The sequence below is a fragment of the Acidovorax sp. GW460-11-11-14-LB4 genome, assembly GCF_059423685.1.
This window is the reverse complement of the sequence record NZ_JBWKYJ010000035.1, coordinates 1-46,757: the sequence shown is the minus strand read 5'-3', so window position 1 is coordinate 46,757 and position 46,757 is coordinate 1. Positions and strand designations below refer to the sequence as shown.

The window sequence follows — 46,757 nt, the reverse complement described above, 5'->3', positions numbered from 1 at the left end:
CGGTGGTGGGGGAGGCGGTGGCTCGGCAGAGTCCCCACCACCGCCGCCGCAAGCTGCCAGGGCGCCTGCCATGACCAGAGGCAACGCCCATGCCGCACCGGCAAGCCTCGCACGCAGGGCCTCGGCCATGGCAGAAAAATTTCGATACATCAACGGTTCTCCGGGTCTGTGAACTGCATGGACACTTCAACCCCTCGGGAGGCACGAATAGGTCCGGCTCCCTCGTGCGGGTGCAGGCGGGGTGCCTGGAACTCTATGGCGGGAGAACGCGCAAGCGCACCCCACTGAAGCAGGGTTGACGCAGAGAATGGAATGGCCCCGCAGCGTTTGGCGGGGCTCAGAACCCCGGGGTCGTGCTCAACCGACGAGACTGTCAGCCACCGCGCTGGCGGCTGTCTCGCTCAATGGCCCACGTAGCGCCCTGGCCGGTGGCTGATCCACAAAAACCCGCTCATCACCAGCACCGCCAGCACCGAATACGCCACACGGTCTACCGGCACCACCCACAGTGCGAGCAGCACGACGGTGCCATCGATCATCATCTGCACCTTGCCCGCACGCATGCCGTAGCGGCCTTGCAGGTACAGCGACACCACGGTGGCCCCGCCCAGGCTGGAGCGGTGGCGTGCCAGGAACAGGCAGCCCGTGCCCAGCAGCAGCCCGCCCAGCAACGAGGCGAACAGCGGGTTCAGGTAGTCCACATGCATCACGTGCGGGAACAGCTCGGTCAGCAGCGACAGCAGGCCCACGCAGACAAAGGTCTTGATCGTGAACTCGCGCCCCATGCGCGTCCAGGCAAACCAGTAGAACGGCAGGTTGACCACAAAGAACAGCTTGCCGAACGAAATGCCGGTGACGTAGTGCAGCAAGAACGCCGCGCCCGCCGTGCCGCCCACCAGCAGCCCCGCCTGGTTGAACAGCATGAGCGCCATGGCCACGAACAGGGTGCCCGCAAACAGGGCCTGGGCGTCTTCAAAGGTGCCATGGCGCAGGGCGGATAGCGGCGGTGCGGCGTCGTGGGCAGGGGGCTGGGTATCGGGCATGGGCGTTCAGCGTTGGGGTGCGTGGCAAAGGCGCGGGGGCTTTCCGCCGGTGGAGTGCTGGGCACTTGGGGACAGCCCGGCGCGCGTCCAGCGTTCAGTCTGCAAGATCAGAAGCAAGCAACGCGCCAGTGCGAGCCAGTGCGCGAAGATGCCGCTACTTCCCGCCCTTGAACTCCGGTGCCTCCGTGTCCGCACCCGTTTGCGTGCGCAGCACAAACTGGTCGGGCCCATAGACCACCGTGAAGACCTTGGACTGGTTGGGGGCCTCCAGGTAGCGCCAGTCGGCCCAGGTCTCCTTTTTCAGCTCGTAGGGCGTGACTTTGGCGGGCTTGCCCAGCAGGCGGCGCACCTCGTCCATGCGCATGCCGGGCGACACGCGCGCAAAGGTCTCGGGCGTCAGCACCTGGCGCAGCGCGGTCATGCGGCCGTCGGTGCCGATGGTGATCATGTAGTTGACCTGGCCGGCAGGCTGGCGGTTGTACTCGAAGGTGCGCGCGCCACCGGGCTCGTCCCACACGTTCTCGGGGGCGCCGAAGCGGTCGCGCACGTCGGCTTCGGTCGAAACGCCCTCCTTGAGTTCGCTGATGCGTTGCGGGTCGCAGGCGGCAAGCACCAGCAGGGAAAGGGTGGCGGCCGCCAGGGCAGTGGAGCGATATATCAAGCGCATAAATTCGTCCCGGTAAAATCTTGGACCTTCGGTGCATCACTGTGCCTGACGCGTTCCAAGAAAGAGTTCACAGTCCATGTCTATTTTCCGCCGCCCCGACTACCAATCCGACGCCACCCAGTTCATCAACCAGCTCAAGGCGAGCCGTCCCGAACTGGACCAGCAGCAACAAGCCGGCCGTGCCCTGCTGTGGGACAAGCAGGTGGACCGCAAGATCTGGGGCGAGTACCGCGACGCCAAGGTGGCCCAGAAGCCCTACGTATACCAGACCAACGCCGATTGAGCATCTTTTGAGCCGCAAGCGCAGATATTTATTGCGCTGATAGCTCCTGATTCAATAGCAAACCATGACCACTGCGAACGCAGCCGAAGCGGCAGACTCGCCCGGCGCGCCCTCGCTGGACGCGGCGGGCATGCCCGTGGTGGTGGACCAGGTGGCCTTGGCGCGCTTGTACGGCGAGCCGCTGTTTGCGCTGCCGCAGGACCTGTACATCCCGCCCGACGCGCTCGAAGTCTTCCTCGAAGCCTTTGAAGGCCCGCTGGATTTGCTGCTGTACCTGATCCGCAAGCAGAATTTCAACATCCTCGACATCCCCATGGTGGGGGTGACCAAGCAGTACCTGGCGTATGTGGACGAGATCCGCAGCCGCAACCTGGAACTGGCGGCCGAGTATTTGCTGATGGCTGCCATGCTGATCGAGATCAAGTCGCGCATGCTGCTGCCGCCCAAGAAGCAGGCAGAAGGCGAAGAACCCGAAGACCCACGTGCCGAGCTGGTGCGCCGCCTGCTCGAATACGAACAGATGAAGATGGCTGCCGCCCGCCTGGGGCAGATGCCGCAATATGGCCGCGACTTCCTGAAAGCCCAGGTCTACATCGAGCAAAGCCTGCAGCCGCGTTTTCCCGACGTGCATGTGGTGGAGCTGCAGGAGGCCTGGCGCGACATCCTCAAGCGCGCCAAGCTGGTACAGCACCACCGGATCACGCGCGAGGAACTCAGCGTGCGCGAATACATGAGCATGGTGCTCAAGACCCTGCAGGGCCGGCGTTTTGTGGAGTTTGAAGAACTCTTCGAGCCCGAAAAAGGCAGCACCGTGCTGGTGGTGACCTTCATTGCGCTGCTGGAGCTGGCCAAAGAGACGCTGATCGAGATCACGCAGGCCGAAGCGTTTGCGCCCATCTACGTGCGCCTGGCCTACACGCCGGTCTAGGGCCGCCTTCCACTATTCACCGCCCTGGCCGGTGGCCGTGGCACTACCCCCTTTACACGCAAGCCATGGCATCCCACGACTTCGACGTTCTCATCGTAGGCAGCGGCCTCGCCGGCCTTTCGGCCGCCCTGCACCTGGCGCCCACGCACCGCGTGGCCGTCATCACCAAGCGCACGCTGCAAGATGGCTCCAGCGGCTGGGCCCAGGGCGGCATTGCCGCCGTGCTGGCTGATGACGACAGCTTTGCCGCGCACATCGAAGACACACTGGTCGCCGGCGCAGGCCTGTGCGACCTGGCCACCACACGTTTTGTGGTGGAGAACGCCCCCGCCTCGATTGCCTGGCTGCGCAAGCTGGGTGTGCCCTTCACGCTCGAAGGCGACCAGCTGCACCTGACGCGCGAAGGCGGCCACAGCGCGCGCCGCATTGCCCATGTGACCGATGCCACCGGCGCGGCCGTGCAGCGCACACTGATCGACGTGGTGCGCGCCACCCCCGGCATCACGCTGTTCGAGCAGCACACGCTGGTGGACCTGATCACCACGCGCAAGCTGGGCTTGCCCGGCAACCGTTGCCTGGGACTGTACGCGCTCGACAGCGACACCGACGAGGTCGTCACCTTCCGCGCACCACAAACCATCCTGGCCACGGGCGGCGCAGGCAAGGTATACCTGTACACCACCAACCCCGACACCGCCACGGGCGACGGCATTGCCGCCGCCTGGCGCGCGGGCTGCCGCGTGGCGAACATGGAGTTCATCCAGTTCCACCCCACAGGCCTTTACCACCCGCACGAAAAATCCTTCCTCATCAGCGAGGCCGTGCGTGGCGAGGGCGGTAAATTGCTGCTGCCCCCATCGGCAGGCGGCACGCGCTTCATGCTCGACCACGACCCGCGTGCCGAACTGGCCCCGCGCGACGTGGTGGCCCGGGCCATCGACTTCGAGATGAAAAAACACGGCCTGGACTGCGTGCACCTGGACATCTCGCACCAGGGCCCCGCGTTTCTGCAAGAGCACTTCCCCAACATCCTCGCGCACTGCGCGTCGCTGGGCATCGACATCACCAAGGAGCCCATCCCCGTGGTGCCCACGGCCCACTTCACCTGCGGCGGCGTGCTGACCGACCTGGCGGGCCGCACCGACCTGCCCGGTCTGTACGCCGTGGGCGAGGTGGCCTGCACCGGCCTGCATGGCGCCAACCGCCTGGCCAGCAACTCGCTGCTCGAATGCATGGTGTTCGCCCGCGCCGCCGCGCAGGCCATCGCAGCAGCCCCGACCACAGAACTGCCCACCGTTCCCGCCTGGGACGACAGCCGCGTGACCGATGCGGATGAATCCGTCGTCATCTCCCACAACTGGGACGAGCTGCGCCGCTTCATGTGGGACTACGTGGGCATCGTGCGTACCAACAAGCGCCTGGAACGTGCCGCCCACCGCATTGCCATGCTGCAGGGCGAGATTCAGGAGTTCTACGCCCATTTCCACGTCACGCGCGACCTGCTGGAGCTGCGCAACCTGGTGCAGGTGGCCGACCTGATCGTGAAAAGCGCCCAGCTGCGCCGCGAAAGCCGGGGCCTGCATTTCAGCCGCGATTACCCCGAGGTGGCAGCGCCTGCCGCCCCCACCATCCTTGTTCCGCCGGTGCCGCGATGACCTACAGCGTCAAAGAAATTTTCTACACCCTGCAAGGCGAAGGCGGTCAGGCGGGCACACCCGCCGTGTTCTGCCGCTTTGCAGGCTGCAACCTCTGGACGGGCCGCGAGCAGGACCGCGCGCAGGCCATCTGCCAGTTCTGCGACACCGACTTTGTGGGCACCGATGGCACGCTGGGCGGCAAGTTTGAGACAGCCACGGCGCTGGCAGAGCTGATCGCCGCCCAATGGCCTGCAGGCGCGGGCCACCGCCTGGTGGTGCTGACGGGTGGCGAGCCGCTGCTGCAGGTCGATGCGGCGCTGATCGACGCGCTGCACGCCCAGCAGTTCCGCATCGCCGTCGAAAGCAACGGCACGGTTGCCGCGCCCGAAGGCATCGACTGGCTGTGCATCAGCCCCAAGGCGGGTGCACCGTGGGTGCAGCGCAGCGGGCAGGAGCTGAAACTGGTCTGGCCCCAGCCCGGCTTTGACCTGCAGGCGCTGGAGCAAGACACGCAGTTCACCCACCGCTTTCTGCAGCCCATGGACGGCCTGCTGCAGCGCCAGAACACTGCCGCCTGCATTGACGCCTGCCTGGCCCACCCTGCATGGCGATTGAGCCTGCAAACCCACAAGCTCACCGGCATCCGGTGACGCGGTTTTCTTTTCTGGTTCCCGTATGTTGTTCACCATCTCCCAGCGCTTTTTCTTCGACGCCGCCCACACCCTGCGCCGCGAGATCGAGGCCGAAGGCAGCCGTCGCGTACACGGCCACACCTACCACGCCGAAGTGTTCCTGACCGGCCCGCGCGACCCTGCCACAGGCATGGTGCTGGACCTGGGCCTGCTGCGCCAGGGCCTGGCCGTGGTACGCGAGCAGCTGGACCACCACATGCTCGACGAAGTGCCCGGCCTGGGCACACCCACGCTGGAGAACCTGTGCCTGTTCATCGCCCAGGCACTGCCCGCCGACCTGCGCGCCAGCCTGAGCCGCGTGCGCGTGTGGCGCGAGGCGCTGGGCGACAGCTGCGCGCTGGACTTTCCACAGCCCTGACCGGCCATGGCCCTGCCACCGGCAGACCACCCCCCAAAAGTTCACAGACTTCACCCAAGGAAGCCCGATGTTCCGCACCCTGCTCAAATCCAAGATCCACCGCGTGGCCGTGACCCAGTGCGAGCTGCACTACGAAGGCTCCTGCGCCATCGACGAAGACCTGCTGGACGCCGCCAACATCGCAGAGAACGAGCAGATCCACATCTGGAACATCAACAACGGCGAGCGCTTTGTCACCTATGCCATCAAGGGCCAGCGCGGCAGCGGCATGATCTCGGTGAATGGCTCGGCCGCACGCCGCGCTGCAGTGGGCGATCTCATCATCATTGCGGCCTTCGCCCAGGTGCACGAAGACCAGGTGGCCGCGCACCAGCCGCAACTGGTGTTTGTGGACGACCACAACCGCCAGACGGAACTGCGCCACGCAGTGCCCACGCAGGCCCTGTAACGATGGCGCCGACCCACGACGCTCTGGTGGCCCGCAGCCTGGCTGCCGTCTGGCACCCGTGCACCCAGATGAAGCGGCACGAGGCCCAGCCCCCGGTGGCGATTGCCCGCGCGCAGGGCCCGTGGCTCTACGGCACCGATGGGAAGCGCTACCTGGACGGCATCAGCTCCTGGTGGGTCAACCTGTTCGGCCACAGCCACCCACACATCCAGGCCGCGCTGGTGGACCAGCTGGGCCATCTGGACCACGTGATGCTGGCGGGCTTCACCCATGCGCCCGTGGTGGAACTCTCCGAGCGCCTGGCCGCCCTCACCGGCCTGGGCCACGCGTTCTACGGCAGCGATGGTGCCGCCGCCACCGAGATCGCCCTGAAGATGAGCGCGCACTATTGGCGCAACACCGGTCGCCCTGCCAAGAGCCGCTTTGTGGGCCTGGCCGGTGGCTACCACGGCGAAACCGTGGGCGCGCTGGCCGTGACCGACATTGCGATCTTTCGCGAGGCCTACGCGCCCCTGGTGCGCCTGGCTGACACCGTGCCCAGCCCCGATGCACGCGGCGCAGGCCCCGGCGAGACAGCCCAGGACGTGGCCCGACGTGCCGCTGCGGCGCTGGAGGCGTGGTTGCAGGAGCACCACGCCACCACCGCCGCGCTGATCGTGGAGCCCCTGGTGCAATGCGCAGCGGGCATGGCGATGCACGACCCCGAATACCTGCGCCTGGCGCGTGCGCTGTGCAACCGCTACGAGGTGCACCTGGTGGTAGACGAAATCGCCGTGGGCTTTGGCCGCACGGGCACCATGTTCGCCTACCAGCAGGCCGGAATCCGGCCGGATTTCATTTGCCTGTCCAAAGGCCTCACGGGCGGCACACTGCCGCTGTCGGCCGTGCTCACCACCGATGCGGTGTACGCCGCGTTCTACGACGACGATGTGGCGCGGGGCTTTCTGCATTCGCACTCCTACACCGGCAACCCGCTGGCCTGCCGCGCAGCGCTGGCCACGCTGGAGTTGTTTGAACAGTTGGATGCGCTGAAAACCAACAAGGCACTGGCGCAGCGTATCGATGTGGCCTGTGCACCCCTCACGCAGCACCCGCGTGTGCAGCATGCACGCCATCTTGGAATGATCTGGGCCTGGGATGTAGACACTGCCCTGCCCGACTTTTCGCGCCGCTACCACCAGCACGCCATGGCACGCGGATTGGTACTGCGACCCATTGGAAAAACGCTGTACGCCATGCCGCCCTATGCGCTCGACGACGAGGCCGTCCAGTGCCTCGCCAGCGGCGCGCTTGACGCGCTGCACGCCACCCTGCAGGAGGAAAGTTGATGATGGGATGTTTTGTGACCGGCACCGACACCGGTGTCGGCAAGACGCTGGTGTCCGCCGGGCTGCTACACGCTCTGGCGCGCCACCACCGCCGCGTGGTGGGCATGAAGCCCGTGGCGGCTGGCCTGGTGCCCTGGGGGGACGACTGGGCCAGTGAAGACGCGATTGCGCTGCGCTCGGCCTCTACCCTGGCCGTGCCGCCAGCGCTGGACAACCCCGTGCTGCTGCCCGACCCGCTCTCGCCCCACATCGCCGCGGCGCGGGCGGGTGTGCAGATCGACATCGCTGCCATCGTCGCCAGCTACCAAACGCTGGCCGCACAGGCCGACGCCGTGGTGGTGGAGGGGGCAGGCGGCTTTCATGTGCCGCTCACCGATACGCTGACTGGCGCAGACCTTGCCCAGGCCCTGGCCTTGCCGGTGGTGCTGGTGGTGGGTTTGCGGCTGGGCTGCCTGAACCATGCGTTGCTGACCGCCGAGGCCATCCGTGCGCGGGGTCTCACGCTGGCGGGCTGGGTGGCCAACCGCGTGGACCCCGACATGGAGGCGGTGGAGGACAACATTGCCTACCTGCGTACCCGGCTGGGTGCACCGCTGCTGGCCGATGTGCCGCACCAGGAGCTACCCGAACCCGGCAGCCTGGTGTTTGATTTGCCCAAGGACTGGCGATGACAAGCGCCACGGCACCACAAACGTCGTGGCTCGACGAGATCCCCGCGCGCCTGGCCGACATCGAACGCGCCCACCTGCTGCGCCGCCGCCGTGTGGTGCAGCCCGCCGGCGGTGCCCGCCTGCTGGTGGACGGCCGGCCCATGCTGGCCTTTTGCAGCAACGACTACCTGGGCCTGGCCGGCCACCCTGCGCTGGCCGAAGCCGCGCGCGAGGCCACACACCACTATGGCGTGGGCTCGGGCGGCTCGCCGCTGGTCAGCGGCCACAGCGCTGCCAACGATGCGCTGGAGCACGATCTGGCGGCCTATGTACAACTGCCCCGGGCCCTGTACTTCTACGCGGGCTATGCCACCAACACCGGCATCATCCCCGCGCTGGTGGGTGACGGCGATGCGCTGTTCTCCGATGCACTCAACCACGCCTGCCTGATTGACGGTGCCCGCCTGGCGCGCGCCACCATCTACCGCTATCCCCACGCCGACCTGGCAGCGCTGGAAGCGCAGCTTGCCGCCAGCCCCTCAAGGCGCAAGCTGGTGATCAGCGATGCGGTGTTCAGCATGGACGGCGATCTCATCGACATCCCAGCCCTGCTCGCGCTGTGTGAGCGCTACGACGCACTGTTGTTGTTGGACGATGCCCACGGCTTTGGCGTGCTGGGCCCCCAAGGGCGCGGCAGCCTGGCACTGGCGGGGCTGACGGGCCCCCACGCCTCGCGCCGCGTGCTGTACATGGCCACGCTGGGCAAGGCAGCGGGCGTGGCGGGCGCTTTTGTGGCCGGCGATGCAGCCCTCATCGAATGGCTGCTGCAAAAAACGCGCACCTACATCTTTGCCACCGCCGCGCCACCGCTGCTGGCGAGCGCACTGCGCCAAAGCCTGCAGCTCATGGAGGAAGCCGACGACCGGCGCGCGCACCTGGCCGGACTCATCGCGCAACTGCGCCAAGGACTGTCCACATTGCCTGCATCGCTGGGCTGGCACCTGCTGCCGTCGCACACCCCCGTGCAGGCCCTGATCATCGGAAGCAATGAAGCGGCGCTGGCAGTGATGGAAGGCCTGCGCGCCAAAGGACTGTGGGTGCCTGCCATCCGCCCGCCCACCGTGCCAGCGGGCACGGCGCGGCTGCGCATTGCGCTGTCCGCCGCGCACACCACCGACGATGTGGCGCAACTGGTGGCCGCGTTGCATGCGTTGGCGACACCGTTGGTGAGTCGTTGACAAGCCGCAGTACCATGCACAGCCCAGGCGCCCTGCCAATGCAGGCCCTCCCCTATCCTTCCAGCGAGACGATTCCATGCCCCACCTGACCATCGAATACTCGGCCAACCTGCCCCACTACCCCGAAGCCGAAACCTTGACGGCCCTGAACGCCGCCCTGTGCGCCCATCCCCAGGTGCAGGACGAGGCCGACCTGAAGACGCGCTTCATCGTGGCCGACAGCTTCGAGATCGGCATCGCGCCCGCCAACCGCGCCTTTGTGCACGCACAACTGCGCCTGCTGTCAGGCCGCACGCCCGAGGCCAAGAAGGAGCTGTCCGACCTCATTGCCGCGGTGCTGCGCGAGCGCACCCCCAAGCCCCAGGGCGTGATGGTGCAATTGAGCGTGGAGATCGCCGATATGGACCGGGGCTCGTACGCCAAAGAGCGGCTCTGACGCTGCGCTCTTGCCCCCGCCTCAGGCCCCGTCGCCGGCGTTACCGGTGATGGGCTGCACGATGCCCGTGATGCAGCTGGAGCAACACGGGGCCGCCAGGAACACGTCGGCGGGCGAGACCTCCTAGGGTTGCGCCGGGCGGTCCAGACGCGTTGTGACGCCAACCTTTTCCACCTCTTTGGCCGGGCGCTCCGCCGGGATCCGCGGTGCCCACACCAGCCCTGGCGCCACCGCTTTCACGCGGATTCCCCGGTCGGCCAGTTGTGCGCCAGCACCTTGGTAAAGGCATGGATCGCACCCTTGGTGGCTGGGAGCGAAGGGGTCGGAGGCGGTCACGGCGGAATGTCTTTCTGCCGACAGGGGCTCTAGGTCAACCGGAGCCAAAAAAGGGGCGCCTGGGCTTCAAGGCCAGTGCGCCCACGGTGGTACGGACGGCGAGTTCAACAACCGGGCCGGAGCAGCACACACTGCCCCGGCCCGGCCGCGTCAGTAACTGCAACGGTCAGCCGGCATCCTTGGACTTGCCGGTATTGCCCTGGTTGCCGCCAGACGCAGTGCTGGATGCGCTCTGGGAGCCCGCGCCTTTTTGGTTCTGCTGGCCAGGCTGCTGCTGGCCCGAACTGCCGCTGGTGCGTGTGGATCGCCACTGGCTGAAGTCATCCGAGAACTTCTGGTAGCGCTCCTTGCGCCAGCTGTCGTAGTCGTCGTCCAGCATGCGCAGTTGCTCGTCGCGCCACTGCTGGTAGTCGGGATCGCGGTGGCCCCGGCTCTGCTGGGCGGGCGGTGCGTTGCGGGTGAAACCATAGGCGTTGCCGTAGCCACCCTGGCCGCGTTCATCATCGCGATAGGGCGAGGCAAAACGCCCTTCGTCATCGCGAAAGCCCTGGCTCTCGTACGGGGCGCCCCAGGCCTGGTGCTGACGGCCGGGGCCGTTGTCGTAGCCCGAGCGGCCCTGAGGCCCATACGCGCCAAAGCCCTCACGCCCGGTGCGTGGGTAGCCCTGCGATTCGCCACGGCTGCGGTTCAGGCCGTACTGGCCGTAACGTTCCTGGCCATAGCGTTCTTGCTCATAGCGGTCGCTGCGGTCATTGCGGTTCTCGAACTCCTGGCGGTAACCGCCAGGGCTGCTGCCGCGATGGTCTTCGCTGCCGTAGCCCTGGTGGTCACCGCGCTCGGTAAAGCGCATGTCGTCGGCATCGCGGCCCATGCCATGGCGGGAAAAGTTGCTGTCGTCGCTGTCTCGGTAGCCCATGGTGTTCTCCTTGCGGTCAATGGGAATATCAAAAATTGAAAGTGAATAGGAATGAAAGGGTGCGGCTGGCCACGTGCTGTTGTGGCCCGCCCGGTCTCAAGGCTGGCTCTTGTGCGAATCGCGGCTGCCTTGCTGCTTCTGGTCGCGGCCCTGCGCGTGTGTGTCGGCGTCATTGCGAGCGCCTTGCTGGCGGTGGGTGTTGCCGCCCGTGCTCTGCTCGGCCTGCTGCTGCCCGGCGGGCGACTGGCGCTGAGACGAAGGGATGTTGGGCTGGTTCTGCGGGTTGTTTTGAGACATGGTGGCTCCTGTCGAAGTGGTTGAACAAAGGGTGCACACAAAGCCTTCAAAGGCGTCTTGTGTGGGTTCATGTTCGAGGGGCACCGCAGCGCTTTTTGTAGGCCGTGTCCTATAGGCCTGTGGGCCAGGTGCGATGCGGTGTAAGCAAGCGCACAGCAGGTAGCGGGATGCAAAAGGGGGCATTTGTCAGACCGCAGCAACAGGCCTTGCCAGGCCGGTGCGGTCAGGCTGGGTGGGCGCCATGCAAGCGCCTATAGCCCGGGCAAGCAGCGTCACATCCTGATGCACAGGATGCGCGTTGGAACGCTCGGCCCGCTGACTGAACGACCACCGAAGGCAACACACCCACGGCCTGATCCACTGCGCTGAACGGCCCCTGCGGCGGCCGCCAAACACCTGGGGGCGGGACGCCAACAGGGAGGTTGCGGGAGAAGGACTGGCTACGCGTCCAGCGTGGCGTCCAGCCAGCCGCGCAGGCTGTTGATGAACGCCCAGCCTTGCACGCGGGGGACGTCGGCCACGCGCAGCACGGCCTCCACCACGTGGCCGTCCTGCAGTGCCACGGCGCGGCCCACGCCGGGCAGCAGGCCGCAGGACAGAGGCGGCGTCACCCAGCGCCCATCGACGAGCGCGGCGATGTTGCCGAAGGTGCCTTCGGTGATCTCGCCCGCCTCGTTCCACAGCACCGTGTCGAACACGCCGGGGGTGGTGGGTGCAAACGCCGCGTAGTGCGCGCGCCGCGTGGTCTTGTAGCGCACAAACTCGCTGTGTGCGGCCGCAAAGGGGCGCGGCGCCAGTTGCAGGCGCACAGGCACTGCCGTGGTCTGCAGCGCAAAGGCCTCGGCGCGGGCGCTGCCATCCGCCGCCAGCAGCAGGCGCACCCGCCAGTCGCCATCGCGGTGTTGCAGGGCGGCAATCTGCAGCTCCTGACGCACCGCATGGGCGTTGAACACAAAGCCGAAATGCGCGGCCGCCTCGCCCATGCGGCGCACATGCTGGTCGGCGTGCACGAATTTGCCGTGGTGCAAGCCCAGGGTTTCGAGCACCTCGAACGGAGCGCTGGCCCGCTCGACAAAGGCGCGCTTGTGGTGCCACTCGGACCATTCGGCGCCCGCCCCGGCACCCGAGGTGATGCCGCTGCCAATGCCGCAGGTGGCTTTGGCAACGCCGGCGGAGGCCTCCGCACCCGCACCCGTACCCACGCCACGCAGCACCACGGTGCGGATGGGCACATTGAACGTGGCCGCCACCGGGTGCAGGCCGTCCGGCCCCGTTGCCCCGCCAGGCCGCACCACACCCACCGCGCCGCAATACACACCGCGCGGCGCGGGCTCCAGCGCGCGGATCATCTGCATGGCGCGCACCTTGGGCGCCCCCGTGACGGAGCCACAAGGGAACAGCGCCGCAAAAACCTCTGTCAGCGTGGTGCCGGGCCGCGTGCGCGCCGTCACGTCCGAGGTCATCTGCCACACCGTGGGCAAGGCCTGCGTGGCAAACAGCGCAGGCACCTGCACGCTGTGCGGCAGCGCAATGCGCGACATGTCGTTGCGCAGCAGGTCCACGATCATCACGTTCTCGGCACGCTCCTTGGGCGCCGTGCGCAGGTGCTCGGCCTGCTGCGCGTCCTGCTCGGGGGTGGCGCCGCGCGGGGCCGTGCCCTTCATCGGGCGGGCCAGCAGGGTGCCGCCTTCAGGCGCGTCCAGCCAGTCAAAAAACAGCTCGGGCGACACCGACAGCACCTGCTCGTCACCCGCCTGCAGGTAGGCGGCATAGCCCCCGGGCTGCGCGCGCAACAGTGCAGCAAACAGGGCCTGCGGCGAGCCCTGAAGCGTGCCGCGAAAGGGCGCGGTGTAGTTGACCTGGTACAGCTCGCCCGCCGCGATGGCCTGCTGGATCTGCGCCAGTGCGGCGTCAAACGCCTCGCGCTCGGGGCTGTCGTCCCACACCACCTGCGCTGGGGTTGCCGCTGCGGCCGCATCCGCCGCGTCGTCGGTCCCGGGCTGGGGCGCGTCGTACACGGCGAACCAGGCCAGCGGGCCGTCGGCCGCATGGGTCTGCAATGCGGCATCGAAGGCCGGGGCGGCCTCGTAGCGCACATGGCCCACGCACCAGCGTCCTTGCTGTGCGGCGGCAAACACGGCGTCGAGCACACCGCGCACCTCGTACAGTGCCTGGGCCACCAGCACCTCGCGTGGGGCCTCGAAACGGTGGCGCAGGCGCGCGGCGCCTGCGCTCAGCGGCTGGGTGAAGTCAATGTGGCAACTAGAAGTCAAAGCAGGCGGAGGCGCTAGTGGATCATTCGCCTGTAGCTATCAAAACATGAGCAAACATCAACACGTCGTGCGCACTCAGGCAGCGCCCAGGTGGGGCAACAGTGCGCCGGTGGGCTGACCGTTCTTGAGCGCCGCCGTGAAGGCCAGCATGCGGTCAATCGGCTGGCGCGCACGCGGAATCAGTGCAGGGTCCACGTGCACAGCGTTCGCACCGGTCTCCAGCACGCGGGCCACATCGGCCAGGCCGTTCATCGCCATCCAAGGGCAGTGCGCGCAGCTTTTGCAAGTGGCGCTGTTGCCCGCCGTGGGGGCTTCGTAAAACATCTTGCCGGGGTTGAGCGTGCGCAGCTTGTGCATCATGCCGTTGTCGGTGGCCACGATGAACTCGGTGGAGTCCATCTCGCGCGCGGCCTTGAGGATGGCGCTGGTGGAGCCCACGGCGTCGGCCAGGGCCACCACGTCGGCGGGGCTCTCGGGGTGGACCAGCACCTTGGCATGCGGGTGCTGCTGCTTGAGCAGCTCCAGCTCCAGCGCCTTGAACTCGTCATGCACGATGCAGGCACCGTTCCAGAACACCATGTCGGCGCCCGTCTCACGCTGGATGTAGGCGCCCAGGTGGCGGTCGGGCGCCCACAGGATCTTCTGGCCTGCGGCCTTGAGGGCGCTCACGATGTCGAGCGCGCAGCTCGATGTGACGAGCCAGTCCGCGCGCGCCTTAACGGCCGCGCTGGTGTTGGCGTAGACGACCACAGTGCGGTCGGGGTGCTGGTCGCAGAACGCGCTGAATTCGTCGATGGGGCAGCCCAGGTCCAGCGAGCAGGTGGCGTCCAGATCGGGCATGAGCACGGTCTTTTCCGGGCTCAGGATCTTGGCCGTCTCGCCCATGAACCGCACGCCGCTCACCACCAGGGTCTGCGCCGCGTGGTCGCGGCCAAAGCGGGCCATCTCCAGCGAGTCGCTCACCAGGCCGCCGGTTTCCTCGGCCAGGTCCTGCAGGTCCGGGTGCACGTAGTAGTGCGACACCATGACCGCATTCTTTTCCTTGAGCAGGCGCCGGATCTTGTCCTTGAGCGCGACACGCTCAGCCTGCGAAGGTTCAGGCGGCACACGCGCCCAGGCGTGTTTGGTGGAGCAGACGGCGCCTTCCTCGGCATCGAGCGGCTGCTCGTACTCCACGTCGATGCGGTTCAGTACAGCGGTGGTCATGACAGCTCCTGCAGGCGCATGGAAAAGTCCGTGGCCTTCACGTCCTTGGTCAGCGTGCCGATGGAGATGCGGTCCACGCCGGTCTCGGCCAGTGCGCGCAGGCCATCGAGCGTGACGCCGCCCGAGATCTCCAGAATCGCCCGGCCTGCATTGATGCGCACGGCCTCGCGCAGCATGGTCAGGGGCATGTTGTCCAGCAGCACCATCTTGGCGCCCGCATTGAGCGCTTCGGTCAGCTGCTCCAGGGTTTCCACTTCGATCTCGATGAACTTTGCCTGAGACGCCACCCGCTCGGCCGCGCGCAGCACGGCGGTCACGCCTCCCGCAGCAGCGATGTGGTTCTCTTTGATCAGCACCGCATCGTGCAGGCCAATGCGATGGTTGGTGCCGCCGCCCACGCGCACGGCATATTTCTGCGCCAGGCGCAGGCCGGGAATGGTCTTGCGCGTGTCCACGATGTGGGCGCGGGTGCCAGCCACCACATCCACATAGGTGCGGGTCTTGGTGGCCACAGCCGACAGCAGTTGCAGGAAGTTGAGCGCCGTGCGCTCGGCGCTGAGCAGCGCGCGGGCATTGCCTTCAAGCTCCAGCACCACCTGATCGGGGGCACAGCGCTGACCCTCGGCTACCTGCCAGGTGATCTGCACCGTGGGGTCGAGGGCGCGCAGCGCGGCTTCGGCCCAGGGGGCGCCGCAGATGACGGCGGCTTCGCGCGCCAGGATGCGCGCGCGGGCGCGGCGGGCGGGGTCGATCAGGCCGGCGGTGAGGTCGCCGGTGCCCACGTCTTCGGCCAGGGCGCGGGCCACATCGGCCTGGGCCAGGGCCTTCACTTCGGTATCGCTCATGGGGGTCTTTGCGGGGGAATGTGCGGAATATGTCGCAGCTGTCATGGGCCGCGAGCATACCGGGAACGCAAAGGCCACTGTGCCAGCGCTGACCCCTGGGGCCCGCGCTGGAAACCAATAAGTACACCCAGTATTGGTCGCATAGACTCGCGGCAATTTTTTGGCTCCACCGCGCTACATGACCGCCACCAGCCCTGTTTCCGCCACGCCCTACGGCACGCTGCCGCCCGCATCGCCCCTGCCCCAGCGCAAGCCCGTGAGCCTGCCGCGCCTGGCGCAAATGCGCGCGGCGGGCAACAAGATCACCATGCTCACCGCCTACGACGCCACCTTTGCGGCCGTGGCCGATGCGGCGGGGGTGGAGTGCATTCTGGTGGGCGACTCGCTGGGCATGGTGTGCCAGGGCCTGCCCAGCACGGTGGGAGTGACGCTGGACACCATGGCCTACCACACGGCCAGCGTGGCGCGCGGCCTGCATCGCGTGCAGGGCACGGCCTGGCTGGTGGCCGACCTGCCCTATGGCACCTACGCCGAGAGCCGAGAGCAGGCGCTGCGCAGCGCCTGCGTGCTGATGCAGGCGGGCGCGCACATGGTCAAGCTCGAAGGTGGTGGCTGGACGGCTCCGACCGTGGAATTCCTGGTGCAGCGTGGCGTGCCGGTGTGCGCCCACCTGGGCCTGACGCCGCAGACGGTGCACGCGCTGGGCGGCTACCGCGTGCAGGGCAAGACCGACGACGCCGCCCGCACCCTACGCAAAGAAGCGCATGAACTGCAGGACGCAGGCGCCGCCATGCTGGTGCTGGAGATGGTGCCCGCAGCGCTGGCCGCAGACATCACGGCCGAGCTGCCGCACTGCCACACCATCGGCATCGGCGCGGGCAACGGCACGGCCGGCCAGGTGCTGGTGTTGCACGACATGCTGGGCATGAACCTCGGGAAGATGCCGAAGTTCGTGCACAACTTCATGCAGGACGCGGGCAGCGTGCGCGGCGCCCTGGAGGCGTATGTGCAGGCCGTGAAGCAAGGGCGTTTCCCGGACAACGCTGTGCACGCCTGGTGAGCCCTTTTCCTCTCTCCTTCTGACCCCTCCGACCCCATGCTGATTGCCCGCTCCATTGCCGACCTGCGCCAGGCCCTGGCCCCCTACCGCCGTCCCGCCTTTGTGCCCACCATGGGCAACCTGCACGATGGGCACATCGCCCTCGTGCGCCAGGCCAAGCCCCTGGGCGATGTGACCGTGGCCAGCATCTTTGTGAACCGCCTACAGTTTCTCCCGCACGAGGACTTTGACAGCTACCCGCGCACCTGGGAGGCCGACTGCGCGCAGCTCCAGACCGCCGGTTGCGATGTGCTGTTTGCCCCGCGCGAGACAGACCTGTACCCCGAGCCCCAGACCTTCAAGGTGCACCCCGACCCGGTGCTGGCCGACATGCTGGAAGGGCATTTCCGCCCCGGTTTTTTTGTGGGCGTGAGCACGGTGGTGATGAAGTTGTTTGCCTGCGTGCTGGGCCAGACCGGCGGCACGGCCGTGTTTGGCAAGAAGGACTACCAGCAGCTCATGGTGATCCGCCACATGGTGCGGCAGTTTGCGCTGCCCATTGACATCGTGGCGGGCGAAACCTGCCGCGCGGCCGACGGGCTGGCGTTGAGCTCGCGCAATGGCTACCTGGGCCTGGAAGAACGGCAAGAGGCCGTAGCCCTGTCGCAGGCCCTGAAGCGGCTGGCGCAGCAGTGGCTGGACGCCAGCGACCGCAGCGCGCTGGAGGCCCAGGCGCAAGACGCGCTGCGCGCACGGGGCTGGGCGCCCGACTACCTCACGGTGCGCCGCCGGGCCGACCTGCTGCCCGCCACGGCCGACGATGCCGCAGGCACGCTGGTGGCGCTGGGTGCAGCGCGGCTGGGCAGCACGCGGCTGATTGACAACCTGGAGTTCTGATTAGCTACTATTTTCATAGCTGCTCAGGCATTTTCCACTAGCGCTTGCAGCCAAAAACTCTTCAATCCATTCAAATCCACCCGTTGCGGGCCAGCCACTGCACCAGCAAGCGGGTCACCACCTCGGGCTGCTCCATGGTCAGCATGTGGCCGCTGTCGGGCAGCAGGTGGTGTTCGGCGCTGGGCATCAGCGCCACGATCTCCGCAGAACATTCGGGCGGCGTGAGCTGGTCGGCCGCACCACACACCACCAGCACGGGGCAGGCCACCTGCGGCAGATGCACCCGCGCATCGGGCCGATGGATCACGGCGCGGTTCTGACGCACCAGGTGGTCGGGGCCCGCATCCAGCACAAAGTCCAGGTAGGCCTGCACCAGGTCCGCCTTGGCGGCGTTCACGGGGTGGAAGGCCAGGGCCACGTTGGGCTCGATGACCTCGCGCATGCGGCCCTGTTCAAACAGCTCGATGGCGCCTTCGCGCAGGGCACGCATGTCGGGCGTCTCGGGCCGCGCGGTGGTACCCAGCAGCGCCAGCCCTGCCACACGCTGCGGCGCCTGGCGCGCGGCCTCCATGGCGATCATGCCGCCCATCGACGCACCCGCCAGCACCAGCGGCCCTGCGTGCTGCGCCAGCAGGCGTGCGGCAAAGTCTTCGATGCGGTGCAGGTTCACATCCTGGTGGGCGGTGGCGACCTCGGGGCGCAGCGCGGCGGGCAGCAGCGGCAGCACGCCGCGCCACATGCGTTCATCGGCGGCCAGGCCCGGCAGGAGCAGTAGTTGGGGGGAATGGGACATGGGTGAATCAGGGCATCACCAAGTTGGTGCGCGATAAGCTAAAGAGAGACAGCCCCAGCAGCGGGGCACGGACCGCACATTGTGAACAGCCGATGACGGCTTGTCACCGCCCCTGGAATAGTTGCCCGCGATGGCTCGGGACTTGCTAGCATGGCCTGCATATGCCTATCCACGCCGCGCTCCACCACGTCACGCATTACCAATACGACCGGCTGGTAGGCCTCGGGCCGCAGACCATCCGATTACGGCCCGCGCCCCACTGCCGCAGTAACGTCATTTCGTATTCGCTCAAGGTCGAGCCTGCGCAGCACTTCATCAACTGGCAGCAGGACCCGTTTGCCAACTACCAGGCGCGGCTGGTCTTCCCCGAGAAGACGCGCGAGTTCAAGGTCACGGTGGACCTGGTGGTGGAGATGGCGGTGTACAACCCCTTCGACTTCTTCCTGGAGCCCGAGGCCGAGAACATCCCGTTCAAGTACAGCAGCGATGTGCAGCAGGAGCTGGCGCCCTACCTGGCCACCGACCCGATGACACCGCTGGTGCAGGCCTATCTGGACAAGGTGGACCGCAGCAAGCAGCGCACCATCGATTTCCTGGTCAAGCTCAACCAGCAGGTATCGCAGGACATCCGCTACCTGATCCGCCTGGAGCCCGGCGTGCAGACGCCCGAGGAGACGCTGCAAAAGGCCAGCGGCTCGTGCCGCGACTCGGGCTGGCTGCTGGTGCAGCTGCTGCGCCACCTGGGGCTGGCGGCGCGGTTTGTGTCGGGCTACCTGATCCAGCTCACCCCCGATGTGAAGGCGCTCGATGGCCCCAGCGGCACCGACCACGACTTCACCGACCTGCACGCCTGGTGCGAGGTCTACCTGCCCGGCGCGGGCTGGATCGGCCTGGATGCCACCAGCGGCCTGATGGCGGGCGAGGGCCATATCCCGCTCGCTTGCACACCCCAGCCCTCGGGCGCCGCGCCGATTGAAGGCGGCGTGGACAAGGCCGAGGTGGAGTTCAGCCATGAAATGCGCGTGACGCGCATCTACGAATCGCCCCGCGTGACCAAGCCCTACACCGAAGACCAGTGGCAGGCTGTGCTGGCGCTGGGCGAGCAGGTGGACGCCGACCTGGTGGCGGGCGACGTGCGGCTGACGATGGGCGGCGAGCCCACCTTTGTGGCCGTGGGCGACCGCGACGCGCCCGAGTGGAACACCGACGCGCTGGGCCCCACCAAACGCGGCTTTGCCACCGAACTCACGCACAAGCTGCGCGCCGAATACGGCCAGGGCGGCTTCCTGCACTTTGGCCAGGGCAAGTGGTATCCGGGCGAGCAGCTGCCGCGCTGGGCACTGTCGATCTGCTGGCGCGCCGACGGCCAGCCCGCGTGGCAGAACCCCGCGCTGTTTGCCGACGAGCGCAACCCCTCGCACTACACCAGCGCCGACGCCGAGCGTTTTGTGCGCCACCTCACGCGCAAGCTGGGCGTGACGGACCGCTACATCCAGCCCGGTTATGAGGACACCTTCTACTACCTGTGGCGCGAGCGGCGCCTGCCGGTCAACGTGGACCCGTTTGACGCGCGTCTGGACGATGAGCTGGAGCGCGCACGCCTGCGCCGCGTGTTCGAGCAAAAACTCGACAGCGTTGTGGGCTATGTGCTGCCACTGCAGGCAGGCGAAGGCGCAGGCACGCTGGCGGGCAGCGTATGGAGCACGGGGCCGTGGTTCTTCCGCGACGACCGCATGCTGCTCATCCCCGGCGATTCGCCCATGGGCTACCGCCTGCCGCTGGACGCCCTGCCCTGGGTGAAGGCATCGGACACCGAGCACCTGATCCCGCAAGACCCGACCGCACCCCAAAGCCCGCTGGCCGCTGCCACCACTCTGCGGGCGCGGTATTCCGTGCCAGCAGGCCCGGTCACTGGCGACCGCGACCTGCCCTACCTGGCAGGCGCCACCGCCCCTGGCGAGGCACGGCGCGTAACGCAGAGCACTTCGGGTGGTGATAACGCGCGCCTGTCCGGTCAGCCCGACCCGCAGGCAGCTACGCAGCCCCCGGGCAAGTTCCAGTCGGCCGCAGGCCTGTCGCGCACGGCGCTGTGCGTGGAGGTGCGCGATCCGCGCCGAGCCAGCGGCCCCAAGGCCGAGAAGGTGGGCGAGAAATACGGCGTTTTGTACGTCTTCATGCCCCCGCTGGCGCGCCTGGATGACTACCTGGACCTGCTGGCCGCCATCGAAGCCACGGCCGAAGAGCTGGGCATGAAGATCGTGCTCGAAGGCTACCCGCCCCCGCGCGACGCACGCCTGAAGGTGCTGGCAGTCACGCCCGACCCGGGCGTGATCGAAGTGAACATCCACCCCGCCAGCCATTGGAAGGAGCTGGTGCAGCACACCGAGTTTCTGTACCAGGCCGCGTGGGAGACGCGCCTGTCGGCCGAGAAGTTCATGACCGATGGCCGCCACACCGGCACCGGTGGCGGCAACCACTTTGTGATGGGCGGCGCCACACCGGCCGACTCGCCGTTCTTGCGCAAGCCCGAGTTGCTGGCCAGCCTGCTGCTGTACTGGCACAACCACCCCAGCCTGAGCTACCTGTTCAGCGGCCTGTTCATCGGCCCCACCAGCCAGTCGCCGCGCGTGGACGAGGCGCGCAACGACCAGCTGTACGAGCTGGAGATTGCACTGCGCGAGATCGAAACCAACCGCGCAACCTATGGCCAGGACATGCCGCCCTGGCTGGTGGACCGCACGCTGCGCAACATCCTGGTGGACGTGACGGGCAACACGCACCGCAGCGAGTTTTCCATCGACAAGATGTTCTCGCCCGACAGCAGCACCGGCCGGCTGGGCCTGCTGGAGTTGCGCGCGTTCGAGATGCCGCCCCATGCCCACATGAGCGTGGTGCAACAGCTGCTGCTGCGCGCCCTGATCGCCCGCTTCTGGAAGGCGCCCTACCGCGCGTCCGCCGCCCGCTGGGGCACCGAGCTGCACGACCGCTGGATGCTGCCCACCTTCATCCAGCAGGACATGCACGACGTGGTGGCCGAGATGAACGCCGCAGGCTACGCGTTTGACGCGGCCTGGTTTGCACCGCAGTTCGAGTTCCGCTTCCCGATGGTCGGCACCGTGAAGTCGATGGGCGTGGAGCTGACCTTGCGCAATGCGCTGGAGCCCTGGCATGTGATGGGCGAGGAAGGCTCCGCCGGGGGCACCGTACGCTATGTGGATTCGTCGCTGGAGCGCATCGAGGTGCGCGTGACGGGCATGAACGAAAGCCGCCATGTGGTCACCGTCAACGGCCAGCCGCTGCCGCTGCAAAGTACCGGCACCACCGGCGAGTTTGTGGCCGGTGTGCGCTACAAGGCCTGGAACCCGCCCTCGGCCCTGCACCCCACCATTGGCGCCCATGCGCCGCTCACGTTCGACATCGTGGACACCTGGATGAACCGCTCGCTCGGCGGCTGCCAGTACCACGTGGCGCACCCGGGTGGGCGCAATTACGACACCTTCCCGGTCAACGCGTACGAGGCCGAAAGCCGACGCCTGGCGCGCTTCTCGCGCATGGGCCACACGCCGGGGCGGCTGGCGGTGCCGCCTGCGACCATTGAACTGCCGGGCAGCCGGGAGTTTCCGTTCACACTGGATCTGCGGCGAAAAATGCGGAGGTAGAGAGGCTCCCCTGAGTCGCTACGCGCCTTCCCCCCAGGGGGACGACGCCCTTGCTGCGGGGCGGCCCTTGCTTGGCGTCTCTGGCATCGGCCCCGCCAGTTTCGACGGTGCGGGTTACCCGCAGAGTGTTGTCGACCAAATGCCCGAAAATCGAGCGCAGTGAACCACCTCAACGACAGCCTCCCCACCCCCGACCCTTCCGACAGCGCAGCCCAGTTAGCGGCTGCACTGGCGCCTGCTGCGGCGGCCGGGCATTTTGACGAGCTGCGGGGTGCCAGCGTGGCGGACGCCCCCGGTGCTGCCACTGCATCAGGCACTTCCAAATCAATAGCAAACAAGCCAGATATCACTAGCGCCTGGGCCCAATTCTTTGATCAATTGGGGCCCGAGGGCTTCCAGGACCTGGATCGGCGCATGCAGAGCCTGCAGCGCCAGGTGCGCGACAACGGCATCACCTACAACGTGTACGCCGACGCCGACGGCCCGCAGCGGCCCTGGTCGGTGGACCTGTTCCCGCTGATCCTTTCGCAGGGCGACTGGGCACACATCGAGCGCGGCGTGCTGCAACGCGCACGCCTGCTCAACCGCGTAATGGCCGACGTGTATGGCCCGCAGGAGCTGCTGCGCAAAGGTCTGCTGCCCAGCGCGCTGGTGCAGGGCCACCCGGGCTACCTGCGCGCCATGCATGGCGTGCAGCCCGTGGGCGGCACCCATTTGCACATCGCGGCGTTCGACATAGCGCGCGACGCGCAGGGCGACTGGTGGGTGGTGACGCAGCGCACGCAGGCGCCCTCAGGCCTGGGGTATTTGCTGGAGAACCGGCTGCTCATCTCGCGCCTGTTCCCCGAGGCGTTCAGCCAGATGCATGTGCAGCGCCTGGCCGCCACCTACCGTGCGCTGCTCGACGGGCTGCGGCAGATGAGCCCGGCGGGGGCGGATGCGCGCATCGTGCTGCTCACGCCCGGCCCGTACAACGAGACCTACTTTGAGCACGCGTACCTGGCGCGCTACCTGGGTCTGACGCTGGTGGAGGGCAACGACCTCACGGTGCGCGATGCGCGCCTGTACCTCAAGACGCTGCATGGCCTGCAGCCGGTGCACGGCATCTTGAAGCGCCTGGACGACGAGTTTCTGGACCCACTGGAGCTGCGCAGCGACTCGCGCCTGGGCGTGCCAGGCCTGCTGCAGGCCATCCGCGCGGGCAATGTGCTGGTGGCCAATGCGCCGGGCTCGGCGTTCCTGGAATCGTCGGCGCTGCTGGGCTTCATGCCCGCGCTGTCGCGCCACCTGCTGGGCGAAGAGCTGGCCCTGCCGTCGCTGCCCACCTGGTGGTGTGGCGAGCGCTCGGCCATGCAGGCGGTGCTGCCGCAGCTCGCGCACAGCGTGATCCGCCCCACCTGGCCCATGGCGCAGCGCGTGCCCGTGCTGGGCGGTGCGCTGTCGGCGCAAGACCTGGCGCAGTGGTCCGCACGCATCGAGGCCCAGGGCGACGAATACACCGTGCAGGCTCACCTGCCGCTGTCGCAAATGCCCACCTGGCGCAGTGACGCCGCTGAGGGTGCGAGCCAGGACGGTGGCCCCATCGCCCCCCGCTCGGTGATGCTGCGCGTATTTGCGGTGTGCGACGGCCCCGGCTCGTGGCGCGTGCTGCCGGGCGGGCTGGCCCGCCTGGCCCAGGGCGACAGCGGCATTACATCGATGCAGCGCGGCGGCAGCAGCGCCGATGTATGGGTGCAGACCGATGGCCCCGTGGACACCACCACGCTGCTGGCCCACAACCAGGCCGCGCCCGCCGTGGTGCACCGCAGCCGCCAGGTGACCAGCCGCGCGGCCGAAAACCTGTTCTGGCTGGGCCGCTACACCGAACGCACCGAGAACGTCACGCGCCTGGCGCGCATCACGCTGCAATGCCTCAATGGGGAGGACCAGACCTCGCAGCCGCTGCTGACCTGGCTGAGCGCCATGGGCGTGAGCCAGGGGCTGGTGCTGCCGACCGTGCCTGCGGCCGGGCAGGCACGGCGCGTGTTCGAGCGCTCGCTGATCGCCGGGCTGACGCAGCCCGCGCAGGTGACCAGCGTGGGCTACAACCTGCGCGGCATCCTGGGTGCAGCCTCGGCCGTGCGCGACCGTTTGTCGCAGGAACACTGGAACCTCATCGTGCGCGCCGAGGCGGAGTTTTTTGCGCCCCGCACAGGGGCCGAAGACGACGGCGACTATTCGCCGCTGGACGCGCTGCGCCAGCTGGAAGGGCTGAGCGGCCACACCGCCGCCATGACGGGCCAGCAGACCGACCGCATGACCCGCGACGACGGCTGGCGCCTGCTGTCCATCGGGCGTCACCTGGAGCGCCTGGGCTTTCTAGCCTCGGCGCTGGAAAGCGGCCTGCAGACCGGCGCCGTGCACGATGAAGGCGGCTTCGAGGCCATGGTGGCGCTGTTTGACAGCACCATCACCTTCCACGCGCAGTACCAGCAGCGGCGCGACATGCCCGCCCTGCTGGACCTGCTGGTGATCGACCGCGACAACCCCCGCTCGCTGGCCTGGGTCGCGCAGACGCTGCGCGGGCGCATTGCCAAGATCGAAGCGGCCGCGGGCACGCCCGGCGAATCCGCCGCCACGGGCATCCCTGAGGCGTCCGACCTGTCGCTGGTGGCCCTGTGCGCACAGGATGCCGAGGGGCGCCATGCAGCGCTGGAGGATTATCTGGGCCGGTGTGTGCGGGGCGTGATGGGCTTGTCGGATGTGCTGGCCACGCGCTACTTCACGCATTCGGCGGATGCACTTCGGCACAGCGTAGGAGCTTGACCATGAAGCTGCGCGTCATCCACGAAACGGTGTACCACTACAGCCCGGCGGTGCAAAACGCCCAGCACATGGCCCATCTGCGCCCGCGCACCGGTGTGGTGCAGCGCGTGCTGACCCACAGCCTGCAGGTGGACCCCGCCCCAACACAGTGCAACCTGGTGCAGGACGTGTTTGGCAACACCCGCGCGTTCTTCAGCCTGCCGTTCACCCACGAGCAACTGCGGGTGCGCGCCGAAAGCCTGCTGGAGACCCTGCCCGTGCCTGCCGCACCGCCTGGCGAGCCCTGGGAGGCCGTGCGCGAGCGACTGGGTTATCGGCGCGGCCAGCCCTACCACGCGGCCACTGAGTTCAGCTTTGCCTCGCCCTACATTCCCCGGCATGCCGACTTTGTGGCCTATGCCGCCGAGAGCTTTGCACCCGGCCGCCCGCTGATGCAGGCCGCCCGCCACCTGATGTCGCGCATCCATGCCGACTTTGCCTACACATCCAACGCCACCGACGCGGGCACGCCCGCGCTCGAATCGCTGCGGCTGCGCCGGGGCGTGTGCCAGGACTTTGCCCACGTGATGATCGGCTGCCTGCGCAGCCTGGGCCTGGCGGCGCGGTATGTGAGCGGCTACCTGCTGACCGAGCCCCCGCCCGGGCAACCCCGGCTGGTGGGGGCCGATGCATCGCACGCCTGGGTATCGGTGTGGTCACCGGCAGCCGACGAAAGTGATGGCGCATCAGACGACAACACCTGGTTTGACCTGGACCCCACCAACGACCGCGCGGCGGGCGAGGACTATGTGACCCTGGCCATCGGCCGCGATTTTTCGGATGTGTCGCCGCTGCGCGGCGTGATCCATGGCGGCGACCACCATGTGCTGCAGGTGGGCGTGACGGTGGAGCCGGTGCCCGCCGCTACGGCCGCTATGGCCGCTGCGCCAGACGCGCCAGATACACCCCTCACACCGCCGCAGGCACCAGGAAGTCCCGGCTGATCCGCGCGCCCAGGTCGTTCACCCGCTCCAGGAACTGGGTGAGGTAGGCGTGCAGTCCATGGGTGAGGATTTCATCGATGCGTGCGAACTTGAGGTGTGCCAGCAGCCGCCCCGCGTGCCGCTGGGTCTCGGCCGACTGGCCGCTGCCCAGCATGTCGAGGTTGCCTAGCACCTCTTTCATGCAAGCGTGCAGTGAGCGGGGCATGTCGGCCCGCAGGATCAGCAGCTCGGCCACACGTTCGGGCGTGATCACGTCGCGGTACACCTTGCGGTAGGTCTCGAAGCCCGACACGCTGAGCAAGATGGCGCTCCAGTGGTAGAAGTCGTAGTCTTGGTCCTGCGCCGTGGCCGCGCCCATGAAGTCGCTCTGCACCGCGTGAAACTTCACATCCAGCAGCCGCGCCGTGTTGTCGGCCCGCTCCAGAAAGGTGCCCAGGCGCATGAAATGCAGCGCCTCGTCCTGCAGCAGGGTGCCCACCGTCACACCCCGCGAGAGGTGCGAGCGGAACTTCACCCATTCGAAGAATCGCGCCGGGTCCTGCTCCAGTGCACCGCTGGCGATCAGGCGGTTCACTTCGAGCCAGGTCTGGTTCTGGATCTCCCAGGCCTCGGTGTTGAGCGCACCGCGCACGGCCCGCGCGTTCTCGCGCGCAGCCTGCAGGCAGGCCACGATGGACGACGGGTTAGACGGGTCCTTGACCATGAAGTCGAGCACCTTGGCGGGCGTCACCTCGCCATGCTGGGCGATGTAGGCAGGCAGCAGCTCGCTGATGGACAGCAAGCCCTGCCAGCCCAGGGTGGCCACCTCGGTCGATTGGGGTAGCAACGCACTCTGGTAGTTGACGTCGAGCATGCGTGCGGTGTTCTCTGCCCTTTCGGTGTACCGGGCCATCCAGAACAAATGATCGGCGGTGCGGCTCAGCATGTGATCTCCTTCTTGGACGAGGGCAGAGAACCCCGAGCGTGTTGCACACGCTTGCGGTATTTTTTCGAAAGCCCCGCTGCGCAGGGCTTTTCTGCCCGTTCGGTGTAACGGGCCATCCAGAACAAATGATCGGCGGTACGGCTCAGCATGGTCATTCCCTCCCTTGGCGTTGTGTTTGCATTGGTGATGACGGTATGTGTGCTGCAGCGGGCTGATCGCCCAGCACCCAGGTGTCCTTGGTGCCCCCGCCCTGCGACGAATTGACCACCAGCGACCCCTCCTTGAGCGCCACGCGCGTGAGGCCGCCCGCCACCATCTGCACCTTCTGGCCGCTGAGCACAAAGGGCCGCAGGTCGATGTGGCGGGGCGCAATGCCGCTGTCCACATAAGTGGGGCAGCTGGAGAGGCTCAGCGTGGGCTGGGCGATGTAGCCGTCGGGCTTGGCGATGACTGCGGCGCGGAAGGCCTCGATCTCGGCCCGGGTGGCCGCGGGGCCAATCAGCATGCCGTAGCCGCCCGCGCCATGCACCTCCTTCACCACCAGTTCATGCAGGTGGTCCAGCACGTACCGCAGGTCGTCCGGCTTGCGGCACATCCAGGTGGGCACGTTCTGCAGGATGGGCTCCTCACCGAGGTAGAAGCGGATCATGTCCGGCACATAGGGGTAGATGGACTTGTCGTCCGCCACGCCTGTGCCCACGGCGTTGCAGATGGCGACATTGCCGGCCCGGTAGGCGGACATGAGCCCCGCACAACCCAGGGTGGAGGTGGGGCGGAAGACATCGGGATCGAGGAAGTCGTCATCCACCCGGCGGTAAATCACGTCCACCCGCTGCAGCCCGCGCGTGGTGCGCATGTACACAAACTGGTCCTTGACCACGAGGTCTTGCCCCTCGACCAGCTCCACGCCCATCTGCTGCGCGAGGAAGGCGTGCTCGAAATAGGCGCTGTTGTACATGCCGGGGGTCAGCACCACCACGGTCGGGTCGGCCGCGCCGGCCGGGGCGCTGGCGCGCAGGGTGTCCAGCAGCAAGTCCGGGTAATGCGCCACCGGTGCCACCTGGTGCTGAGCGAACAGTTCGGGGAACAGCCGCATCATCATCTTGCGGTCTTCGAGCATGTAGCTCACGCCGCTGGGCACGCGCAGGTTGTCTTCCAGCACGTAGTACACGCCCTCGCCTGCCGCATCCGGTGCCCGCACGATGTCGATGCCGCTGATGTGGGAGTAGATATCGAGCGGCACATGAACGCCGACCATCTCCGGCCGGAACTGGGCGTTGCGCAGGATCTGCTCGGCAGGCACGATGCCTGCGCGCAGGATGTCCTGGCCGTGGTACACGTCGTGAATGAAGCGATTGAGCGCCGTGACCCGCTGCACCAGGCCCCGCTGCATGTGCGCCCATTCCTGCTGCGGAATGATGCGGGGGATCAGGTCGAAGGGGATGAGCCGCTCGGTGCCCGCGCCGTCCTCGTCCTTGGCGCCGTAGACGGCGAAGGTGATGCCCACGCGCCGGAAGATGACCTCGGCCTCCGCGCGCCGCGCCTGCATGGATTCGGCACTCTGGCGCGCCAGCCACTGGGCAAACCGCGCATAGTGGGGCCGTACATCACTGCCCGCCCAGCCTGCCGCACCGCCCAGACCGGCCAGGGGCAGCCGGGTAACCATCTCGTCGAACTTCTGCATGAGAGCCAATCTCCTGCAAGCCCTCAAGCAAGTTCCAGGCCGTTTTCATGCCCGGCCGACAGCCACCGTCAATATTTCGGCCGAATCGCTCTCTAGCGCCGGTCTTTATTGGCTGTTTTGCTATTCTTTTTGATACCTTGATTCGCAGCCGGCGAGGGTGGCGGCATGGGTGCCATGGTGGCCACAGGGGCAGGACGCGCGGCCGCTGCACGCACCATGTCGTGCACAAAGCGCAGCTTGGCCAGCACCTCACCCGCCAGCGCGAACGGGTAGGCATCAGGTTGACCCAGGCTGCGCGTAAGGCTGTTGAGCAGCAGCGTCAGCGGCACCAAGTGTTGCACCATGGACTGAAAGTCGGGCGCCGGGCTGGCAAAGGGATCGATGGCGCTGCTGCGCTGCGCGCCATAGATACCGGGAATGGTGACCTCGGTGGCATAGCTGGCCGAGGTTTCCAGCAGGTCGATCATGTGCAGGTAATGGGCCCAGGTTTCAGCCCAGTCTTCCCAGGGGTGGGCTGCGGCATAGGCACTCACATGGTGGTTGGCCCAGTCACTGCCCTCGTTGCCCTTGGCGTAGTGCGCCTCCAGCGCCGCTGCGTAGTCCCGGCGCTCGTCACCAAACATCTGTCTGAAGTCGTCCAGCCGCCCGCCGTCGCGCACCAGCTGGTCCCAATAGAAGTGGCCGGACTCATGGCGCAGGTGACCGATCAGAGTGCGGTAGGGCTCACCCAGCGCGATGCGGCGGCGCGCGCGTTCGTCGTCGTCCGCCTCAGCCACGTTGAGCGTGATGGTCCCACTGTGGTGGCCCGTCAGCACGGGCGGTCCGCCCGGCACCTCGGCCAAAAACTCGAACACTGGACCGGTACGCCCGGGCGCCGGCTCCAGGCCCAGACGGGCCAGGCTGTAGAACAGCCGCCGCTTGGCCGCTTCGATCTGCATCCAGCGCCCCATGTTGGCGGGCTCGGACAGGTCGGGCATCACCCGGGTCTGGCGGCACGAAACACACAGCTCCGCAAAGTCGTTGGCGGGTATCGCGAAGTTGCAGGCTTGGTGGTCCGTGTGGTTGCGGCACATGCGGTAAAGGCGCCCGCTGTAGTGGGCACTGCCCTGCCCCCCTTGGCGGCGCCACAGGTCGGCACCGTCCTGCGGTGCAGGGGCCAGGGCAGCCATGGTCAGCACATCGGGCAAGAAGGCCAGCGCACTGCCGCAATGCAGGCACTGCACGCTATCGAAAAACACCAGATGACCGCAATGGTCGCAATTGAATACCCGCATGGTGTGGAGCTTATACCCCGTGGACCGGAGCAGTGAGGAGGAACAACGCACGGACCCCCTTTTGCAGCGCCAGGATGGGTCCATGAAAAAAGCAGGCCCCGGGACATGCCCGGAGCCTGCTTCAGGATCGAAGCCACTGCGCCAGGGGCGTGGGGCCTCGGGTGCAGGGCGTCAGCCCTACCGGTCAGGGCCGCACAACGATGCTGTTGCGCACTTCGCGCACATGCTTGGTGTTGCGCGCAATGTTTTCGGCCTGGTTCTTTTCAGCCTGCGACTTGGCAAAGCCCGACAGCTGCACCGTGCCATTGAGCGTTTCCACGCTGATGGAGGTGGCAGACACGTTCTTGTCTTCGGCCATCTTGGCCTTCACGGCGGTGGTGATGCCGGCGTCATCCACATAGGAGCCAACTGTTTGCTGTTCGCGAGCCACCGAGCAACCGGTGGCTGTGACGATGGTGATACCGGCAACTGCGGCAAAAGCGAGGGCACGTGCGTATTTCATGGTGTTTTCCTTGTTCAAGAATGGTTGGGAACGCGGGTGCTGGGACATGTTCAGTCCACCGGTCTGTTGCACCCTCCGCGACCGGCGGACTGTGGGAAAAAGGACAGCGCTGGCGCATAGCCAGGCGCTGCGGGCGAGGCACCAGCGTGCAAACACCGGTGTGCTAGCCCTCAGTATGCATTGCGCCGGCGGGACATCCACATCGCCACGGTGGCCAGCAAAGCCCCCGATGCAGCGGCAATGACCAGCGACTTGCCGGGCTGCTCGGCCACATACTTGCCGGTGACTTCGGCTGCCTGCTGGATCTGACGGCGTGCACGCGCGCTGGTCTCGGCGCAGTAGTCGATGCTGCGAGCAGCCAGGTCCTGTGCACGGGCTGCCAGGTCATCAATCGCCGGGTCGGTCTGGCGGCGCAGGGCGCGCACGCTTTCTTCGGCCTTGTCCAGCGAATGGTCGGCGGCAGCCCGGGTGGTCTGCACTGCGTCCTGCGCGCTTTGCAGCACGTCATCGGCCAGGTTGCGAACACCGTGGGTCACTTTGTCGGTAGCGGTCTGAAGGCTCATGGGGAAACTCCTTGGGGTATGGGGTACGGGGATGCGGGAGGGGGTGAAGGGCAGCAGTCCAGGCGTTGCGGCCTGACTCACCCCTTTTTCAGGAGCCCCAGCACGAAGGTGACCACAGCCATGATCACGAACACAAAGAACAGAATCTTCGCAATGCCCACGGCACCGGCAGCAATACCGCCAAAACCGAAGAGGGCTGCAATCAGCGCGATCACCAGAAAAACAACTGCGTAGTGCAACATTTCCATCTCCTTATGGGTGGCCGGCTTGCCGGCAGATCGGGTGGCGCCAAAACCTCAACGCCTGGGACCAACTGTAGGTATCTACTTGTGCCCTGGATGCCGGTGCGCGGCGCGCGCCCATGTCGGCGGCGCAGTGGGCGTCGTGTAGGACGGCGCGCACTGGCCGGACCGGGCGCACGGTAGCGCGCACAAGCGGCTGCAGCGCAGGCACGCCACGACGGGACGCTGGCTCCGGGCATGGCGCGCCCATAGCCCGCGGGTGTCGCACGTGGGCCTGCATGCGCTGCGCCACGCAATGCAGGGAATGAGGGAGACGCAGAAAGAAGGCGGCGTATGCCTCAGGCGTCGTGCGCAGCGGCGTTGCGGCGCGGCTCCGACGAGGTGCGCGGCAGCGGCAGCACGGCCGACAACAAGGTGCCATTGCCAGGCCGCGAAGTGAGCGTGAGACGCCCGCCCGCTGCCTCGACCCGGTGGCGCATGCCAGCCAAGCCGTGCGAGGTGGGGCGCACGGTGCCAGGGTCGAAACCCACACCATCGTCGCGCACCTGCACCGCCACATGCGTGGGGTAGCCGTGCACCGACACCAGCACCTTGCTGGCTTTGGCGTACTTGCCGATGTTGGTCAGCGCCTCTTGCACCATGCGATACACCGTGAGCTGCGCTGCGTCGGGCAGTTGAACGGCCTCCAGACTGGTCTCAACCTCAATGCCTGCGCGCTCGGCGTATTCGCGTGTCAGTATCTCCAGCGCGGCGGTGAGCCCCAGGTTCGACAGCGACGACGGTCGCAGGTCTTCGATGATGCGACGCTTGAGCGCAATGCCGCTGTTGAGCGTTTCGGTGAGGTGCTTGAGGCGCTCGGCAATGTCGGGCGCAGTGGCATCGATCTTGGATTTGAGGCGCGCCACATCCAGCTTGGCAGCCGTCAGCAGCGCGCCCAGCTCGTCGTGCAGTTCCCGCGCCAGATGGCCCCGTTCTTCTTCGCGCACCTCCTGCAAGTGGTTGGCCAACTCGGACAGCGTGGCCGTGCGGTCGCGCACCAGCCCTTCCAGGCGGTCGCGCTCACGCTCCAGCACCTCTTGCTCGCGCAGGTTGACGGTCTGAACCGCCTGCGTCTGGCGCAGGTACATGTAGAACGCCAGCAGGCCAATGGCAGTGACCGTGGCAATGCCAATGCGCGACAGCATCAGCGACTGCTCGATCTGCTCGCGCCCCTGTTGCAGGCGCTGGTCGCTGCGGGCAATCAGCTCTTGCGCGTGCTGGCGGATCGCCTCCATGTGCTCCTTGCCCACATCCGTGTTCAGAATAAACTTCCATGCGTCTTCGTTGCCCTGGCGGCGCAGGCGCAGGCTGAGCTCCATCTCAGCCAGCTTGCGCGAGATCTGCCGCGACAGCAACGCGAACTCCTGCATGTCCTCGGGCGATGTCATGAACTGGTTGCGCAGGCGATCCAGGTTGGTCTGCACGGTCGCTACGGCCTTGTCATACGGTTCCAGGTAGGTCTCGTTGCCCGTGAGCAGATAACCCCGCTGGCCGGTTTCCGCATCCAGCATGCTTTGCAGCAGCTTGTTCACATCGGCCCGCGTGGTCAGCCCCTGGGCCAGTTGTTCCACCGCGTCCTGCGAACGCATGTGCCCCGTTTCATTGATGCCCACCAGCACCATGGCCGCCAACAGCGCCATGGGCAGGCTCAAGGCCATCTGTCGGACTTTTGGTAACCAACGCCGGGTGTTTTCTTGGAGATTCATACGCTTATTCTGGATAATGACCCGTTACCTGCCAGGAGCACCAGCCATGCAACGACATGCCGAGCGCCTGGACTTCAATACACACCGGCAGCACCTTTGCTGCCGCCTCGAAAGAAGCATCAATGATCAAGATTGGCATTGTGGATGACCACGCGATTGTTCGTTCCGGGCTGCGGCAGTTCTTGTCCGAGCACGTGGACTTGCGGGTGGAAGGCGAGGCGGCCAATGGCCGCGAGGCCATCGACCTGGTGCGCAACAAGGAAATCGATGTGCTGCTGATGGACCTGTCGATGCCTGGCCAAAGCGGGCTGGACGCGCTGGCCATGCTGCGCGCCAAGGCGCCCGACATGGGCATTCTGATCCTGAGTGGCTACCCTGAAGAACACTACGCGATCAACCTGATCCGCCAGGGTGCCAGTGGTTACCTGAACAAGGAGTGCGAACCGTCGGAGATCGTGGAGGCCATTCGTACCATTGCTCTGGGCCGCCGCTACCTGACGCCTGCCGTGGCCGAACTGCTCGCACAGCAACTCAACCGCAAGGACGATGCGCCACCGCACGAGCAGCTGTCTGAGCGAGAGTTCCAGGTGTTCCTGAAGCTGGCCAAGGGAGAGACGGCGGGCGATATCGCCAAGTCGTTGTCGCTGAGCGTGAAAACGGTGAGCACCTATCGCACCCGCCTGATGGAAAAGATGAGCCTCTCGTCCAACAGCGACCTGACCTACTACGCACTCAAAAATCGCCTGATCGACTGACATCCAGGATCTGGCCAGAGCCCGGCGCTGCCGGGCGTAGGCAAGTCTTGCTTTTGCGCTGAAAAAGAAGGAAAAAGAAGCACCCCGACTGCCGCATGCACCCACGCACGCGGCGGCGGGTTGTGTCACTGGGATGCGCCCGATGAGGCGGCAGACACACCGCCGCCGCTACCGGCCTCCAGCCCGTGGGCCGGGCTGCTGTGCTGTACGCAGTAGTCCACCAACGCGTCGATCTCGTTGGATTTGTCAAACACGGCATCCACACCCAGCTGCGCACAGCGCATGCGCACATCCGGCGTGGCGTAATTGCTGAGCACCACCATTTTTTGGCCAGGCCGCCGCGTGCGGCAGGCAGCCAGCACACCCAATCCGCTGCCCTGGCGCAAGAACAGATCCACGATGGCCAAGTCCCATTCCTCAGGGTGCGAGGACAACCAGTTCGTACCGTCGTCTTCGGTTTCTGCCACGCCCACCGCTTCCACAGACGCCAACTCCTCCAGAGTTCCGATCAGGTTCTCGCGGATGGTCGCGTTGTCTTCAACAATGTAGGTGCGCAGTTTCACGGGCGGGTCCATGTGTACGGACAGTGCGGGTCACGCTGTCCTAGCCTTGAATTTAAGGCTTCCATGCGCCGGATTCTGCCAGCCACAACACGCTGGCCATGTAGGAAAAATCCTACCGTGCAACACACACCTTGCAATGGGCGTGGCGCTGAACGCGCATGGTGCTCCACTCCATAGCCCGGCCATCGAGCATCAGCAGCCGACCCGCCAGCGACTGCCCCACACCCGCTATGAGCTTGAGCGCCTCGGCTGCCTGCATCGCACCCACCACACCCACCAGCGGAGCAAATACACCCATCGTGGAGCAGCGGACTTCTTCAAACTCCGCATCCGGCGGGAAGATGCAGGCATAACAAGGCGACTGCGCATCGCGCGGGTCCACCACCGTGATCTGCCCATCGAACTGGATCACAGCCCCCGCCACCAAGGGTTTGTTATGACGCACACACGCGGCATTGACCGCCTGGCGGGTCGCATAGTTGTCGCTGCAGTCGAGTACCACGGTGGCATCGCGCACCAGACTGTCGAGAGCCGCCGCATCCACCCGGGCCTGCAGTGCGGTGACCTGCACCTCGGGGTTGATGTCGGCCATGGCCTGCGCCGCCGACTGGACCTTGGGACTGCCCACGCGCGGGGTGGTGTGCGCAATCTGGCGCTGCAGGTTGGTCAGGTCCACCACATCGTCATCGACGAGTGTGATGTGGCCCACACCGGCGGACGCCAAGTACAGCGCAGCGGGCGACCCCAACCCGCCAGCGCCGATGACGAGAGCATGGGCTTCCAACACCCGCTCCTGTCCCTCGATGCCCACCTCGTCGAGCAGGATGTGGCGGGAATAGCGCAGGAGCTGGTCATCGGTCATGGGAAGGCTGGCCTGCAGCGGCCAAAAAATCAACGGTGAAACAGGCGGACATGAAAAAGGCTGGATTCCTCGCGAAATCCAGCCCGGGGTCAGAGCGCGAAAGGCTCAATTCTCTTTCTTTTCTTCCTTGCGCTCTGTCAGCGTCTTGCTGACCAGCACAGGGCGACCCTTGAGCTGGTTGAGGGCCTGCACCAGCTGGAAGTCCTTGTCCGAACCGAATTCGGGCACCTTGCGGTCGGCCGCAGGCTTCTTGGCTTCTTCTTCCATGCGCTTGCGGGCTTCCTCACGGGCCTTTTCACGGGCTTCGTCCTTCTTCTCTTCACCCTGGCCGCTGTTCAAATGCTTGTCCAGATCTGCCTCGCGCATGCGCAAGGCGGCAAAGATGTTGCCCTCTTCCGACTCGTCAATCATCACGTCGGGCACGATGCCCTTGGCCTGGATCGACTTGCCACTCGGCGTGTAATAGCGGGCGGTGGTCAGCTTGATGCCCGTGTCAGGCCCCAGCGGACGCACGGTCTGCACCGAGCCCTTGCCGAAGGTCTGGCTGCCCATGATGGTGGCGCGCTTGTGGTCCTGCAGCGCACCAGCCACGATCTCGCTGGCGGAGGCAGAGCCTTCGTTGACCAGCACCACCAGCGGCACCGCCTTGAGGGACGCGGGAAGGCGTTTGAGCGGATCACCGCCGCCGCGGCGCTGGTAGTAGTCGGGGGCAGCCTTGTAGGTGGCCTTGCTGTCGGCCAGCTGGCCATTGGTGGTGACCACCGTCACGTTCTCGGGCAGGAAAGCCGCAGAAATTGCCACGGCTGCATCCAGCAGGCCGCCGGGGTCGTTGCGCAGGTCCAGCACCAGGCCCTTGAGGTTGGGCTCCTGCTTGTAGACCTCTTCCACCTTGCGCACAAAGTCATCCACCGTGCGCTCCTGGAATTGCGACAGGCGGATCCAGGCGTAACCGGGCTCGATCACCTTGCCCTTGACGGACTGGGTCTTGATCTCTTCGCGCGTGATGGTGACAGGGAACGTGCGGTTCTCGTCCTTGCGGAAGATGGTGAGGGTGACCTTGGTACTGGGCTCGCCGCGCATGCGCTTGACGGCGTCATTCAGCGCCAGGCCCTTGACGGCGGTTTCGTCAATTTTGGTGATCAGGTCGTTGGTCTTGAGGCCGGCGCGGAAGGCCGGCGAGCCTTCGATGGGCGACACGATCTTGATCAGGCCGTCTTCCTGCGTGATCTCGATGCCCACGCCCACGAAGCGGCCGGAAGTGCCCTCGCGGAATTCCTTGAAGGACTTCTTGTCGAAGTACTGCGAGTGCGGATCCAGGCTGGAGACCATGCCGGAGATGGCGTCGGTGATGAGCTTCTTGTCATCGACCGGCTCGACGTAATCGGTCTTGACCAGGCCGAACACGGCGGACAACTGCTGGATTTCTTCGAGAGGCAACGGCGTCATGGCGCCACGCGCCACCGTTTGCAGTGACACCGTGGTGAGCGCACCCGCCACCACGCCTACCGATACCCATCCTGCAATCTTGAGTTTGTGGCCCATACAACACCTTTTACCGCTTCGAAACCAATATACACCTTGGAAGGGCCAAACCCGCCGCAGTTCCGCATGGATGCTCACTTTGGCGGGGATAAGCGGGGTTTTCCCCGCTCTTTACCTGCGATTTACGCTTTGCCCTGCGATGCCACGGCGGCTGCGGCCTTGGCCGCCGCTTCGGCATCGCCCAGATAGTAGTGACGGATGGGCTTGAGGTCGGCGTCGAGCTCGTATACCAGTGGAATCCCGTTGGGAATGTTCAGACCCACGATGTCGGTCTCGGAGATGTTGTCCAGGTACTTCACCAGCGCGCGGATGGAGTTGCCATGCGCAGCCACCACCACCCGCTTGCCCGAGCGGATGGCGGGCGCCATGGCCTCGTTCCAGAACGGCAGCACGCGGGCCACGGTGTCTTTCAGGCACTCGGTCAGGGGCACATTCTCGGCAGCCACCCCAGCGTAGCGGCGGTCACCACGCTCGCTGCGGGGGTCGGTGGCTTCCAGCGCTGGCGGGGGCGTGTCATAGCTGCGGCGCCATACCAGCACCTGCTCGTCACCATACTGCTTGGCCATGTCGGCCTTGTTCAGGCCCTGCAGGGCGCCGTAGTGGCGCTCGTTCAGGCGCCAGTCCTTGGCCACGGGCAGCCAGGTGCAGTCCATTTCGTCCAGCGCGTACCAGAGGGTGTGAATGGCGCGCTTGAGCACGCTGGTGAACGCCAGATCGAACTCGTAGCCCTCGGCCTTGAGCAGCTTGCCGGCCGACATGGCCTGGGAGACACCGGTGGGCGTGAGGTCCACATCGGTCCAGCCGGTAAAGCGGTTTTCAAGGTTCCAGGTGGATTCGCCGTGGCGGATCAGAACGAGCTTGTACATGGTTTCCCCAGGAAAGGCAGGTCAAAAAAATGCGGGCCAAAACCCAGCATTCTAGAATTACGCTGTTCGCCAACCCAAGGAAGCTTCGTGAAATTCATTATTGATAACTGGTATCTGTTCCTCGTTGCACTGGCTTCGGGCAGCATGTTGCTGTGGCCGGTCCTCAAGAACGCCAGTGGCGGTTCGCTGACGCCAGCACGCGCCGTGCAGCTCATCAACCGCGAAAAAGCGGTGGTCATCGACGTGTGCGAAGCCGAGGAATTCGCCACCGGCCACGTGACTGGCGCCAAGAACGTGCCCGTGTCCCAGCTCGAAGAGCGCCTGCCCACCGTGGTCAAGAACAAGGCCCTGCCCGTGGTGCTGGTGTGCGCCAGCGGCGCACGCGCCAACCGCGCCGTCGCCATTGCCAAAAAACTGGGCTACGACAACGCCCAGGCACTCGCTGGTGGCATGAAGGCCTGGCGCGAAGCCAGCCTGCCTGTGGAAAAAGCCTGATCCGCCCCCAGTTATTCGGTCAGCGCTAGTCTTGCGACTGGTTTTTCAGTCCCACAGGAAGAAAGAGGAAGGTTCGCCATGCAACCCGTGAAGATGTACACCACCGCCGTCTGCCCCTATTGCATCCGGGCCAAGCAGATCCTCAAGTCCAAGGGCGTGGAGCAGATCGAGGAGATCCGCATCGACACCGACCCCGCCGCGCGCAGCCACATGATGGAAATCACCGGCCGCCGCACGGTGCCGCAGATCTACATCGGCGACACCCATGTGGGTGGCCACGACGATCTGGTGGCGCTGGACAGCCGTGGCGAGCTGATGCCCTTGCTCGGCGCCTGACCCCCTGTCTGGGCGCTGCATAATGCAGCCCCATGTGCCCGCTGCGGGAGCTGCTCCCCGGCGGGTTTTGTTTTGCTAGCAATTTCGTAAGAGCAAAGAGACTTCACCATGGCCGACCAAGAAAACCCCGTGTTCCAGATCCAGCGCGTCTACCTCAAGGACATGTCGCTGGAGCAGCCCAACTCCCCCGCCATCCTGCTCGAACAAGAGCAACCCAGCGTGGACATCCAGCTGGGCGTGGAAGCCACCCCCGTGGCCGAAGGCATCTTTGAAGTGGCTGTGACCGCCACCGTGCAGACCAAGATCAAGGACAAGACTGTGTTCCTGGTCGAAGCCAAGCAAGCCGGCATTTTCGAAATCCGCAACGTGCCCGAAGACCAGATGGGCCCCATCATGGGCATCGCCTGCCCCCAGATCGTGTACCCCTATCTGCGCGGCAATGTGGCCGACGTGATCAACCGCGCTGGCTTCCCGCCCGTGCACTTGGCCGAAATCAACTTCCAGGCCATGTACGAGCAGCAGCAAGCCCAGGCCGCAGGCCAGGCCTCGCCCATCATCACGCAGTAAGCATTTACAGGCATTTTTGCCTGTAGTGCTGGATGAATAAGCGCATACAGCTATGAAAATCATAGTATTGGGCGCTGGGGCCTGGGGGACAGCGGTGGCCATGAGTGCCGCCCAGCACCCCGCAGGCCGTGCCGTCACCTTGTGGGCGCGCGATGCCGCCCAGGCGGCCCAGATGCAGACGCAGCGGCAGAACGCGCGTTACCTGCCGGGCATCACCCTCCCCCCCTCCCTCACGCTGGCCCATGGCGACTTTGCTGCGCTGTGGACCGGGGCCGACCTCGTCATCGTTGCCACGCCCATGGCGGCTTTGCGCGGCATGCTGCAGGCCTTGCATGGCTGCGCTGCCCCTGTGGCCTGGCTGTGCAAGGGCTTTGAGGCTGCAACCGCTGGCAATTCCAGGTCTTTTGGGCTGCTGGCGCATGAAGTACAAGCCCTGGTAGCTCCTGAACTGATAGCAGGCGTATTTAGCGGCCCCAGCTTTGCCCAAGAAGTGGCGCTGGGCCAGCCCACCGCCCTGGTGGCTGCCAGCCCCCATGCGCAGGTGCGCGATGCGCTGGTCAACGCCTTTCACAGCCCGAGCGTGCGCGTGTATGCCAACGAAGACATCGTGGGCGTGGAAGTGGGCGGCGCGGTGAAGAACGTGCTGGCCATTGCCACCGGCCTGTGCGACGGGCTTGCGCTGGGTCTCAACGCCCGCGCCGCACTCATCACGCGCGGCCTGGCTGAGATGACGCGGCTGGGCCTGGCGCTGGGCGCGCGGCCCGACACCTTCATGGGCCTGTCCGGCCTGGGCGACCTAGTGCTGACCGCCACCGGCGACCTGTCGCGCAACCGGCGCGTGGGCATGCTGCTGGCCGAGGGCAAAACCCTGCCGCAGGCCGTCGAGTCGCTGGGCCATGTGGCCGAGGGCGTTTACAGCGCCCGCACCGTGGCGCAGCGGGCGGCCCAGCTGGGGGTGGACATGCCCATCACCCGCGCGGTGGTGGCGCTGCTGGATGGCCAGCTCACGCCGGCCGATGCGGTCGTCACGCTGATGGGGCGCGGGCCCGCGTCCGAGCTGATATGACCCCAATAGTGATGCCCAAAACAAAAGGCCCCTGCGGAATTCCACAGGGGCCTTTTGTTTGGTGGCGCTGATGCAATGCGCTCCGCGGGTGGATTCAAAACACCCCAAACAGCATCAGCAGCAGCACAACCGACAGCGGGACGCCAAGTAGCCAGGCAATGAGAGGCATGGGGATCTCCTTGAAAGGTGAGAAGTTCAGGTGGTTTCACTGTATTTCTCACCCCGGCTGGTGCTTGTCCGGCTTTGCACCCCAAACCCGTAGGCCCTCACCTACCCGCACCTCTTGCCGGCTCGGCCCGCGGCGCCCCTGAGCAGCGCTGCGGCCTGGCTTACAGCCCCAACTCCAGCGCCAGCAGCTCGTCCACCGTCTGGCGGCGGCGGATCAGGCGGGCCTGGCCGCCATCCACGAGCACCTCGGCAATCAAAGGCCGCGTGTTGTAGTTGGAGGACATGCTGGCGCCGTACGCCCCGGTGTCGTGGATCACCAGCAGATCACCCACCTGCGCGGCGGGCAGGTCGCGCGGCAGCACCACGCCGCCGTCGCCCTGGGTGAACACGTCGCCCGACTCGCACAGCGGGCCCGCCACCACCGTGGGCTGCTCGGCTGCGGTGGAACCATCACGGCGCAGCACGCTCATGGCGTGGTAGCTGCCGTACATGGACGGGCGCATGAGTTCGTTGAAGCCGGTATCAACCAGCACAAAGTGGTTGTTGCCCGCGTTCTTGGTGGCGCGCACCTGGCCCAGCAGCACGCCCGATTCGGCAACCAGGAAGCGGCCGGGCTCGATCTCCAGGCCGAGCTTGTGGCCCACGATGGCCTCGGCCTGCTGGCGCGCGGCGTCCCACAGGCCGTGGTAATGCTGCGTGTCGACCACGGGGTCGCCGCTGCGGTAGGGGATGGACAGACCACCACCGGCCGAGATGGCGTGCAGGTCATGCCCCGCCGCATGCGCCGTGCGCACCAGGTTGACCATGGCGCCACACACTTCCTGCAGGTGGCTGTAATCCACACCCGAGCCGATGTGCATGTGCAGGCCCACCAGCTTCAGGCCGTGCTGCTGGATCGCATCCAGCGCCGCAGGCAGGTCGGTGTGCCAGATGCCGTGTTTGCTGTGCTCGCCACCCGTGTTCGTCTTGTTGCTGTGGCCGTGGCCAAAGCCGGGGTTGATGCGCAGCCACACCGCATGGCCGGGCGAACGCGCGCCCAGCTGGTGCAGCATGTCGATGGAGCCTGCGTTCACGGGCACGCCGTGCTCCACCACGCAGTCCAACGTGGCGGCGTCGAACAGGTCGGCGGTGAAGACGATCTCCGAAGGCTCGCCACCCGCCACATAGCCCGCCGCCAGCGCACGCAGGATCTCGCCGCGCGAAACGGCATCCACCTTCACGCCCTGCTCGCGCATGAGCTTCAGGATATGGATGTTGGAGCAGGCCTTTTGCGCAAAACGGATGGTCTCGAAATTGGACACCTGCGCAATGCGCTGGCGTATGGTGGCCGCGTCATACACCCACAGCGGGGTGCCAAACTGGTCAGCCAGGGCCCAGAGCTGGGCGGGGGAGAAAGGGTTGGACATGGGAGGCTCCAAAGACAGAAGGCGTGAACGATGCGCGGATGATGCCGCCATCCATGTATTCAGTCGAATGCTTTGATTTACGCCATCCATTCAATATGGATATGCTCTGCATATGACTGGCATGACCGAGCCCCCCCTGGCCCACCGCATCACCCACCGCCACATCGAGGTCTTCCGCGCCGTGATGACCGCAGGCAGCGCCACCGGTGCCGCCGACTTGCTGCACAGCTCGCAACCCACGGTGAGCCGCGAGCTGGCGCGGCTCGAATCGCTGCTGGGCTATGCCCTGTTCGAGCGCGTGCAGGGCCGACTGCGCCCCAACGCCCGGGCGCTGGCGCTGTGGGACGAGGTACAGCGCTCGTGGCAGGGGCTGGAGCGTGTGGTGGACCGGGCCGTGGCGCTGGGCCGGTCGGGGGCCGTGCAGTTGTCGGTGCTGTGCCTGCCCGCGCTGGCCCATGCGCTGCTGCCGGGCGCGGCGGCACGGCTGATGCGGTCGCACTCCGAGGCACACTCCACAACGCGCTTATCTGTCACGCCACAGGAATCGCCCCTGCTCGAAGAATGGATGAGTGCCCAGCGCTTTGACCTGGGCCTGTGCGAGCAGACCACCGCCCCGCCCGGCACGCGAGCGGAGGTGCTGCTGACCCTGGACGAGGTGGCCGTGCTGCCCGCCCACCACGCTTTGGCACGCCAGCCGGTGCTGCAACTCGGCGACTTTGCCGGTGAATTTTTTGTGAGCCTCTCGGCCGACGACCCCTACCGCCGCCTGATCGACGCCCGGTTTGCCGAGGCGGGCGTAAAGCGCACGCTGCGCGTGGAAACCCACAGTGCCGCCGCGGTGTGCGCCATGGTCGAGCAGGGTCTGGGCATCGCCATCGTCAACCCGGTCACCGCCCTGGCCGCCGCCAGCGAGCGGCTGGTGCTGCGGCGGCTGGCGTTTTCCATCCCGTTCAGCGTGACGGCGCTGCTGCCGCTGTACCGCCCGCCCCTGCCCGAGGTGGTGCCCATGCTGGAGGCCCTGCGCGCGCAGGCCCAGGCCATTGCAACGCAGCTGCCGCCCGCCATGGACTGATGCTACAGAATCTACAAACTATAATTTTGATAGCAGCAAAGGCATATTGCACTAGCGCTATCGGCACAAAAGAGCCACAACCGAGGCTCTGGGTGCGTTTCGGACGTGTCCTCAGCTCCCCGGCGCCGCCAGGCTGCGCACCTTGACCGCCAGCCGCTCTTCGACGGAGGGCGACACGAACTTGGTCACCTCGCCACCCAGCACCGCAATCTCGCGCACAAAGGTGCTGCTGATGAACTGGTACTTGTCGCTGGGGGTCAGGAACACGGTCTCCACCTGCGGCATCAGGCTGCGGTTCATGCCCGCCAGCTGGAACTCGTAGTCAAAATCGGTCACGGCGCGCAGGCCACGCACCATGGCCTTGCCGCCGCGCGACACCACAAAGTCGCGCAGCAGGCCCGAGAAGGGCTCGACCTGCACCTGGGGATACATCTTCACGGCCTCGCGCACCATCTCGATGCGCTCTTCCAGCGAGAACAGGGTCTTCTTGTGGTGGCCCGCCGCCACGGCCACGATCACACGTTCAAACAACTGGGTGGCCCTGCGCACCACGTCTTCATGGCCCAGCGTGATGGGGTCAAAGGTTCCGGGGTACACGGCGAGCACGTTCTGGGCCATGGCTGGTTGTCTCCTGTCTGGCGATTGACGTTGGCCCCGGCCCCCGGGGCGCTCCCCGCAGGGCCCGCCGGGCCGCGTGCGCGCATTATGCAGTGCAGTGCAACATGAACCGGCGTTGGCTCATTCTGTGGTGGCTGCCACAGGGCGCAGCAAGTGCGCATGCACGGCGCCAGCCTTCAGATGCCGGTACACGGCCAGGCCGCTGCCGGCCAGCTCCTCGTCCGTCCAGGCGCGGGGCGCTTCGAGGTAGATAAAGCCCTGGGCGGCCACGGCCTTGGCAGCGGCCTGCAAAGCAGGTGCAAACAGCTCGCCGTCAAACGGCGGGTCCAGCAGCACCAGGTCCACACTGGCGGGCGCGGCCTGCTTGAGGGCGGCCACGCCGTCGCCGCGCTGCACACGCACGGCGCTGGCTTGCAGCTTGGCCTGCAGCACCTGCAGCTGGGCCACCAGTGCAGCATCGCTTTCCACCAGTTGTACCGACGCGGCGCCGCGCGAAGCGGCTTCGAGCCCCAGCGCACCGGTGCCCGCAAAAGCGTCCAGGCAGCGCCAGCCGCTCAGGTCCTGGCCCAGCCAGTTGAAGAGCGTTTCGCGCACCCGGTCGGGCGTGGGGCGCAAGCCGGGGCGCTGCGCCACGGGCAGGCGGGTGCGCTTCCATTGCCCACCGATGATGCGGATTTCGCCCGCGCCCTTGGGGGCGGCAGCCGCCGCAGCTTTGTCCTTGGCGTTTTTCTTGATGGTCTTGGGGTCCACAGGGGCCACAGCGGCTGCGGCCTGGGCCTTGCGGATTTCGGCGGTGATGGCGCTGCCGCGCAGGGTCGATCGGCTCATGGCTGCTTGCCTCCCACCACCACGGTCACCATGCGGCCGGGTTGCAGCTTTTGGGCCATGACAGTGCGCACATCGGCAACCGTCAGGGCCTCGACCTTTTTGGCCCACTGGTCCAGGTAGTCCAGGGGCAGGTCGTTCCAGGCGATGTTGGCCACGTTGCCCAGCAGCTTCTTGTTGCTGTCGATGCGCAATGCAAAGCCGCCGATGAGATTGGCCTTGGCGGCGCGCAGCTCGGCCTCGGTGGGGCCTTCGGCCACAAAGCGGGCGATCACGTCGCGCGAGACCTGCACTGCCTGGGCGGCCTGGTCGGGGCGCGTCTGCAAGCCCACGGTGAAGGCCCCGGCGTGCAGGCCGGGGGCGAAGTAGCTGTAGACGCTGTAGGAGAGGCCGCGCTTTTCGCGCACCTCGTGGGTCAGTCGCGAGACAAAGCCACCGCCGCCCAGGATGTGGTTGCCCACAAGCAGCGCGAGGAAGTCCGGGTCGCGGCGCTGAAAGCCCGGCTGGCCGATCAGCACGTGGGCCTGGGCCGAGGCAAACGGAATGGCCTTCTCGGCAGGTGCCGTCAGCGCCGCCACTTCGCCCACGGGCGGCAGCGGTGCGCAGCCCGCACTGGCAGGCAGGCGCGACAGCAGCGTAGCCACCAGCGTCTGCGCCTGGGCGCGCGATACGGCGCCCACGATGCTGACCTTGGCGCGGCAGGCGGCCACGTACTGCGCGTGAAAGGCCTGCATGTCGGCCACGCCGATGCGCGCCAGCGTCTCTTCGGTGGTACGCACGCCATAGGGGTGGCTGCCATACACCGCAGCGGCGAACGCATGGTTGGCCACGGTGGCGGGGCGCGTGTTGGCTTCTTTCAGGCTGGCGCTCCAGCGGGCGCGGTCGCGTTGCCAGACGTCGTCAGTCGTCGTGGGCTCGGCAATCTGGCGGGCTGCCAGCCGTGCAGCGCGCTCCAGCAGCGGCGGGTCGGTCAGCGAGCGCAGCACGTAGTGCAGCGTGTCGTTGTCGGCATTGGCTTCAAAGCTGGCGCCCAGATCGGCCCAGGCCTCACCCAGGCCGTTTTCGTCCAGCGCGGGCTCGGCGCTGGCGTCGCGCCCGGCCTTCACGCCCTTGCTGGCCATGGCGGCGACGGCGTTGGCCAGGCCGGACTGGCCCGCCGGGTCGCGGCGCGTGCCAGCGTCAAAGTCGATTTGCACGTCCACCATGGGGATGACCGGGCTTTCGACCAGATAGACCTTGGCGCCGCCCGGCTCCGTCCAGTGCTGAATGGGCAGCAGCGCCCAGGCCGAATTGGAGGAAAAAAGGGCGATAGCGCTAGTGCATAAAGCACGGACAGCTATGTTTTTGATAGTAATCATGGGCAGTTTCCGCAGGGCGGGTTCAGCGGATGGCAGCGCCTGGGGGCAGCTGGGGACGGGCGCGGGGGGCGTCCAGGGGCTGGGGCAGCAGCGTTGCCACGGTGAGCTGGTCGTCGCCAAAATACCTGGCAGCCACGGCCTGCACCTGCGCCGGGGTCACGGTGCGCAGCAGGGCCAGCAGGCGCTCGTTGGCGTCCAGCGGAAAGCCCTGCACCCAGTTGCCCCCCAGTTCCTGCGCCTGGCTCATCACCGAGTCGCGCTCGTACACCGTGGAGGCGATCCATTGCGTCTTCACGCGGTTCAGCTCGGCCTCGCTCACCCCATCCTTGGCCACACGGGTCACCTCGGCGCGCAGCGCGTCTTCGACCTGTTGGGCGGTCTTGCCCGCAGCGGGCACGCCGCTGAGCATGAACAGGCTGGGTCCGCGCCCGGTGACCATGGCGGAGCTGCTGGCGCTGTCGGCCACGCGGTTGGGCCCCTGGGTCAGTGCGCGGTCCAGCCGGGCACCGTCATAGCCATTGAAAACGGCCGACAGCACCATCAGCGCGAGGGCGTCGCGGTCTTCGTCGGTGAGGTTGTCCACGCGGTCCAGGCTGGGCGCGCGGAAGGCCAGGGCCACATAGGCCTGCTCTGCCGGGGCCTTGACGGCAATGCGGCGCAGGCCCTTTTGCTCGGGCTCGGTGCGCGGTTTGCGCGCGGGCAGCGCGTGCACGGGCAGGCTGCCGTAATACTTTTCGGCCAGCGCACGCACCTGGGCCACATCCACATCGCCCGCCACCACCACGGCGGCGTTGGTGGGGGTGTACCACTGGCGGTGGAAGGCGCGCACGTCATCAGGCGTCATCGCGTCCAGGTCGCTCATCCAGCCCACGATGGGGCGGCGGTAGGGCGACGCATTGAAGGTGGCGGCAAACAATTGTTCGGCCAGCACGGCCCGGGGCTGGTCTTCGGTGCGCAGGCGGCGCTCCTCCTTGACGACCTCGATCTCTTTCTTGAACTCCTCGTCGGGCCAGTGGTTGTTGGCAAACCGGTCCGATTCGAGCTTCATCACGTCCTCCAGCCGGTTGGACGGGATCTGCTGGTAGTAACCGGTGTAGTCGCGGCTGGTGAATGCGTTCTCCCGCCCGCCCAGCGCCGCCACGCGGCGCGAGAACTCACCCGGCGGCAGGGACTTGGTGCCCTTGAACATCATGTGCTCCAGCGCATGGGCCACGCCCGAGGTGCCGTCCACCTCGTCCATCGAGCCCACACGCACCCAGACCATGTGCACCGCCGTCGGGGCGCGGCGGTCGGGCTGCACGATGAGCTGCATGCCGTTTTTGAGCGTGAACTGCTGCGCGCCAGAGGCCGTGGCGGACGGCGTGGTGGAGGGTTGAGACACCGGGGTGGTTGCCGCAAAGGCAGCCCCGGACGAGAGGCAGGCCAGCAGGCCCAGTAGGGTGAAAGCGCGTTTCATAGAATGGGGTGATTCTAAGAACCCGCCAATGTTCAGTTTTTTCAAGAAAAAGCCCGCTCCTTCGCCCGCCCCCACCGATGTGCCCGCCCCGGCCCAGCCGGTAGGCGCAC

General features: G+C 66.5%; 45 protein-coding genes and 2 pseudogenes. 21 read left to right on the top strand and 26 right to left on the bottom strand.

Annotation, left to right across the window (positions count from 1 at the left end):
• Window positions 1-401: 401 nt before the first annotated feature.
• Entirely contained in the window at window positions 402-1,043 is a 642-nt protein-coding gene (locus tag AC07X4_RS14015) for a YitT family protein (RefSeq protein WP_056058586.1), read from the bottom strand.
• A 154-nt stretch (window positions 1,044-1,197) separates the two neighbouring features.
• On the bottom strand, window positions 1,198-1,710 hold the full coding sequence (locus AC07X4_RS14010; RefSeq protein WP_494740403.1) for an outer membrane protein assembly factor BamE: 513 nt from the start codon (window positions 1,708-1,710) through the stop codon (window positions 1,198-1,200).
• 76 nt (window positions 1,711-1,786) lie between these two features.
• On the opposite strand from AC07X4_RS14010, the gene AC07X4_RS14005 reads away from it, so the two are divergent.
• From AC07X4_RS14005 to AC07X4_RS13960, 10 genes are all read left to right on the top strand, one after another.
• Entirely contained in the window at window positions 1,787-1,993 is a 207-nt protein-coding gene (locus tag AC07X4_RS14005) for a DUF3460 family protein (RefSeq protein ID WP_494740402.1), read from the top strand.
• A 64-nt stretch (window positions 1,994-2,057) separates the two neighbouring features.
• A complete protein-coding gene (locus tag AC07X4_RS14000) occupies window positions 2,058-2,921 on the top strand; it encodes a segregation and condensation protein A (RefSeq protein WP_494740401.1) in 864 nt (287 codons plus the stop codon).
• A gap of 65 nt (window positions 2,922-2,986) precedes the next feature.
• On the top strand, window positions 2,987-4,576 hold the full coding sequence (gene nadB / locus AC07X4_RS13995) for an L-aspartate oxidase (RefSeq protein WP_494740400.1): 1,590 nt from the start codon (window positions 2,987-2,989) through the stop codon (window positions 4,574-4,576).
• Window positions 4,573-5,208, top strand: coding sequence for a 7-carboxy-7-deazaguanine synthase (queE, locus tag AC07X4_RS13990; RefSeq protein WP_056746775.1), 636 nt, complete (start codon window positions 4,573-4,575; stop codon window positions 5,206-5,208). The genes nadB and queE overlap by 4 nt, the downstream gene beginning before the upstream one ends.
• A gap of 25 nt (window positions 5,209-5,233) precedes the next feature.
• A complete protein-coding gene (locus AC07X4_RS13985; RefSeq protein ID WP_056058569.1) occupies window positions 5,234-5,608 on the top strand; it encodes a 6-pyruvoyl trahydropterin synthase family protein in 375 nt (124 codons plus the stop codon).
• Between the two features lie 67 nt (window positions 5,609-5,675).
• Window positions 5,676-6,056: an aspartate 1-decarboxylase gene (gene panD / locus AC07X4_RS13980; protein WP_056058565.1), complete on the top strand. Its 381-nt coding sequence runs from the start codon at window positions 5,676-5,678 to the stop codon at window positions 6,054-6,056.
• A gap of 2 nt (window positions 6,057-6,058) precedes the next feature.
• Window positions 6,059-7,384, top strand: a complete 1,326-nt coding sequence (bioA, locus tag AC07X4_RS13975) for an adenosylmethionine--8-amino-7-oxononanoate transaminase (RefSeq protein ID WP_494740399.1) — start codon at window positions 6,059-6,061, stop codon at window positions 7,382-7,384.
• Window positions 7,384-8,055, top strand: a complete 672-nt coding sequence (gene bioD, locus AC07X4_RS13970) for a dethiobiotin synthase (RefSeq protein ID WP_116747799.1) — start codon at window positions 7,384-7,386, stop codon at window positions 8,053-8,055. The genes bioA and bioD overlap by 1 nt, the downstream gene beginning before the upstream one ends.
• Window positions 8,052-9,272, top strand: a complete 1,221-nt coding sequence (gene bioF / locus AC07X4_RS13965) for an 8-amino-7-oxononanoate synthase (RefSeq protein WP_494740398.1) — start codon at window positions 8,052-8,054, stop codon at window positions 9,270-9,272. The genes bioD and bioF overlap by 4 nt, the downstream gene beginning before the upstream one ends.
• 76 nt (window positions 9,273-9,348) lie before the next feature.
• On the top strand, window positions 9,349-9,708 hold the full coding sequence (locus tag AC07X4_RS13960) for a 5-carboxymethyl-2-hydroxymuconate Delta-isomerase (protein ID WP_494740397.1): 360 nt from the start codon (window positions 9,349-9,351) through the stop codon (window positions 9,706-9,708).
• A 21-nt stretch (window positions 9,709-9,729) separates the two neighbouring features.
• On the opposite strand, the pseudogene AC07X4_RS13955 reads toward AC07X4_RS13960, so the two are convergent.
• The 6 genes and pseudogenes from AC07X4_RS13955 to nadC all read right to left on the bottom strand — a co-directional run.
• Window positions 9,730-10,016, bottom strand: a pseudogene (locus AC07X4_RS13955) (SDR family oxidoreductase); the annotation flags it as partial.
• A 194-nt stretch (window positions 10,017-10,210) separates the two neighbouring features.
• The gene (locus tag AC07X4_RS13950; protein ID WP_108498768.1) at window positions 10,211-10,960 is read right to left on the bottom strand and encodes a hypothetical protein; all 750 of its coding nucleotides are present in this window, start codon (window positions 10,958-10,960) and stop codon (window positions 10,211-10,213) included.
• Window positions 10,961-11,056: 96 nt separating this feature from the next.
• A complete protein-coding gene (locus AC07X4_RS13945) occupies window positions 11,057-11,257 on the bottom strand; it encodes a hypothetical protein (protein ID WP_056746779.1) in 201 nt (66 codons plus the stop codon).
• 440 nt (window positions 11,258-11,697) lie between these two features.
• Window positions 11,698-13,530, bottom strand: coding sequence for a chorismate-binding protein (locus AC07X4_RS13940; protein ID WP_494740396.1), 1,833 nt, complete (start codon window positions 13,528-13,530; stop codon window positions 11,698-11,700).
• Between the two features lie 75 nt (window positions 13,531-13,605).
• Window positions 13,606-14,736 carry a quinolinate synthase NadA gene (gene nadA, locus AC07X4_RS13935; protein ID WP_494740395.1) on the bottom strand — a complete coding sequence of 377 codons (1,131 nt, stop codon included), beginning with the start codon at window positions 14,734-14,736 and terminating at the stop codon, window positions 13,606-13,608.
• Window positions 14,733-15,581, bottom strand: coding sequence for a carboxylating nicotinate-nucleotide diphosphorylase (nadC, locus tag AC07X4_RS13930; RefSeq protein WP_436074647.1), 849 nt, complete (start codon window positions 15,579-15,581; stop codon window positions 14,733-14,735). Before nadC ends, nadA begins: the two co-directional genes overlap by 4 nt.
• A gap of 178 nt (window positions 15,582-15,759) precedes the next feature.
• Here nadC and panB point away from each other — a divergent pair, with 178 nt between their 5' ends.
• Together panB and panC are read left to right on the top strand one after the other, a co-directional pair.
• Window positions 15,760-16,641 carry a 3-methyl-2-oxobutanoate hydroxymethyltransferase gene (panB, locus tag AC07X4_RS13925; RefSeq protein WP_494740394.1) on the top strand — a complete coding sequence of 294 codons (882 nt, stop codon included), beginning with the start codon at window positions 15,760-15,762 and terminating at the stop codon, window positions 16,639-16,641.
• A 36-nt stretch (window positions 16,642-16,677) separates the two neighbouring features.
• On the top strand, window positions 16,678-17,517 hold the full coding sequence (gene panC / locus AC07X4_RS13920; RefSeq protein WP_494740393.1) for a pantoate--beta-alanine ligase: 840 nt from the start codon (window positions 16,678-16,680) through the stop codon (window positions 17,515-17,517).
• A 70-nt stretch (window positions 17,518-17,587) separates the two neighbouring features.
• Here the strand turns inward: panC and AC07X4_RS13915 are convergent, their stop codons facing one another.
• Entirely contained in the window at window positions 17,588-18,310 is a 723-nt protein-coding gene (locus tag AC07X4_RS13915; protein WP_494740392.1) for an alpha/beta fold hydrolase, read from the bottom strand.
• Between the two features lie 161 nt (window positions 18,311-18,471).
• Here AC07X4_RS13915 and AC07X4_RS13910 point away from each other — a divergent pair, with 161 nt between their 5' ends.
• The 3 genes from AC07X4_RS13910 to AC07X4_RS13900 all read left to right on the top strand — a co-directional run bounded on the left by AC07X4_RS13910 (window position 18,472) and on the right by AC07X4_RS13900 (window position 25,757).
• Complete coding sequence (locus AC07X4_RS13910) at window positions 18,472-21,969, top strand: transglutaminase family protein (RefSeq protein WP_494740391.1); 3,498 nt, start codon at window positions 18,472-18,474, stop codon at window positions 21,967-21,969.
• 159 nt (window positions 21,970-22,128) lie between these two features.
• Window positions 22,129-24,774 (top strand): circularly permuted type 2 ATP-grasp protein, encoded by a 2,646-nt coding sequence (locus AC07X4_RS13905; RefSeq protein ID WP_494740390.1) that lies wholly within the window; start codon window positions 22,129-22,131, stop codon window positions 24,772-24,774.
• A gap of 2 nt (window positions 24,775-24,776) precedes the next feature.
• Window positions 24,777-25,757 carry a transglutaminase family protein gene (locus AC07X4_RS13900; RefSeq protein ID WP_494740389.1) on the top strand — a complete coding sequence of 327 codons (981 nt, stop codon included), beginning with the start codon at window positions 24,777-24,779 and terminating at the stop codon, window positions 25,755-25,757.
• On the opposite strand, the gene AC07X4_RS13895 is transcribed toward AC07X4_RS13900, so the two are convergent.
• The 8 genes and pseudogenes from AC07X4_RS13895 to AC07X4_RS13860 form a co-directional block, all read right to left on the bottom strand.
• On the bottom strand, window positions 25,723-26,682 hold the full coding sequence (locus AC07X4_RS13895; protein ID WP_494740388.1) for an alpha-E domain-containing protein: 960 nt from the start codon (window positions 26,680-26,682) through the stop codon (window positions 25,723-25,725). The two genes, AC07X4_RS13900 and AC07X4_RS13895, sit on opposite strands and share 35 nt — an antisense overlap.
• A gap of 89 nt (window positions 26,683-26,771) precedes the next feature.
• Window positions 26,772-26,831: pseudogene (locus AC07X4_RS13890) on the bottom strand (alpha-E domain-containing protein); the annotation flags it as partial.
• Between the two features lie 2 nt (window positions 26,832-26,833).
• The gene (locus AC07X4_RS13885) at window positions 26,834-28,366 is read right to left on the bottom strand and encodes a circularly permuted type 2 ATP-grasp protein (protein WP_494740387.1); all 1,533 of its coding nucleotides are present in this window, start codon (window positions 28,364-28,366) and stop codon (window positions 26,834-26,836) included.
• A gap of 92 nt (window positions 28,367-28,458) precedes the next feature.
• Window positions 28,459-29,640: a zinc-binding metallopeptidase family protein gene (locus tag AC07X4_RS13880; protein ID WP_494740386.1), complete on the bottom strand. Its 1,182-nt coding sequence runs from the start codon at window positions 29,638-29,640 to the stop codon at window positions 28,459-28,461.
• A 184-nt stretch (window positions 29,641-29,824) separates the two neighbouring features.
• Window positions 29,825-30,142 carry a BON domain-containing protein gene (locus tag AC07X4_RS13875; RefSeq protein ID WP_056066545.1) on the bottom strand — a complete coding sequence of 106 codons (318 nt, stop codon included), beginning with the start codon at window positions 30,140-30,142 and terminating at the stop codon, window positions 29,825-29,827.
• Window positions 30,143-30,312: 170 nt separating this feature from the next.
• A complete protein-coding gene (locus tag AC07X4_RS13870) occupies window positions 30,313-30,705 on the bottom strand; it encodes a hypothetical protein (protein ID WP_494740385.1) in 393 nt (130 codons plus the stop codon).
• Between the two features lie 77 nt (window positions 30,706-30,782).
• Window positions 30,783-30,947: a DUF1328 domain-containing protein gene (locus AC07X4_RS13865; RefSeq protein WP_010463174.1), complete on the bottom strand. Its 165-nt coding sequence runs from the start codon at window positions 30,945-30,947 to the stop codon at window positions 30,783-30,785.
• A 338-nt stretch (window positions 30,948-31,285) separates the two neighbouring features.
• Window positions 31,286-32,692: a sensor histidine kinase gene (locus AC07X4_RS13860; protein ID WP_494740384.1), complete on the bottom strand. Its 1,407-nt coding sequence runs from the start codon at window positions 32,690-32,692 to the stop codon at window positions 31,286-31,288.
• A 122-nt stretch (window positions 32,693-32,814) separates the two neighbouring features.
• Between AC07X4_RS13860 and AC07X4_RS13855 the strand changes: the two genes are divergently transcribed.
• Window positions 32,815-33,447 carry a response regulator gene (locus AC07X4_RS13855; RefSeq protein ID WP_056065924.1) on the top strand — a complete coding sequence of 211 codons (633 nt, stop codon included), beginning with the start codon at window positions 32,815-32,817 and terminating at the stop codon, window positions 33,445-33,447.
• A gap of 125 nt (window positions 33,448-33,572) precedes the next feature.
• Here AC07X4_RS13855 and AC07X4_RS13850 read toward each other — a convergent pair whose 3' ends face one another.
• The 4 genes from AC07X4_RS13850 to gpmA all read right to left on the bottom strand — a co-directional run bounded on the left by AC07X4_RS13850 (window position 33,573) and on the right by gpmA (window position 37,280).
• Window positions 33,573-34,010 (bottom strand): response regulator, encoded by a 438-nt coding sequence (locus tag AC07X4_RS13850; protein WP_099732203.1) that lies wholly within the window; start codon window positions 34,008-34,010, stop codon window positions 33,573-33,575.
• 112 nt (window positions 34,011-34,122) lie between these two features.
• Window positions 34,123-34,872, bottom strand: coding sequence for a HesA/MoeB/ThiF family protein (locus AC07X4_RS13845; protein ID WP_494740383.1), 750 nt, complete (start codon window positions 34,870-34,872; stop codon window positions 34,123-34,125).
• 105 nt (window positions 34,873-34,977) lie between these two features.
• Window positions 34,978-36,414, bottom strand: coding sequence for a S41 family peptidase (locus tag AC07X4_RS13840; RefSeq protein ID WP_056065928.1), 1,437 nt, complete (start codon window positions 36,412-36,414; stop codon window positions 34,978-34,980).
• A gap of 122 nt (window positions 36,415-36,536) precedes the next feature.
• A complete protein-coding gene (gene gpmA / locus AC07X4_RS13835) occupies window positions 36,537-37,280 on the bottom strand; it encodes a 2,3-diphosphoglycerate-dependent phosphoglycerate mutase (RefSeq protein WP_494740382.1) in 744 nt (247 codons plus the stop codon).
• A gap of 87 nt (window positions 37,281-37,367) precedes the next feature.
• On the opposite strand from gpmA, the gene AC07X4_RS13830 reads away from it, so the two are divergent.
• The 4 genes from AC07X4_RS13830 (at window position 37,368) to AC07X4_RS13815 (ending at window position 39,744) form a co-directional block, all read left to right on the top strand.
• Entirely contained in the window at window positions 37,368-37,775 is a 408-nt protein-coding gene (locus AC07X4_RS13830; RefSeq protein WP_494740381.1) for a rhodanese-like domain-containing protein, read from the top strand.
• 78 nt (window positions 37,776-37,853) lie between these two features.
• A complete protein-coding gene (grxC, locus tag AC07X4_RS13825) occupies window positions 37,854-38,111 on the top strand; it encodes a glutaredoxin 3 (protein ID WP_015015481.1) in 258 nt (85 codons plus the stop codon).
• A gap of 108 nt (window positions 38,112-38,219) precedes the next feature.
• Window positions 38,220-38,678 (top strand): protein-export chaperone SecB, encoded by a 459-nt coding sequence (gene secB / locus AC07X4_RS13820; protein ID WP_056065935.1) that lies wholly within the window; start codon window positions 38,220-38,222, stop codon window positions 38,676-38,678.
• 52 nt (window positions 38,679-38,730) lie between these two features.
• Window positions 38,731-39,744 (top strand): NAD(P)H-dependent glycerol-3-phosphate dehydrogenase, encoded by a 1,014-nt coding sequence (locus AC07X4_RS13815; protein WP_494740380.1) that lies wholly within the window; start codon window positions 38,731-38,733, stop codon window positions 39,742-39,744.
• Window positions 39,745-40,073: 329 nt separating this feature from the next.
• Here the strand turns inward: AC07X4_RS13815 and lysA are convergent, their stop codons facing one another.
• The gene (gene lysA / locus AC07X4_RS13810) at window positions 40,074-41,318 is read right to left on the bottom strand and encodes a diaminopimelate decarboxylase (protein ID WP_488844116.1); all 1,245 of its coding nucleotides are present in this window, start codon (window positions 41,316-41,318) and stop codon (window positions 40,074-40,076) included.
• A gap of 121 nt (window positions 41,319-41,439) precedes the next feature.
• Here lysA and AC07X4_RS13805 point away from each other — a divergent pair, with 121 nt between their 5' ends.
• The gene (locus AC07X4_RS13805; RefSeq protein WP_494740379.1) at window positions 41,440-42,390 is read left to right on the top strand and encodes a LysR family transcriptional regulator; all 951 of its coding nucleotides are present in this window, start codon (window positions 41,440-41,442) and stop codon (window positions 42,388-42,390) included.
• 111 nt (window positions 42,391-42,501) lie between these two features.
• Here AC07X4_RS13805 and coaD read toward each other — a convergent pair whose 3' ends face one another.
• The 4 genes from coaD to AC07X4_RS13785 all read right to left on the bottom strand — a co-directional run bounded on the left by coaD (window position 42,502) and on the right by AC07X4_RS13785 (window position 46,647).
• Window positions 42,502-43,008: a pantetheine-phosphate adenylyltransferase gene (gene coaD, locus AC07X4_RS13800; RefSeq protein ID WP_494740378.1), complete on the bottom strand. Its 507-nt coding sequence runs from the start codon at window positions 43,006-43,008 to the stop codon at window positions 42,502-42,504.
• 120 nt (window positions 43,009-43,128) lie between these two features.
• Entirely contained in the window at window positions 43,129-43,836 is a 708-nt protein-coding gene (gene rsmD / locus AC07X4_RS13795) for a 16S rRNA (guanine(966)-N(2))-methyltransferase RsmD (RefSeq protein WP_494740377.1), read from the bottom strand.
• On the bottom strand, window positions 43,833-45,191 hold the full coding sequence (locus AC07X4_RS13790) for a M16 family metallopeptidase (protein ID WP_494740376.1): 1,359 nt from the start codon (window positions 45,189-45,191) through the stop codon (window positions 43,833-43,835). Before AC07X4_RS13790 ends, rsmD begins: the two co-directional genes overlap by 4 nt.
• A 22-nt stretch (window positions 45,192-45,213) precedes the next feature.
• The gene (locus AC07X4_RS13785) at window positions 45,214-46,647 is read right to left on the bottom strand and encodes a M16 family metallopeptidase (RefSeq protein ID WP_056065955.1); all 1,434 of its coding nucleotides are present in this window, start codon (window positions 46,645-46,647) and stop codon (window positions 45,214-45,216) included.
• Window positions 46,648-46,757: the final 110 nt, after the last annotated feature.

What these genes read in the sequence shown, in the direction of transcription:
- AC07X4_RS13815 (WP_494740380.1), top strand. Translation starts at nt 38,731, where the DNA reads ATGAAAATCATAGTATTGGGCGCTGGGGCCTGGGGGACAGCGGTGGCC.
- AC07X4_RS13915 (WP_494740392.1), bottom strand. Translation starts at nt 18,310, where the DNA reads ATGTCCCATTCCCCCCAACTACTGCTCCTGCCGGGCCTGGCCGCCGAT.
- secB (WP_056065935.1), top strand. Translation starts at nt 38,220, where the DNA reads ATGGCCGACCAAGAAAACCCCGTGTTCCAGATCCAGCGCGTCTACCTC.
- AC07X4_RS13985 (WP_056058569.1), top strand. Translation starts at nt 5,234, where the DNA reads ATGTTGTTCACCATCTCCCAGCGCTTTTTCTTCGACGCCGCCCACACC.
- bioA (WP_494740399.1), top strand. Translation starts at nt 6,059, where the DNA reads ATGGCGCCGACCCACGACGCTCTGGTGGCCCGCAGCCTGGCTGCCGTC.
- nadB (WP_494740400.1), top strand. Translation starts at nt 2,987, where the DNA reads ATGGCATCCCACGACTTCGACGTTCTCATCGTAGGCAGCGGCCTCGCC.
- AC07X4_RS13885 (WP_494740387.1), bottom strand. Translation starts at nt 28,366, where the DNA reads ATGCAGAAGTTCGACGAGATGGTTACCCGGCTGCCCCTGGCCGGTCTG.
- AC07X4_RS14010 (WP_494740403.1), bottom strand. Translation starts at nt 1,710, where the DNA reads ATGCGCTTGATATATCGCTCCACTGCCCTGGCGGCCGCCACCCTTTCC.
- AC07X4_RS14015 (WP_056058586.1), bottom strand. Translation starts at nt 1,043, where the DNA reads ATGCCCGATACCCAGCCCCCTGCCCACGACGCCGCACCGCCGCTATCC.
- bioF (WP_494740398.1), top strand. Translation starts at nt 8,052, where the DNA reads ATGACAAGCGCCACGGCACCACAAACGTCGTGGCTCGACGAGATCCCC.
- AC07X4_RS13870 (WP_494740385.1), bottom strand. Translation starts at nt 30,705, where the DNA reads ATGAGCCTTCAGACCGCTACCGACAAAGTGACCCACGGTGTTCGCAAC.
- panC (WP_494740393.1), top strand. Translation starts at nt 16,678, where the DNA reads ATGCTGATTGCCCGCTCCATTGCCGACCTGCGCCAGGCCCTGGCCCCC.
- AC07X4_RS13895 (WP_494740388.1), bottom strand. Translation starts at nt 26,682, where the DNA reads ATGCTGAGCCGCACCGCCGATCATTTGTTCTGGATGGCCCGGTACACC.
- AC07X4_RS13790 (WP_494740376.1), bottom strand. Translation starts at nt 45,191, where the DNA reads ATGATTACTATCAAAAACATAGCTGTCCGTGCTTTATGCACTAGCGCT.
- AC07X4_RS13910 (WP_494740391.1), top strand. Translation starts at nt 18,472, where the DNA reads ATGCCTATCCACGCCGCGCTCCACCACGTCACGCATTACCAATACGAC.
- AC07X4_RS13785 (WP_056065955.1), bottom strand. Translation starts at nt 46,647, where the DNA reads ATGAAACGCGCTTTCACCCTACTGGGCCTGCTGGCCTGCCTCTCGTCC.
- gpmA (WP_494740382.1), bottom strand. Translation starts at nt 37,280, where the DNA reads ATGTACAAGCTCGTTCTGATCCGCCACGGCGAATCCACCTGGAACCTT.
- AC07X4_RS13960 (WP_494740397.1), top strand. Translation starts at nt 9,349, where the DNA reads ATGCCCCACCTGACCATCGAATACTCGGCCAACCTGCCCCACTACCCC.
- lysA (WP_488844116.1), bottom strand. Translation starts at nt 41,318, where the DNA reads ATGTCCAACCCTTTCTCCCCCGCCCAGCTCTGGGCCCTGGCTGACCAG.
- AC07X4_RS13950 (WP_108498768.1), bottom strand. Translation starts at nt 10,960, where the DNA reads ATGGGCTACCGAGACAGCGACGACAGCAACTTTTCCCGCCATGGCATG.
- nadC (WP_436074647.1), bottom strand. Translation starts at nt 15,581, where the DNA reads ATGAGCGATACCGAAGTGAAGGCCCTGGCCCAGGCCGATGTGGCCCGC.
- AC07X4_RS13880 (WP_494740386.1), bottom strand. Translation starts at nt 29,640, where the DNA reads ATGCGGGTATTCAATTGCGACCATTGCGGTCATCTGGTGTTTTTCGAT.
- AC07X4_RS13865 (WP_010463174.1), bottom strand. Translation starts at nt 30,947, where the DNA reads ATGTTGCACTACGCAGTTGTTTTTCTGGTGATCGCGCTGATTGCAGCC.
- AC07X4_RS14000 (WP_494740401.1), top strand. Translation starts at nt 2,058, where the DNA reads ATGACCACTGCGAACGCAGCCGAAGCGGCAGACTCGCCCGGCGCGCCC.
- AC07X4_RS13900 (WP_494740389.1), top strand. Translation starts at nt 24,777, where the DNA reads ATGAAGCTGCGCGTCATCCACGAAACGGTGTACCACTACAGCCCGGCG.
- AC07X4_RS13845 (WP_494740383.1), bottom strand. Translation starts at nt 34,872, where the DNA reads ATGACCGATGACCAGCTCCTGCGCTATTCCCGCCACATCCTGCTCGAC.
- AC07X4_RS13855 (WP_056065924.1), top strand. Translation starts at nt 32,815, where the DNA reads ATGATCAAGATTGGCATTGTGGATGACCACGCGATTGTTCGTTCCGGG.
- AC07X4_RS13805 (WP_494740379.1), top strand. Translation starts at nt 41,440, where the DNA reads ATGACCGAGCCCCCCCTGGCCCACCGCATCACCCACCGCCACATCGAG.
- AC07X4_RS13945 (WP_056746779.1), bottom strand. Translation starts at nt 11,257, where the DNA reads ATGTCTCAAAACAACCCGCAGAACCAGCCCAACATCCCTTCGTCTCAG.
- AC07X4_RS13860 (WP_494740384.1), bottom strand. Translation starts at nt 32,692, where the DNA reads ATGAATCTCCAAGAAAACACCCGGCGTTGGTTACCAAAAGTCCGACAG.
- nadA (WP_494740395.1), bottom strand. Translation starts at nt 14,736, where the DNA reads ATGACCACCGCTGTACTGAACCGCATCGACGTGGAGTACGAGCAGCCG.
- AC07X4_RS14005 (WP_494740402.1), top strand. Translation starts at nt 1,787, where the DNA reads ATGTCTATTTTCCGCCGCCCCGACTACCAATCCGACGCCACCCAGTTC.
- bioD (WP_116747799.1), top strand. Translation starts at nt 7,384, where the DNA reads ATGATGGGATGTTTTGTGACCGGCACCGACACCGGTGTCGGCAAGACG.
- queE (WP_056746775.1), top strand. Translation starts at nt 4,573, where the DNA reads ATGACCTACAGCGTCAAAGAAATTTTCTACACCCTGCAAGGCGAAGGC.
- panB (WP_494740394.1), top strand. Translation starts at nt 15,760, where the DNA reads ATGACCGCCACCAGCCCTGTTTCCGCCACGCCCTACGGCACGCTGCCG.
- grxC (WP_015015481.1), top strand. Translation starts at nt 37,854, where the DNA reads ATGCAACCCGTGAAGATGTACACCACCGCCGTCTGCCCCTATTGCATC.
- panD (WP_056058565.1), top strand. Translation starts at nt 5,676, where the DNA reads ATGTTCCGCACCCTGCTCAAATCCAAGATCCACCGCGTGGCCGTGACC.
- AC07X4_RS13840 (WP_056065928.1), bottom strand. Translation starts at nt 36,414, where the DNA reads ATGGGCCACAAACTCAAGATTGCAGGATGGGTATCGGTAGGCGTGGTG.
- rsmD (WP_494740377.1), bottom strand. Translation starts at nt 43,836, where the DNA reads ATGAGCCGATCGACCCTGCGCGGCAGCGCCATCACCGCCGAAATCCGC.
- coaD (WP_494740378.1), bottom strand. Translation starts at nt 43,008, where the DNA reads ATGGCCCAGAACGTGCTCGCCGTGTACCCCGGAACCTTTGACCCCATC.
- AC07X4_RS13875 (WP_056066545.1), bottom strand. Translation starts at nt 30,142, where the DNA reads ATGAAATACGCACGTGCCCTCGCTTTTGCCGCAGTTGCCGGTATCACC.